Below are 55,838 nucleotides of genomic sequence, written 5' to 3'. Positions count from 1 at the left end.
GACGCCGTCGCCGTTGTTGGCGAGGGCTCGGGCGGTGGCGGTGGCGGCGCTTCGGGCATGGGCGGCGGAGGTGCCGGCGATGCCGCGGTGATCGACGCTGCTGCATTCACCGTGTTTTCCGCGGCGTCTCGCCAGCGGTCATAGTTACGCATCGCGGCCGTCCATTCGCTGAGCGGTACCGTGCCCAGGGTGTTTACCAGTCCAGCCTGCTGCTGGCATTCGGACCACAACTCGCTTTCCTCCGTCGTGGTCTGGGCCGTGCGGTCGCAAATCGACTGCACGGTAGCCCAGAGGTTCTGCATCACGTCGCGTTGACTGGAAGTCAGCGTACGACCCTGCAAGTCGTTGGTCAGGGTGACGAGGCGACCGTTGATTTCGTTGTTGTAGGGAGCGCCGTGAAGGTCGGCGGCCGATACCGACGTCATGACCGCCGTCGTTTCCTGGCTGATCCGGCGCGCCTCCGCCGCGCTCGCGGCCTGCGCTTGCGCCAGTTGTTCGCTGTGGGCATCCCAGGCTTGCCAACCCGCGAGCAGTCCGGTCAGCAACGCGCCAACGCCGATGGACGTGCCAACCGTGGTGGCGATCCGTTGTGCGCGGCTGGGAACCGTCGCCGGCGTGGACAACTGGCCGGCATCGGTGCCGATGATCGGCGTCAGCCACGCCCACTCGTACACGGATGCGAGCAGGTCGGCGTTCACCGGCGTGCCGAGCAAGACGCCCAACTCACAGTAACTTTCCCACTGCGCCTCGCTGAAGAACTGGTTCGCGGTGCTTTGCTGCGGAAAGGTCGCATCGCGATCGGCATAGCCGGCGACGTCGAGCGGCATATCCGGGGGCAGGTGGGGTTTGACGATCAGGAGGCAGCCACGCTTGCCACTTGCGTAGGACACGCGGGCCAACAGGAGGCTCGCGTTTCCGGGTGTCGGAGCGACCGTGGAGGGCGTGCCGAAAAGCGACGCCAGCGCACCGGCGGCGGGGCCAAGTGCGCCTGGGTCGATGAATTCGATGGCCGCGTCGTAGTCGATACGGGCCTTGCGGATCAGGTTCTCGACATCGGCGAACAGGTAGTCGGGATCGGCACCGCAGTCGGCCAGCACGATGGTCTGCAGCTCCCGCTTGAGCAGCGCATAGACACCGGTGTTATCGAAATGGCCACCGTCGGACAGGTACCACTGCGGGCTACCAAGTCCCGGAAAGCGCGCGAACATCTCGCGCAGTAACGATGTGTACTTGGCGACGATGGCGGGCTTCTCCGCGCGGCTGTCGGCGAGGTTCTCCTGCCAGTAACCGAGACGCAGGCCACTCAGGAATGACAACGCCGCCACGCCAGGACGGGTCAATGAACCCATGCCCGAGCCCAGGGCAGCACCGGAAATGGCGATCCATTCCGCCAGTGTGGTCCCCGCGAGACTGGCCTGCGAACCGGCGACGGGCCCGTGCGTGCCGGTCTCGACACCCAAGGCGCTCACGGTGAGGGCGACGCCCTTGCGGTCGGCGTTATAGGTGTCGGTGCGATCGTCGACAGTCTGGTTGACGCAGCAATTGACCAGATGGATCGGACCGCCGTGACGGTGAGGCGCATAGTCGGTCATGCATGGGTCGTCGCCATCCAGGAGACGGGTGACCTTAACGATCGCACCGCTCACTGTCCGGTTGTTGACCGAGACGACGCTGACTGGAAACCGGGGATGCGCCGCACCCGGCGTTGCTGCTGTGTTGCCGACCGAGACGTAGGCGCGTGCGATCCGCGAACGATAGAAATAGTGCAGCGACGATTCATTGAGTTGGGCCAACGACCGACCATTGAAGAGAAGGTAAAGCACGCCGACGAGTGCGACGCCGCTCCAGCGCAGGTAGGAACCGATCGAGCCCTCACCGGGCGCCAGGCCTTCGAATGGAAAAACCAGGGTCTGGAAGATCGTCGTCCAGAACAGGGCCAGCGCGACGATGAGGACCAGGCCAAGCACATTGGCGATGGCGGCCCACGGCAGTTTCGCCATGCTGCCCTTGCTTGCGCCCTGAAAGGCGGGCAGCACGAGGCGCACGATGCCGATCAGCACCGTCGTGATTCCCACGCCGGTGGCCATGCTGCCTCCCGCGGGGCCGAAGAAAGTCCGCGCATTCAGCCATTCGCGCAGGTACCAGCTCGCCATGTCGAGGAGCCCGAGGGCGAAGATCAGGGCGCCAGCCCTGAGGCTACCGGCCAGTGCTGTCGTATAGCGCACGCGGTCCTGCGCACGGGCGTGGCGAAGGCCGGTGATCCGTGAGCATATCCATGCGAGCGGTGTCGGTAGCAAGGCGATGGCGCCCAGCCCAAGCAGGGTGGTTTCGAGTGATGCGGCAGCCGAAACCGCATGCATCGCCAGCGCGACGCCGATGACGCCCGCCAGAAGTGCTGTGGCGAATCCGCCCCAGGTCGCTCGTCCCAGGAACCAGTAGCCGTAGCAGATGACCAACCCGGTCACCGCAGGCAGGGGAAGCAGCCACCACCACACGCTCATCGCTACGGGCATGACCCCGGTACCGGCGATCAACCACGCATAGGCGAGGTGAGGGAGGGTGACCACGCAGGCGAGCAGGGTCGCGAGCGCGGCCACTTCGACGTGGGTGGCGATGAAACCGCGCAACTGGCTGGCCGCGGCCTGCAGCAGGTCGCCTGCGCCGGCGGGCGCGAGAAACCGGCCGTTGTTGCGCAGCCACCAGAGGAATACCGAACCGTCCGCGGCGACACCTTCAGTCACGGCTTCAGGCGTTCCTTCAGGCGTGCCGTTGAACAGTCGACCCCATGCCGAGCCGATGTAGCCACCGCCGGAAACAGTGGAAAGGTAGTCGAAGCGACGGAGCACGCCGTTTTTTGCCAGTGCCCTCAACAGGCCCAGGCAGAACGTGGCGCTGCGAATGCCGCCCCCCGAGAGGGCCAGCCCGATGTTCGGCGCAGCGGGATCGATGCCGGCGGCGGCGCGACGGCGTGCCAGCGCTTCGCGCTCGCTCTCCGTGGTTGGCTCCGCTGGCGCGGCGTCTTGGGTGGTCATGGCGAGGATCCCCTGCAGTCGATGCAAGCTCGTGGTCCGGCTCATGCGAACCGGATCGAGGCGGCGGTCCCCTCACCGGGCGCTTCGTCGCCTTGGTTTTAGACCCTGCGTTGAAGTTGTGCAATACAGCGGAAAGGGTATTCCTGTGCGCTGGCGCACGTTTGTAGGAGAGCTTCGCCGCTGAAGCGTCTCCCACAGGAGCGGCTCCTGTGGGAGCGTCGCGCTTTATGCCGGAGCGTTGCGTTTACATGGATGGCCTGGGCATGACGCAGGTGCCAGGGGGCGTCGTTCGGCCGGCTTCGCCGCTGAATTCCGGATGGTCGAACGGGATGTCGTTCTCCCAATACCAGGGAAAACAGGTCTCGCCGATCGTCGCCTCGAGCAAGTAAGCGAAGATGCCTTCGCCGTTGGAGCTGTTGCTCATCAGCAGGACGCAGGTGCGCGAGTCCATCTGGCAGACAGCGAGGTTGTTGGTGCCGTCGTCGTGCCCCGATTTGAAGAACACGGGCCCGCGATCCGATTGGTAGCGGCCCATGCCCAGCCCGTAACCAAGCCGGATGCTGTCGTTCGCCGTCGTGTCGGGAGAGCCGATGGTCGGGAATTGCTGCAACGAATGGATCGATACCCGGGGCGTGAGCCACGTTCGATACGTCGAAGGGCTGAGGCCGTCGCCACGCACCATCGCCGCCAGCAACTGCGCATAGTCATGCGGTGTGGTGTCCATCGACCCTGCGGCGCGAACGGATTCGCGATGCTTGTGCCCGAGTGCCTTGCCATGCTCGTCGTAGCCGATGGCGACGTTGCCGGCGAAGTCGTCACGCCAGGTCATACCGGTGCGCGTCATGCCGAAGGGCGTGAACAGACGCTCGCGCATCAGCGTGTCGACATCGATGCCCTTGCCGTTCTCGATGACGAACTGCAGCAGGTTGATCCCCTCGCCGGAATACGCGTAACGCGCGCCCGGATCGAAATAGAAGGCCAGCTTGCCGTTGGGATCGTAATCCTTGCCGGGCTGCCAGAAACGAAAGTTGGCGAAGCCCGAGCGGTGGCTGAGCAGGATCGCTGGCGTCAGCGCTTTCCAGCGGTCGTCACCTGCAAGGTCGGCGTATTTCTCGTAAGCGGGAAGCGGCTTGGGCAGGTCGCTGGCGATGCTGGCGTCGAGGTCGAGACGGTGCTCGTCGACCAGTCCCATCACCGCGTACGAGAAAGCCATCTTGGTGATGGATGCCGCATACATGACGGTGTCGGTCTGCAGGGGAAGGTGTTGTGCCGTGTCCCGCTCGCCGTAGGCGTGCAGGTAGACCACCTTGCCGTCCTCGATGATGGCGATGGCGAGGCCGGGTACGTTGGCCGCCGCCATGAGTTCGACGACGCGACGGTCGAGTGCTTCGCCGCGCAACGGCTTCGGTGTGTCGGGAGCCACCGGTCGCGTGGCGCAACCGGTGAGGAGCAGGGCGAGTGGAACGAGAAGGAACCAAGGCGGACGGACCATGACCAACCTCCGGAATCGCGCAGATGGATTCGTTTTGTCGTAACCCCTGAACGGAAGACGGCCCCCGAAGGGGCCGTCGATCCATCGTTTCAGCCGTCGTCGCGCCAGCGCCGGAACCAGATGGCTGCGGCGATCATCGCCGCACCGGCCGCCGCACCGATCCAGAGCGAGGGGCTCGCCAGGGCGCTGTAGTGGTACGCCAGGTCGAGGGTGTCCAGCAGTGCCGCCGGATTGCTGTGGCCCGGGATCACCACCGGTGAGGCATTGCCGACCCAGCTGCCCGGAACCAGGCTGCCGAGGAGGCGGCTCACGACGTTCTTCCAGTACCAGTCCGTCGACAGATTCACCAGACCCATCAGGCCGAACCAGGAGACGATCACGCCGGAGCCGACGGGCAGGGCGATCGCCCAGAGGAACGGCTTGCTTTTCGCCCAGGCCGAGCAGAGCAGCAACCAGCCCAGCGTCGGCAGTGCCCAGATCGCATACAGCGGGAGCAGCAGGATCAGGTTGAACACGACGCGGAGCGGATGCGCCTGCATCAACAGGGTCCAGACGCTTATGCCGTGGATCGTGGCGACAATGGCGAGGAACAGGGCCAGTACCAGACCGACGATCACGCCGACAGCGATGGCGATGGCGGGAGCAAGCAGGGCGGCACTCGCCAGCTTCGACAACACGGTGGACGTGTCCGACAGTGGCAGCGACTTCCAGAACAGGATGCTGCGATCGCGACGATCGTCGTATAGCGCACCGAGGCAGTAGAAGAAGACCACGATGGCGGTGACGCCAAGGATGATCGCGGCGACGGCGTACAGCATGATATCGATGCCGGCGCCGGCGTTCTGCAGATCCGCCAGGCTCATGTCGCTCTGCAGGTGGACGTTGCCACCGCCGAACTGCATGCCACCCCATTTCCGTCCGAACACTTCACCCAGGGCGATGCCCATGCCGTTGAGGACGAGGAAGACGATGCCGGTGATCACCGGGGCCCAGAAGAAGCCGCCCTTGTGTTCCCAGAACTCGCGCTTGACCAGCCAGTAGAAGGTTTTCATGCGTAGGTGCCCTTCATGGTGGCGACGAAGAGGTCGCCGATCGACGGGCGTCGTACCTCGCCCAGGCGTTCCAGCTCGGGCCGGCTGACGTTGTCGAAGAGGAAAATGCTCTTGCCGAAGACCTGGCGCTCATCGAGCGGCTTCAGTTCCCGGGCGGCGTGTGCGAACTCGGCGCCGACCAGGACCTCGGCGAACCGCTCGCCCAGGCTGTCCATGTCGGTATCGAGCACGATCTTGCCGTCGCGGATGAACATGAGGTCGGTGAGGATGTGTTCGATCTCCTCGACCTGATGCGTGGTGACCAGGATGGTCTTTTCCTCATCGAAGTAGTCTTCCAGAAGGCTCTGGTAGAACTGCTTGCGGTAGAGGATGTCCAGGCCCAGCGTAGGTTCGTCCAGCACCAGCAGCCGGGCATCGATCGACATCACCAGGGCCAGGTGCAGCTGCACGATCATGCCCTTGGACAGCTGTTTCACCTTCTGCTGCGGCTGCAGCTTGGTGCGGGCCAGGAAGGCGTCGCACTTGGCGCGGTCGAAGCGGGGGTGGGTGTTGGCGACGAAGTCGACCGCATCCTTGACCCGGATCCAGCGGGGCAGCACGGCCACGTCGGCGATGAAGCAGACCTGTTCCATGAGCTTGTCCCGATCCTTGCGGGGATCCAGGCCGAGGACATTGAGCTGGCCCTCGAAGGTGGTCAGGCCGAGGATGGCCTTGAGCGCCGTGGTCTTGCCTGCCCCGTTGGGGCCGATCAGGCCGACGATGCGCCCCGATCCGATCTGGAAGCTGGCGCCATCCAGCGCCAGTGACGACTTGTAACGCTTGCTCAGGCCGGTGGCGGTAACGACCGCGGTCATGACGGATCCTCCGTGGAGCCTTGGGCTTCACGCATCAAGGTCTTGAGATCGAGGCCCATGCGCTGGAGACGGGCAAACAGTGCCGGCCATTCTTCGCGCAGGAAGCGCTCCCTTTCACTCTTCAGTAGCGCGTCGCGCGCTCCATCGATCACGAACATGCCAAGACCCCTCCGTTTCTCAACCAGTTGTTCGTCGACCAGCTCCTGATACGCCTTGGAAACAGTCAGCGGGTTGATCTGAAAATCCCCCGCGACCTGGCGTACCGACGGCAGCGGGTCGCCTTCGTTCAAGGCGCCGTCCAGGATCATCGCCACCACGCGTTCGCGGAGCTGGCGGTAAATCGGGACGCTGTCGTTCCAGGTGATGGACATGTAGTTAATCCTTGGCCGTGCGGCGCAGTGCATTACCAAACGAATAGTAGGGCATGGCCAGCTGCGCGCCGATCAGCGCAGCGGCGCGATCTTCCGCGCTGCGCTTGATGGCGGCAGCCGCCGAGTCCAGGGTGGCCTCGCTAGCCAGGACAGCCTCGCGCACATCGGCGTCGGTGGGCCTCACCTGGATAGCGGGGAGGTCGACGACGCGGACGCCGTTGACAAAATGAGGTGCGGCGACCAGTGCAGCGGCGCGGTCATCGAAGGAGCGCAGGGCGAACACGCTGGTTCCGGCAATCAGGACAGAGGCGGTAAGTGCGATGAGGTTCGGCGCTTTCATGGTTCGACTCCGATGACTGTGCTGCAGGTCGGGCAGTGGGTTTAGAGGGAGGCGACGTTGGCGTCGGCGTCGGCGTAGACGACGATCGGAGCCAGGTCGGTCACGTGGGTGCCGTTGATCTCGGTGATGGGAGCGGCGGAGGTGCTGGTGCTGTGGAAGCCGGCCAGGGTGGCGGTGGCGATGACGAAGGCGGCGGCGAGGGCGGCGACGTTGAGGTTGTTTTTCATGTCAGTACTCCAGTGGTGGTGTGGGTGACCGGTGTTGTAGTGAACTATAACACCAGATTTTTAGTCGTCAACCAGAATTTCGTGAAATTCCATATGACTTATGGCCTATGCCCTGCCGCGCTGTGCTGGTGGGGTGCGTCGGTGGCACTAGCTCTGATGCGGTCTGTGAGGAAAAGGTTTAGGCGGGCAGCCCATCGCCGCATCTCTGCGGGAGCCGCTTCAGCGGCGATGGGGTGCTAGCCGCAACCTCGCCCGCTGCCGCGGGATCGCCGATGAATCGGCTCCCACAGGTCTTTTTTGCCCAAAACGAAAACGGCCGGCCCCCGAAGGAGCCGGCCGTCAGCCGAGCGAGGTCGCGAGAGGCTTACAGCTCCGCGCGGAACTCGACGCCGATGATGCGCGGGTCGTTGACGAACGCCGTGCGGTTGTTGAAGTCGATACCGCCGGTGATCACCTTCTTGTCGGTGATGTTGCGACCGTAAAGGGCGATCTCGCGCTTGCCGAAGTCCCAGTTGTAACCGACGCGGATGCCGCCTTCGAGGAAGGGCTTGCTCTTGAACTCTTCGGAGTCGTACAGGAAGAAGTTCACTTCGCTGCGGTAGTTCCAGTCGGTGTAGACGAAGAACTCACCGCTCTCGCCGTACGGGATGCCGTAGCGGGCGGTCCAGGTACCGATCCACTTCGGCGCGTTGGGCAGCGAATTGCCGTTGATCAGCGCATTGCCGTCCGCATTGAGCGGATCGAGGACCGTGCAGCCGCCGCCGCACGGGGCGATCGCCAGGTTCTTGTCCTTCAGCTCGGTGTGGTTATAGCTGCCACCGGCGGTCATGTAGAACTGCGGCGTCAGGTAAGCCTCGAGGTCGAACTCGGTGCCGTAGCCCTGGGTCTTCTTCGCATTGATCAGCTGCGTGACGTTGCTTGCACCACCGACCGCGGTCAGCTGCTGGTTATGCATGTCGTACTTGTAGATGTCGGCGTTGAAACGGACCTTGTTGTCTTCCGTGGTCGACTTGAAGCCGATTTCGTAAGAGGTGACTGTCTCCGGCCGTGCCGTGGAAATGCTGTTGGCGAAGGTGATGCGGCCCTGGACGCTGGGCGCGCGGAAGCCGTTGGCGACGCGTGCGTACACGTTCGCGTTCTTCGACAGCTGCCACGTGCCGGTGAGGTCGCCGCTCCAGCGCGAGTCGGTCGGCTTGGAGGTCAGCGGGCCGATCGGGCCGGTGAAGCCGAGGAAGCGCTCCGCGCTGAAGTCACGCTTGTCGTGCGACCAGCGGGCGCCGGCGCGGACGTCGAACTCGTCGGTGAACTGGTAGTCGGTCGAGCCGAACAGCGCCCAGGCCTTCGTATGCTGGCTCTGGTCGACCAGGCCGTTGAGGGCGTGGTTGTTGAGCGTGTCGTACGAGTAGTTGGTGATCGCAACGTCTTCGTCGAAGTAGTACGTGCCCACCTGCCACTTCAGGCGCTCCGAGCTGTCGTTGGACAGACGGAACTCCTGGCTGATCTGGCGATCCTTCGGCAGTGCGTCGGCCGTCTCGGAATAGAACGGCGTGGTGCGGTCGGTGCTGCTCGGGCGGGCCGGCGTCTCGGAGGCGTCGTAGCCACCGTCGACGTCGCCGAGGCTGTACGTCTGCGCGCGCTCGAGGCCGGTGATCGAGGTGAAGTTGAGATCGCCGAAGTGCCAGTTCAGGTGCAGGTTGCTGCCCCAGGTGAACAGGTGCTGCTTGTTGTTGCCATCCTGCGAGACCGAGTCACGGTCGAAGCCCTGCACGAACTGGTCGCTGCCCAGGGTGATCGAGTTGGCGCGGTTGACCATGGCGCTACCGTCGAGCAGGCGGCCGTGCACGTTGATCAGGGCGTCGAAGTCGTCGGAGTGCTTGTACAGCGCCTGCAAGCGAACGGCGCGGTCGTTGTAACCGCCGAGGTCGTCCTTCTTGCCCTTGTAATCGTTGTCGATCCAGCCGTCGCGATGCTGGGCGATGGCGGAGACGCGGCCCGACCAGTCGGAGCTGATCTTGCCGCCGATGGCGGCTTCGGCGTTGGCCGTGCCGTACGAGCCGTAGGACACGCGGGCATAGCCCTCGGTTTCCTGGGTCGGCTTGCGCGATTCGAACTTGATCACGCCGGCCGGCGAGTTACGGCCGAAGAGCGTGCCCTGCGGACCGCGAAGCACTTCCACTTGCTCCAGATCGAACAACGGGAAGCCCTTGAGGATCGGGTTCTCCTGGACGATGTCGTCGTACACCATCGACACCGGCTGCGACGCATTGAGGTCGAAGTCGCTGTTGCCGAGGCCGCGGATGTAGAACCGCGGGAACTCGCGTCCGTACGAGGTTTCGGCATACACACTGGGTGCGCGCGCGGCGAGCTGGAGCACGCCGTCGCCCGCCTGGCCAAAGGCCTCGAGCTTCTCGGCCGTGATCACGGTCATCGAGATGGGCACCTTCTGCAGGTCTTCCGTGCGCTTTTCAGCGGTGACGGTGACCGTCTCCAGCGTGGCCGTCTTGACCTTCGGAGCGTTGGGCGCGGCGTCCTGTGCGAAGGCAGGGCCGACGGTGAGCGCCGTGGCGATAGACAGGGCAATGACGAGACGTCGCGGCATACGGCGCGAGCTAACGAGAGACATGGTGTGTTCCGCCTGGGAGTTCCTGGGGTGAGAGTGCCTCGCCAACTGCGGTCGAGCCGGTCCCCTGGCGAGGGCGCGTCTTTGCGAATTATCCCTTGTGACGTGGGCATGACGGAAGTGTTGCAACGCAGAAACCTGCGTGGACTGGCATCCCCTGCCACTGTCACCGAAGTGCAATGGACGACGGATAACGTGCCGTTCGATCGAACGCGTTGGCGACGTTTAACGCATTTAGACGTCACTATCGCCGACGTTTGAGGTTTTTCTCAACCGTTTTCCTGAGTATTTTCGGAGCCAAGAACCATGAAGAGACTTCCCCTGGCCGCCGCCTTCTGGACGATGTGCGGCACCGCGGCCGCCGAGGGCGCACCGCAAGAAGCCATCGAGCTCTACGTCGATACCGCTACGCGGCAGCTATTTGCGGAGCCGGGCCCGGGCCGGCAGCGTCTTGGCAAGTTCGCCCAGGTGACCGACACGCCGGCGCCCGTCGCGGCCACGACGGCGGCTCCGACCGTCGCCACGGCCACGGCGAGCAGCACCGCGCAGCCCGCCGTGGCCGCCAGGTCGGCATCGTCGGCTACGCCGGCGACCAAGGCCTGGTACGACAAGATCGGCATCCGCGGCTACCTGCAGATGCGCTACAACCAGGAAGTCGGCGGGGACGCGAAGGACCTCAAATCCCCCGGCGATCGCTACATCGGTCGCGAACAGGGCTTTGGCATTCGTCGTGCGCGCGTTGTCATCAGCGGCGACGTCACCGACAAGATGTCGATCTACATCCAGCCCGACTTCGCCAGCACGCCGACGGGCTCGAGCACCGGTAACTTCGCCCAGTTGCGCGATGCGTACGCGGACCTGTGGCTGGACAAGGACAAGACCTACCGCATCCGTGCCGGTCAGTCGAAGATTCCGTACGGCTGGGAAGACCTGCAGTCCAGCCAGAACCGCCTCGCCCTCGATCGCGCGGATGCGCTGAACTCCGCCGTGCGCGACGAGCGCGATCTGGGCGTGTTCTTTTACTGGACACCGAAGGAGATCAAGGAGCGCTACGCCTACCTGGTCAAGTCGGGCCTGAAGGGCTCGGGCGACTACGGCGTGTTCGGCGTCGGCGTGTACAACGGGCAGGGCGCCAATCGTCCCGATCGCAACGACCAGCTGCACTCGGTGATCCACTTCTCCTATCCGTTCAAGTTCGCGAACGGGCAGTACCTCGAGGTGGGTGCGGACGCGTATTCCGGCCGCTACAAGGTGACGACCGGTTCGGCGACCATCGACGGCCGAACGTTTACTCCCACGGTGGATGCACCCGTCGCCGGCTCGACGGATCGTCGTGTCGCGGCGCACGTGGTGTATTACCCGCAGCCGTTCGGGTTCCAGGCGGAGTGGACGGTGGGGCAGGGTCCTGAGCTCGATGTCGCACGCCGTGTCGTCCGCACGCAGTCGCTACGTGGCGGCTATGCGCAGGTGATGTACAAGTTCGACGGTGACTACGGCTCGTTGATGCCGTATGCGAAATGGCAGACCTATCGCGGCGCGGCGAAGTTCGACACGAACGCGCCGAAGATGCAGGTGGATGAGATCGAGGCCGGCATCGAATGGCAGCCGTCGAACGCCGTCGAGCTGGCGGTGGCGTGGGCGAACATGCGCCGTACGGACGTGAGTACGGCGCCTTATCGTCGGATCGACGGGCAGTTGCTGCGCATGCAGTTGCAGGTGAATTACTGAGCCTACCGTGTAGGAGCCGATTTATCGGCGATGGGTGCTTGCGACACCCTGGCCCGCTGCCGCGGGATCGCCGATGAATCGGCTCCTACACGAGCTGTTGTGCAGGATTATTTTTTCTTTTTAGAAGGCGTAGCGAGGGAGGTTTCGCGAACGGACTTGAACTCGCTTCCGTCTTTCCACACAGGCCAGACGTCGCTGTCGGCGAGCTTTTCGCCGAGGGCATAGAAGGCCTTGACGTTCTGCGTGACGCCGTCGAAGTTCCAGCGCATGTCGTAGACGTCGGTGGGCTGGTGGTAGTGGTTCTTTACGTAGTCTTCCTCGGCGGCCTCGCCGGCGGCCTTGCCACCGACCACCATGTCGATGCCACCGCCGGCGGCGAGCGCGGGCACGCCGGCCTTGGCGAAGTTGAAGTGGTCGGAGCGGAAATAATGGCCCTTCTCTGGTGAGGCATCGCCGCTGACGACCCGACCGTCTGCCTTGAGCACCTCGGCGAACATGTCTTCGAGATCACCCTGGCCAAGGCCGACGACCTCCATATCCTTCGTCGCGCCGGTGATGGGCAGGGCGTCCATGTTGATGTCGGCAACGGTCTTGTTGAGCGGGAAGGGCGGGTGGGCGACGTAGTATTTCGAGCCGAGCAAGCCCGATTCCTCCATCGTCACCGCGGCGAAGATCACCGTGCGCTTCGGCTTGTCCTGGGCGAACTTGCCAGCGATTTCCAGCAGGGCGGCGATGCCGGTGCCGTTATCCACGGCGCCGTTGTAGATCTGATGGCCTTTGAGCGACGGATCGTGGCCAAGGTGGTCCCAGTGAGCCGTGTAGACGATGGCTTCGTCGGGCTTGTCGCTACCTTTGACCATGCCGATGACGTTGTTGCTCAGCGAATGCGTGATCGCGCTTTGCAGGTGGATCGATGCCTTGGCTTCGAGTGGCACGGCCTTGAAGCCGCGAACATCGGCCTGTTTGGCGAGGTCGTCGAAGTTCTTTCCCGCCTTTGCAAAGAGGCGCTGCGCGGCCTCATGGGTCAGCCACCCGGCGACGGGCAGGCGAGGCGACGGATCTTCGCTCTGGGGCAGGTCGAGACGGGGCGTGGACCAGCTGCTCTGGACCACGTTCCAGTTGTAGGCGGCGGGTTCGGTCTGGTGGACGATGAACGCGGCGGCGGCACCCTGGCGGGCGGCTTCTTCGAACTTGTAGGTCCAGCGGCCGTAATAGGTCATCTCGCGACCCTTGAACAGCGTCGGGTCGTTGGCGTTCCAGCCCGGGTCGTTGACCAGGATGATCACCGTCTTGCCTTTGACGTCCACCCCGTCGAAGTCGTTCCACTGGGCTTCCGGCGCGTTCACGCCATAGCCCACGAAGACGACGTCCGAGTCCTTGAGGTCCACGTCCGACTTTGCCTGCAAGGTGCCGGCGACCATGTCACTGCCGAAGGCGAACGCTTCCTGGCCACCCCCTTCGGTGACATCGAGCCTGACGTTGGCCGTATCGGTCAGCGCGGTGGAGACGGCGGGCACGGATTGCACCCACTCGCCCTTGTTGCCCGGCTCCAGGCCCATCCGCTTGAACTGCTCGATGATGTAATTGGTGGTCAGGCGCTCGCCCAGCGTACCGGGCTTGCGGCCGTCGTATTCGTCGGACGAGATCACCCGCAGGTGGGCAGCGAAGTCGTCGGGCGTGATCTCGGGACTGAAGGTGTGCTGCTCGTTCGCCACGGCGGGAAGCGGCGGCGGGGGCGAGGTGGCGGCCCTGGCCGGGGCGGCCGGCGGGGCCGCCGCGGTCTTGTCTTCGTCGTGGGACTGGCAGGCCGCCAGGGTCAGGGCGGTCAGGCAGGCGAGAGCGAGTCGACGCATCGGCGGGGAGCCCCATGGGTGGATAAAGAGGATTCCGAGTGTAACGGCAAGGGCGACCCTGTCGCCGGGGCGACAAGGGCCCCATAATGGTCGGTTATCCCGTTCCCGGAAGACCTCTCCCCATGCGTATCGGCATCGACTTCGGAACCAGCTATTCGGCGGCCGCGGCCGTCGTGGACGGTCAGCTCGAACTGGTCCGTTTTGGCGACGCCCGCCAGTTCCGGACGGCGGTTTTCTTCCCCGAAGTGGTGCCCAACGTGGACGACTTCGTGTTGACCCCGGCCCTGGAGGCCCAGGTGGATGCGTTCGTGCGCGCCTCGCGTCTCGACGAGCGCCAGGCCGGTCGCACCCCGCGAGGCGAGATGGATCTGCGTCGAGACGCCATCCGCGTCGTGCGCCGTCAGTGGATGGAAGAGCGTACACGCGAAGCCTCGGCGTCCGTGGCCAGCTTCCAGGATGCCCTTTTTGGCGAGGAAGCCGTCGATGCCTATCTCGAAGAAGGCACGGGCAACCTGATCGAATCGCCGAAGTCGATGTTCGGCTACAAGCTCGATCCGCGTGTGCGCAAGACCATCGTCAGCATCGCGGCGCATATCCTGGAGCACGTTCGCCTGGTGGCCACCCGTCAGTTCGGCACGCCGGTCCGTGAAGCGGTCATCGGCCGTCCGGTCGAGTTCCGTAGCTCCATGGGCGCCGCTGGCGGCGAGCAGGCCCTCTCCATTCTGCGTGAAGCGGCGCGGATCGCCGGTTTCGACGAGGTGTCGTTCCTCGAAGAGCCTGCCGCCGCGGCCATGCATTACCACCAGTCGCTGGCGGAACGTCAGCGGGCGATCATCGTCGATATCGGCGGCGGCACGACCGACGTCGCCTATGCCGAACTCGGTGCCGGCGAAGTGCCGATCATGCATCGCAGCTGGGGTTTGCCGCGCGGCGGCACGGATCTCGACGTCGGCGTGAGCCTGCACAGCTTCATGCCGCGGTTCGGCAAAGACCTGAGTGGCGTGCCAGTCCACCATTTCGTCGAAGCGGCCAGCGTGCACAACCTGCCCAAGCAGCGCGAGTTCCGCAAACAGGACTATCGCCTCGTGGACGAGCCCTTCGGGTCGCGTCTGCGTGCCCTGCAGGGCACCGGTGCGACCACCCGGCTGAACCAGTCGGCCGAGCGCATGAAGATCGATCTTTCCGCTTCCGACGAAGCGTCGGTGACGCTGGATTTTATCGAGGCAGGTCTGAAGATCGACGCTGTTGCCGGCGATTTTCGTGCGGCGTCGGAAGATTTCCTCGACCGCATGGGACGCCTTCTCGACCAGGCCCAGGCGGACATTGGTGAGGCACCGGCGAGCGTTTTTCTCACTGGTGGCACGTCCCGGTCGCCGCAGGTTCGTGAGCGGGTGGGCGCAAGTTTCCCCGGCATCCGGGTAGTACACGGCGACCCCTCGCTGGGTGTAGTCTCTGGGCTCGCACAAGCGGCACTTTTATCAAATTCATCAATCGCTTCCGAGAGTCGCTAAGCTAATTCGGCATATTCACAATGTGCGAGCATGTCCTGCATTACATCGTTAGTTATGGCGTCGGCGCGGTGCGATTGAGAAAGTGAGTTAGTGCCGATCGATGGAGATTCAGTCGCGGCAGGGGTGGCCTGCCAGTGGATGCTGCGGGGGTGCATATGGGAAGGGTTTGCGTTCGGATACGGATGGGCAACGAATGGGGCGTTGCCGGGACGGAACGTCATAGGCGTGACGTCGTCCCGCCGACACAAGGAACAACCAACCGCAGGGAGGTAGGCGCATGACTCGCCCTTCCAACGTTCAGGGGCTGGAAGATTACGATCTGGTCAGTCTTGGCGCGTCGCTGGGCATGTGCGAGGTCGATCTGTTGACCCTCAGCCCGGCCCGGCCCCGCGCGTCGATCGCGTCGAAGACGCACGACGGAGTGACGTATCTCACCGGGCACATCGATTTCGATGTACGGGGATCGCTCACCGTGCCCGACGACGCATGCATGCTCGTCTACCTGCACGAGACCGGCGAACGCAGCTGGTGCCAGGGTGTCGGTGTCGAATCGGAAATGGGTGTGACGTTGCTGCGTGGCACGCCGACCGATTTCATGTTCGAGCGCGGCACGCGCTTCACCCTCGTGGTCGCCCCCTATGCGCGTTTCCGCGCGCGATTCATGGCCTCCGACCACGCCGATGTGGACATGGCCGCACAACGACTTCGCCTGTTCTCGGTGACCTCCGATCATCTCAAGCGCGCTTACCGGCAAATACGCGAGCGCGTCCGCGAGGCGGATGATCTGGCCTTCGGTCCGGTCGAGGATCTGCTCGACGAGCACATCCGCGTCGCCCTGGGCTCCTCGTCCGAAGAGCGGCCGGTCGCCTCGCGCGGTCGACGGGCGCACTACCAGGTGATGCGGCGCGCCGAGCGTTTCATGCGTGCCAATCTCCGTCGCGATATCTATTCGCAGGAGCTCTGCCAGGCCGCTGGGGCCAGCGAACGCGGCCTTCGCTACGCGTTCGACGACCTGCTGGGCATTCCGCCCAATCGCTACCTCGCCATGCTTCGACTGTGCACGGCCCACCGCAGCCTCGTCACGGCGGAAGCCGGCCGGCGCTCGGTCAAGTCCGTGGCACTCAGCTGCGGCATGTGGGATCTCTCTCGTTTCGCTGAGAAATACCGCAGCGTGTTCGGCGAACAGCCGCGGGAAACGCTCGTGCGAAGCGCCCCGGCGGATGACCTGGCTCCAGCCGAGGAGTTCGAAGGCTGGTAGCGACCACGGCGCAGGGACGCTGCCGTTTACGATTATCCCGTTGCCGCAATTGAACAGTGGGATCCGCGTCCTCCTCCTCTAATCGATCCAACCACGTCCGTCCGGGCGTGGTGGTTCGATCCAGGGGAGATGGCCGTGATCCGTGACACCGCGCAGACGCGCCGCGAGGCGTTCGAGCCCTCGTCGGACAACTTTGGATTGCCTTTGCGCGCCCGTAGAGGTATTGGTAGTGCAAGTCACGCACTGCCAGTCATGTCAAAACGATTCGAGATACGTCTTATAGCTCCGTCCGGTTACGCCGAAGATCGCGCCGCCTGCCAGCGAGGCATTGAACGCCTGCAAGCGGCGGGCCACACGGTCCTCGGTACCCATGTGGTCGACCGCGTGTCGTTGCGTTTTGCCGGCAGCGATGCCGAGCGCGCGGCGGACATCAACCAGCTCGCCAATCCCGACCTGCCGTTGCCGGACGTCGTCATGGCCATTCACGGCGGTTACGGGGCCATCTCGCTGCTGGCCCACCTCGACTACGAGGGCTTGTCGGCTCGGTTCGTGGAAAGTTCGTGCGTGCTGGTCGGGCATGGCGATTTCACGGTGATCCAGTGCGCGCTCTATGCGCGCTGCCGGATCGGCTCGCTCTTCGGCCCGATGCTGGTGCAGGATTTTGGCGCCGGCTACCTGCGCGAAAATACGTGGCGGCACTTCTGGCAGACCTTGCAGTCACCGCGTACCGATATCAGCTGGTTGTGTCCGGACGGGCAGCAGGATCTCCACACCGAGGGCACCCTATGGGGAGGCAACCTCTCGGCCCTCTGTAGCCTCATCGGTACGCCGTACTTGCCCGTGATCGAGGACGGCATCCTCTACGTCGAGGAGACCGGCGAGCAGGCGTACCGCGTCGAGAGGATGCTGTATGAGCTGTCGCTGAGCGGTGTGCTCGCCACGCAGCGGGCGATCATCCTGGGCGGGCTGGGCGGCCAGCGCGTCAGCGAATACGACAACGGCTACGACATCGAGCACGCGCTCGATCGCTTCGCCGCAGCCTGCGGCATTCCGGTTGTTCGCGGTCTCGCGTTCGGTCACGGACAGGACAAATGGACCCTGCCGTTCGGCGCCCGCGCCGTACTGGACGTCGCGGACGGGACGGCCGAGCTACTAGTGAGTGGCTATCCGTATAAGGCCTGATCAGGCCTGAGCTGTAGAAAGCCTGAGCCCCGAGGCTCAGGCCGGTGACGCTGCGCTCAGCCGAGTGCCGTGACCTGGGTGGCGCCGATCACGCCGATGAAGACGATCGAGAGCATCCAGAATCGGGCGGGGTCGCGCCACACACACACGCCCAGGCAGACGATGCCGAGCACGCAGGAAACGATGCCGGCGGCGTGCAGGCCCAGTGTGATCAGTGACGGATCGGAACCGCCCGTGGCGATCATCATCGGTCGGAAAATGGCGTACCAGGCCAGGACGAGGCAGGCGCCGCCGACGATACCGAGCAGCCAGTTGGCGGGATGATTCTTCGGCAGCATATTGATGCCGAGATAGATCGCAAGAACAACGACAGCGAAAACGACGAGCAGCAAAGCCATGCGTTAACCCCTTTGTCTTTGTCGTGGCTCGCGGTCCCCACCGCTAGAGCCAACCGCCCGAGCATGGCCCATCGAGCCCCGCAGGTCATGCTGCGGCGCAGAAGGGTGCTTTCTCAGGGTTTCGTCGGCGAATCCGGCGTTTCGTCGGAAACGCGTCGAGGAAGGCCCGCGCCGCATCGTATGCTCCGTCGCAGTCAAGTTCCGGAGCCCTGCGATGGCCAGCCTCAAATTCCTCGGTCGTGTGCTCGTCGCATGGTTTGCCGCCTGGTGCATGCTGCTGGTGCTGTTCGGCATCTTCGACTGGCACCACGGCGAACTCCCCTGGTTCGTCACGCTGGCCTGGTTCGTCGGCCTGCTCATCGCACTGGGGCGGGGCGTCACGCATCTCTACCGGGTGCGTACGATCGCCGGACGTATCGATGCCGAAACCTTGTCCAACCGGCAGCGTCGTCGGGTTGAAGTGCCCTATGGCGCCGATGAGGCCTTCGACATCGTCGAGGCAGTCATCCGCGAGTTGCCGAACGTGCAGGACATCACCGGAGGTCGTGGGGGGCTGCAGCTGCGTGCCCTGGTTCGCTTGCTGCCTGGCGACCTTCCGCGACGTCGTGGCATGCCGCAGCAAGGCCTCGATCGGAACACCAAGGTGTCCGCGACGATCACGCCCTCGGATGGCTCCAGCAGCGTGATGTTCGTCTGCGAACCGGACAGCAGCGCCTGGATGGACTGGTTCAATCCGGACGGCGGGGCATCGCTGGAACACGTCGAAACCCTGGTCCGTGCGATGACCCAGCGGCTCACCGAGCGCCGTAACCGCGAACGCGCCGACGTGCGCCAGACTGCGATGGAGAAGGAACTGACCGCCGCCCAGCTCGGCCTGCTGCAGGCCCAGGTCGAACCCCATTTTCTCTACAACACGCTGGCCAGCGCACAGGAGCTGGTCCGCACCGATCCTGCCCGCGCCGATCGCATGCTAGGCCATCTGATCGATTACCTGCGCCGCTCCCTGCCGCGCACGGATGGTTCGTTGTCCACGCTCGGGCAGGAACTGGAACGTTCCACCGCATGGCTGGAAATCATGAAGCTGCGCATGGGCGAGCGCCTCACGGTGCACACCGAGGTCGCCGACGAGATCGCCGCGCTGCCGATGCCCTCGATGATGTTGCAGACCCTGGTCGAAAACGCCATCAAGCATGGCCTCGAGCCGAAGCCTGGCGGTGGTGGCGTGTGGATACGCGGTCGCGTGGAAGGTGGGCTGCTCTCACTGACCGTCGCCGACGATGGCATGGGTTTTCGTAGCGAAGGCTCGGGCACCGGCATCGGTCTGCGAAACCTGCGCGAACGCCTTCGCCTGACCTACGGCGCGACGGCGAGCTTCGTCATCGGCAACAACTTCCCCAACGGCGTCGCCGCGACGATCACGCTGCCTGCCAAGGGAGTGAGCGATCATGCCTAAGTGCATCGTTGCCGAAGACGAGAAGCTGCTCTCCGCGGCCCTCCAGCGCGAACTGGCCAAGGCGTGGCCCGAGCTCGAGATCGTGGCCGTCTGCGAGGACGGTGGCGAAGCGCTCGAAGCCATCGTTACGCACCAGCCGGATGTCGCTTTCCTCGATATCCGCATGCCGGGCCTGACCGGCATGGAGGTGGCGGCGGCGGCGGCGGATGCCAGCCCGCATACCCTCGTGGTCTTCGTGACCGCGTACGACCAGTACGCCGTGGACGCGTTCGAGCGCGGCGCGATCGACTATCTGCTCAAGCCAGTGGTCGCCGAGCGGCTTGCCCAGGCGGTGACGCGGTTACGCGGCCGACTCGCCGACGCGGCAAGGCATGCACGACGCACCGGTGACCTGGCAAAAGACCTGATCGGGCGCTTCGACGACGTGCCCGACGAGCCGCTCACCTGGATCACCGCGGGCGCCGGCAAGGCGACGCGCCTGATCCTCGTCGAGGATGTCATCTACTTCCGCGCCGACAACAAGTACACGGTGGTCGCGACCGCCGAGGGCGACGCGTTGCTGAGTCGCCCGATCCGCGAGCTGCTACGCCAGCTCGATCCGAGAACCTTCCGCCAGATCCATCGTTCCACCATCGTCAACCTGCGCCAGGTCGCCTCGGTCGAGCGAGACGACACCGGCAAGGGCTGTCTGCGCCTGCGAGGGCGCCCCGAAACCCTGAATGTGAGTCAGCCGTTCATGGCCATCTTCCGCGCCATGTGACGAAGGAGACTTCCATGCGCACCCTGTTAGCCATCATCTACTGCTTCCTCAACCTCGCTGGTTGCACCGACGCGCAGAACCGCAGCATCGTGGCCACGGCACAAGAGAATGGGAAGGTGACCCTCGACAGCCTGACCGACGTGCGCATGGGCCGCGCGTGGTTCGAATGCAAGGCGAGCCAGAGCGGTCGCTGCTACTACACGGTATTCAACGGCGAGGCGCAGGTCCGCGTTTTCTCGCTGTCAGTGGCCGAGGCGTTGCGCCTCGATAACCTGCCGGCGGGATTCCGCCAATGCGTCATGACGTCCGAGGGCAAGGTGTCCGCCGATTGCCGGGCGGGGTGACCTGCCAAAGGCATCGCCGCTGAAGCGGCTCCCACAGAGAGCGAAGCGGCTCCCACACCGAGCGACGTGGCTCCCACAGAGGGCATGGAGCAACCTGTCCTTTGTAGGAGCCGCTTCAGCGGCGATCCCGCGGCAGCGGGCAACCCGCTGCCGACGGCGATCAGGGTGACGTACGCGGCACGATCGTATACGTGATCTTCGACGGATGCGCCGCGTCGTGATGTACCGCGTTGTGCGCGATCACGCCCTTGGCTTCGTCGTAGTTGTTCCCACCGGTGTTGAGGTTGCGGTCGAAGCGCGGGAAGTTACTGCTGGAGATCGCCACGCGCAGCTTGTGCCCCGGATAGAAGAACATGCTCGTGTCGATCGGCTGGAAGGTGACCTTGTACACCTCGCCATCCTTCATCCACACCGGCGGCTTGTCGTAGCCCTCGCGGTAACGCATGCGCTGGATGTTTTCGGTGATGTTGAACGCCTTGCCGTCCGTGCCAACATCCATCACCTTGAAGGTGAAGTCCGTGTCCTTCGCATCGGACGACACATAGAGCGTGACGGTGATCGGTCCGCTCACTTCGGTGCCTTCCTTGAACGGCTCGGAGTCGTAGACCAGGATGTCGTTACGCGTCAGCTGCGGGTTCTGATCGAACGAACCGAACTTGACCGCGTTGCCCTGGCAGCAACCGCCACCGCCGAGCGTGGTGACCGGGTTAGCCGGATCGTAGACGAAGCTATCGGGCTGATCGGTGCCACCGGCCGCGTCGACGAGCTTGCCGTCGCCGTAGAGCGTGTTGGCTTTGCCACCGCTGGTGAAGTACAGGTCGCGCGTCACCGCACCCGCCGGCGGCCACGTCGGCGAGTTGCGCCATTTGTTCTCGCCCATCACGTAGTACATGACCTTGGGCTGCTTATCGACGACGGGGCTGTCCACGCCCTTGAGGAATTTGTCGAACCAGCCGAAGACCAGTCCCTGGTAATCGAAACGGGCGTCGCCCACGTCGAGGTCGCCGATCATGGTGTGTTCGGTGGCACGCGTGTACGCGCAGTGCAGCACCGGCGCGATGATCGCGTACTGCTCGTCCGCGATGGCCTTGGGTGCCGTGGCGCGCACCTGGTTGAACGCGGCGAGGTTCGGCGAGACGGACACATCGAACCAGCTCATGAACCACAGGCCGGGCTTGTTGATCTTCATGTCCTCGTGCCACAGGCCGCCCTTGCGCCAGGCGGGGCTGTTCGGCGTGCGCGCGATCATGTTGCCGCCGGTGGGGACGTCCATGGCATCGGCGAAAATGCCCTTCGGTCCGTCGACAGCCTTGAGGATCTCGTTCTCGGGCAGGTGCCAGAACGCCTGGTCCCAGTCGACCGGCGGCATCTGCGGATCGAGGTCGAATGCCTTGGAGGCGCGGATCAGGTCGGCCTGTGACGTGTTGGCGGGGAACATCGGACGAACCTGGTTCTGCTGGCCATAGATCCACGCCTGGAACAGCATCTGCACGGCGCCGCCGCGATACCAGTTGCCCTGCTCGTAATACGGGCCGACCTTGCCGACGCCCGCGCCGAAGCCCTGTACGTTGAACGTGGCCAGTGCCGGTTCGTTCTCCGCGACGACGGCCATCTGCCATTCGGCGGTCGACGAACAGCCGGTCGTGCCCACCTTGCCGTTGGACCACGGTTGCGTGGACATCCAGCGGACGGCGTCGACGCCATCGCTGAGTGGCGCGCCGAGGATGTCGTAGTTGCCTTCGGAGAAGTAATGGCCGCGCTCGTTCATTTCGACCAGCGCGTAGCCATGTTTCACGGCTTCGATCTCGTGCGTCATGTCACGTGGCGCACCGATCTTCACGTCCCAGAAATTGAAGTTGTACGGCGTGCGCGAGAAGATCGTCGGCACTTTTCCGGTCGCGTTCTTCGGGCGGTAGATGTCCGCCGCCATGTGCTTGCCGTCGCGCATTTTCACCATCACCTTGCGATCGATGATGGCGATGTCCTCGAGCTGCTTCTCGAGATCGATGCGCTTGGCGACGAGGGCTTTTTGCTCGGGCGTCTGCACGGCCTGCGCGGCGACGGGCGACGCGACGAGTGCGAGGCAGAAGGAAGTGACGCCGACCGACAACGCGGTCCTGACGTGTGAGAGGGCAGGGCGCGAGGGTCGCATGCTGAAGCCTTGTTGTCGGGACGATCGGCCGAGTCTGGCAAATTGTCCTAAGCAGGTAAATCCGTGACTTCTGGCATGGACGCTACGCTTCGGGCACCGAAATCCCGTGTTTCATGAGGATGGCCGATACCTCTGAACTCACCCAGTCGAAATGCTCCGGTCCCGCCGCCTCCAGCACGAGGTTCGACTGCGTCGCGAACGTCGGCCAGAACGCATCCGGGTCAGGATTCTCATGCAAGCCTGCCTGCACCTCGGTGGCCAGGCGGTCGAGCATCCCTTGAAGATCGTCGCGATGTGTCATGGCCCCAAGGCTACGCCCGCCATGTGTACGCAAGTCGTGTACGTTCGTGCTTGACCTCAACCTTGCTTGAGGTTGTTCAATAGCTGTCCCGAACGGAGGCCGGACCCCTCATGCGCATCACCCGACTGACCCTGCCGTCCACCGACGCAGGCGCCTGCCTGGCTTTCTATCGCGATGTTCTTCAACTGCCGACGACCGGATCGACCATCCATGTCGGCTGGACCGATATCGAGATCGTCCCTACGTCGACGGACGCGGGAGCCATCCATCTGGCCTTCAACCTCCCCCATCACCGCTTCGATGCAGCTTGCGCCTGGCTGGGCGAGCGGGCGCTCCTGCTGCGCGATCCGCGCGGGCAGGAGCGGTTTCGACTTGGGGGCGCATGGGACTCGGAGTCCGTTTATTTCGCCGGTCCCCATGATGCGGTGCTCGAACTCATCGGGCGACGTCCGCTCGGCCTCGGTGGCCCCGTCACGGCCGGATTCCGTAGCAGCGAAATCGCCTGCGTGAGCGAAGTGGGTTTACCGACCAAGGATGTCCCGGCGCTAGTTCGTGACCTCGTCGTGGCGACTGGCCTGCTGCCGTTCGGTAACGTCTCCGACGGGTTCGCTCCGATGGGCGATCACGAGGGATTGCTCATCGTCGTGGACCGTGACCGTCCCTGGTTTCCGGAAGGGAAACGGCTTCCGGGGGCGCGAGGCATCGAACTGCTCGTCGAAGGCGGCCTGCCCGGCGTCGTGGTGACCGACGGGCAGGGGTGGCGGATGAGCACAGCCACCTCGGAAACAGTGTCCCCCGGGAAGCGCATGCGAGGTGCGATCTCGGTCTGGTGACCTTTGGCGTCGATAACGCCAGAATCCCTTCGATGCCCTGGCCCTCCGACTACCTCGAACACACCGAATCATCCGCGCCACTGTCGGCGCTAGAGGCAGAGTGGAGGTTCACGGCGTCGTCCGATGGTGTGCATGTCGTGTTGCCGGATGGCCGTATGGATCTCATCGTCGCGTTTCGTGGCGAGGACGACCGACCGGTGGAAGACCTTCAACTGATGATCGTGGGTCCCGCACAACGCTGGAGCGATGTGACGGTTATGCGCGGTGACCGCTTCTTCGGTGTCCGCTTTCGCCCCGGCCGTGGTGGAGCCTGCCTCGGCGTCGAAGCCGCGTTGTTACGTGACGCCGGCATCGTCGGTCGCGAGGTACATAACGTGCTCGGCTCCGATGCGGAAGCGCTTCGTTCCGCAACGACGCCAGCGGAACTCGCCGTTGCCCTTCGTGGTGTCGCTCGTTGTCGCGCCGCCTCAGCAGATGAACTGCCGCCGCCGGTCAAACGGGCGATAGAACTCGTCGGGGCAGGGGGCGGTCGACTCAGCCTCGGCGAGGTTGCCGCTGCTGTCGATATCCCGCAGCGTTCGCTCCGTCGCCACCTGTCGCAGGCACTCGGCCTTACCTTCAAGGCCTATTCGTCTGTCCTGCGGTTCCAGAGGACAATGCGCCTGCTGACGCGCGACAGCCACCCGTTGAGCCTGGCCGAGGCTGCTCTCGAGGGTGGCTACAGTGATCAGGCGCACATGACGCGTGAGTTTCGGCGGCACGGCGGCTTCACCCCGGGCGCGCGACCGCCACTCGTACTCATCGGTATGGCGTTCGACTGACTGGCCGAATTATTCAAGGCACCCGGCGAAGCGAACGCTAGCCTGTCGTCGATCAACGGGAGAACTCACATGCGTCTCGGCTACACGCTCATCTATGTTTCCGATGTCACCGCCACGGTGACCTTCTACGAATCTGCGTTCGGCCTGACGCGGCGCTTCATCCACGAGAGCGGCCTCTACGCCGAGATGGCGACGGGCGAGACGACGCTCAGTTTCGCCGGCGAGACGATGGCTGACATGAATGGGCTGGCCATACGCCCGAACAGCCCGCGGGATCTGCCGGCGGGCATCGAGCTCTGCCTGGTCACGGACACGCCGGAGGAGGCGTACATCGTGGCCGTCGCCGCAGGTGCCCTCGCGGTCAAGACGGTGGAAGAAAAGCCTTGGGGCCAGAAAGTGGGCTACGTGCGCGATCTCAACGGCTGCCTCGTCGAGATCTGTTCACCGGTCAGCGCCTGATGCACGGCGTCGCCGATGTCGATGCCGACTACATCGTCATCGGCTCCGGCTTTGGCGGGAGCGTATCCGCGCTGCGGCTTGCCGAAAAGGGTTACCGCGTCGCGGTGATCGAGCAGGGCAGGCGGTGGACGCCGGATACCTTGCCAGCGACCAGCTGGAGCCTTCGGCGCTGGCTGTGGTCACCAGCTCTCGGGATGCATGGCTTTTTCGGCATGCGCTTCTTTCGTCACGTGATCGTCCTGAACGGCAATGCGGTCGGTGGCGGCTCCATCACGTATGCACAGACGCTTCTCGAGCCGCCGGCCAGCGTCTGGCGCGAAGGGCAGTGGGCGGGGCTGGAGGCGTGGGAGCGGATCATGCCGGCGCACTACGCGACGGCCAAGCGCATGCTCGGCGTCACAACCAACGAACGGCTTGCCGCAGCGGATTTCCGGCTGCGCGACATGGCGGCTTCCGTCGGTGTGGGGGCGTCGTTCTACGCGACGGACGTCGGAGTCTTCTTTGGCCGGGAGGGCGATGCACCGGGCACGGTCTACCGCGATCCGTATTTCGACGGCGAAGGGCCCGAGCGCCGTGCATGCATCGGGTGTGGCGGATGCATGGTCGGCTGCCGGCATGGGGCCAAGAACACGTTGGACATGAACTACCTCTACCTCGCCGAGAAGCGTGGGGCGAGGGTGATCGAGCAGACGCGGGTGGTGGATGTGCGTCCTCTCGGCGAGGCGCAGGATGGCTCGGATGGTTATGTCGTGACGACGCGTCGGGGTCGCATGTCGGCGCGTCTTCGCTGCAAGGCGGTGGTGTTCGCTGCTTCGTCGCTGGGTACGCAGGAACTGCTGTTCCGGATGCGCGAGAGCGGTGCGCTGCCGTCGATTTCCGCGACGCTCGGGCAGGGTGTTCGCACGAATGCCGAGTCGCTGATCGGGATTCGCTACCCGGGATCGGCGGACGATCTGTCCCGCGGGGTCGCCATCGGCTCGGGCATCCATATCGATGCGTATACGCACATCGAAGCGACGCGCTATCCCGCCGGTTCGGACGTCATGGGCTTGTTGACCACGGTGATGACCCAGGGGCGTCACCGGCGGATGAGCTGGCTGCTCACCATCGGGCAGATGCTGATGACGCGGCCACGCGCCTTGTTCCGGCTGGTGCGCACGAAGGACTGGGCACGCGAGTCGATGATCCTGCTGTGCATGCAGACGCTCGACGGCCAGCTCACCATGCGTCTCGGACGCCGTTGGTTCTGGCCGTTCAGCCGCCGCCTCGTCACCGAAGGACCGAAAATTCCGACGTTCATTCCGGCCGCGAATGCGTTTGCGATCAAGGCCGCCGAAGCAACGGGAGGCGTCCCGATGACGTCACTCTCCGAGATCTTCCTCGATATCCCGATGACGGCACATTGCCTGGGCGGCGCCGTGATGGGACGCGGTGCTGGCACGGGTGTATGCGACAGTCGTGGTCGCGTTCACGGCTATCGGAACCTGTACGTCTGCGACGGCTCGATGGTGTCGGCCAACCTCGGCGTCAATCCCAGCCTGACCATTGCCGCGCTCGCCGAGCACGTGATGAGCCACGTGCCGGTGGCGACGGCGCTCAGCGTTGCAGAAACGAACGCAGCACGGCCGTAACCAACTGGTGGTCGTCGAGCGAGGGCATGCCGGAGACGGTGATCGCGCCGATGACGCCCAGCGAGCGCAGACGCAACGGAAATCCGCCACCGTCTGACGCATGCTCGGCGGGGGACAATCCGTAACGCGCCTCGAGGGTTTGGCCAGCCTTCGCCAGCTTCATGCCGACGACGAGGGTGCTGGTGCCGAGGGCGAGCACGGTGTTGCGCTTGCGACGGATCCAGTTGCCGTTGGACGTGTCCGCGCCCGGTGTCGTCGTGTAGAACAGGGGGCGATCGCGCAAGGCGATCTCGATGGCGACGGCTCCCGACCGGGCGAGCGCCCCTTCGCGCAAGGCATTACCGATGGTCCAGGCCTCGTCGAGGCTGAAGCGGTCGAACTGCAGCGCGGCTTCTTCTGCGGCCAGCTCGTCGAGGGTCGGGTCGGTCATGTGACGGGTGTCTCCGTGGGGCATGGCGGGATTCTAGTGCCCGTAGCGCGTGCATGGCGAAAAGCGACAATCATGTCTCCCTCGTTGCAAGCACTATCTACCAGGGGATTCTTTCGGTGGCCGTCAACCGTTCTCGCGGTGACCACAGGTGTGCTCTCGCCCGACACGAAACCGCAAACCGAGGTGACCTCATGAAAATTCGCTTCATCGCAGGGGCGATGTTTCTCGCCGCCTTCGCCGCCACCGTCTTGCCTATGGAAGCGCTGGCAGCCGGCCCCGGCACCGTCGTCGGCAAGCAGGAGATCAAGGTCCGGCAGGTCTCGCCGGCGTACTGGCGGGTCACGCTGCACAACCCGCCGTTCAACATCTTCGGGCCGGAGACGATTCCGCAATTGAACGAGGTGATCACGGCGATCGAGAAGGATCCGGATCTTCGCGTCGTCGTCTTCGACAGCGATGTGCCCGGCTTCTTCCTGACCCACTACGACTTCGTTCCCGCGCTGGAAAAGACCACGAGCCTTCCGCCGGGCCCGACCGGGCTTCCGCCCTTGCCCGACATGCTGGTTCGCCTGAGCAAAGCACCCGTGGTGTCGATCGTGTCGATTCGCGGCCGGGCGACCGGCGTGGGCAGTGAGCTCTCGCTGGCCAGCGACATGCGCTTCGCCAGCCGCGAGAAGGCGATCCTGTCGCAATGGGAGGTCGGTGCCGCCCTGGTGCCCGGCGGCGGCCCCATGGCGCGGCTGCCGCGACTGATGGGTCGGGGGCGTGCTCTGGAGATCCTGCTCACGGGTGACGACATCAATGGCGACATCGCCGAGCGCTATGGCTACGTCAATCGCTCGCTACCCGATGCCGAGCTGGACGGTTTCGTCGACGCGATGGCACGGCGTATTTCCCGGTTCGACAAGCAAGCCATCGCGGACATCAAACAACTGGTCAATGGCCCGTCGCTGCCGCCCGACAACGAGATCGGCGCGGGCTGGGCGGCGTTCATCACCTCGGTCCAGCGTCCACCGGCACAAGCAAAGATCGGCCAGCTGATGAAGGAAGGCCTGCAGACCAAGCCCGACGTGGAAGCGAGGCTGGCGCACTACACGGGTGAGCTCGGCGCGACCGACGCGGGTAAGTAAGCCGGGGGATTGTTTCGCGTCGCGGAACGGTCACTGCCTGCGACCGGCCATTCATCCCCTCCGGCGCGATCCCCAACTTGGGTTCCATCGGCTCGACGTGAGCCGCCGGCGATCGACCGATCGCCGGACCCTTGAGGAGATCGACATGAGCAATGAACAGAAAGTCGCCATCATCACCGGTGGCTCGCAAGGTATCGGCGAAGGCCTGGTCAAGGCCTATCGCGCGAAAGGCTTCCGCGTCGTCGCGACGTCGCGTTCGATCGTCCAGGGCAGCGACCCGGACGTGCTCGCCGTCGCCGGCGACATTGGCGAGGCCGCCACGGCCGAGCGCGTGGTGCGCGAAGCGCTGGCCAAGTTTGGTCGCATCGACACGCTGGTGAACAACGCTGGCATCTTCATCGCCAAGCCGTTCACCGCTTACACGGCGGAAGACTTCGCCTCGATGATCTCGACCAACCTGTCCGGTTTCTTCCACATCACCCAGCGTGCCATCGCCCAGATGGAAAAGCAGGGCAGCGGCCATGTCGTCAGCATCACCACGACCTTCGTCAACCAGGCGATCGCCGGCGTGCCGACGGCCCTCGCCAACCTGACCAAGGGCGGACTCACCTCGGTGACGAAGGAACTGGCCGTGGAATACGGCGAGAAGGGCATCCGCGTGAACGCCGTCTCCCCTGGCTTCATCAAGACGCCGATCCACTCACCGGAAACCTTCGCGACGCTTGCCGCTTTCAACCCGATGAAGCGCATCGGCGAAGTCAGCGATATCACCGACGCGGTGCTTTACCTGGAAGGCGCCACCTTCGCTACGGGTGAAGTGCTTTACGTCGATGGCGGCCAAAACGCCGGCCGCTGATCGCATCGGCCGGGACGGCGCGCCTGCGGCATCACGCGGGCGCGCCGTCCACCTCTCAACGTGACTGACGGAATCCATCTCATGCAAGCGCAGCAAACCACCGTACTCAAGCTTCAGGTCGTCGCCGATGTGATCTGTCCCTGGTGTTTCATCGGCAAGCGCAGCCTGGACAAGGCGATCGTCACGCTGGCCGGGCAGGGCATCGACGTCGAGCTGGAATGGCTTCCCTTCGAACTGAACCCGAATCTGCCGCCGGATGGCATGGACCGTCGTACGTTCCGTAGCGTCCGTTTTGGTAGCTGGGAAAATGCCCTGGCGATGGATGCGCGCGCTGTCGCGGCGGGCCGTCCGCTGGGTGCCGTCTTCAACTACGACAAGCAGACGCGTACGTCGCATACCCTGGCCGCGCACTCGCTGCTCCGCCTTGCCTGGAACGAAGGCGGCTCGTCCCTGCAAACGCGCCTCGCCGATGCGATGTTCACGGCGTACTTCACCGATGGGCTGGACCTGAGCGATCGCCGCGTGCTCGAGACGCTGGCACAGCGTCTGGGCATGGCGCCGCAGGCAGTGGATCGCTCTACGGCCCTGCACGCCGAGGTGCGTCAGCGGGAGCAGGCCGTGCAACAGGCGGGTGTGACCAGTGTGCCGAGCTATTTCATGAACGACAAGCCGTTCTTCACCGGTTCGCAGGATCCACAGGGCTATGTGCGCCTGCTCACGGAAGCCGCGGCTGCCTAGTGGCCGCCGAGGGCTTCCGCTTCGGCCATCAGGCGTGCGAACTCGGCACGTAGCAGCGGTACGGCGAAGTCGACGAAGCTGCGCACCTTGGGCACGGCCAGACGCCCGTTCGGCGTGATGAGGTGCACAGGCAGGCCGACGGACTCGGCATGACGGAGCACAAGGCGCAGGGAGCCGTCACGGACGTGGTCCGCTACGTGATACGTGTAAAGCCGTGTCACGCCGTGGTGCGCCACCGCAGAGGCCATGGCGGCGCGCACGCTGTTCACGACCAGTCGTGGCTTGAAACGGATCGAGCGCGCGATGGTACTGCCCGGCGCAGGGGGAAACACCCAGGTGTCGTGGCCGAAGTGTGTCGTCGTGATGATCCGGTGCTGGAGCAGGTCGCCGGGTTCGCGAATCGTCGGTCGGGCGTCAAGATAGGTCGGTGACGCCACGACCACGCGTTTCACGTCGCCGCCGACGCGGGTGGCGACCATCGACGAATCCTGCAGCTCGCCCACGCGCAGGGCGATGTCGATGCCCTCGTCGACGAGATTGGCGTGGCGATCGAGCAGCCTGAAGTCGATCGATACGTCCGGATAGGCTTCGAGATAGGCGTCGATGACGGGTCGAAGAATGTCCTCGCCACTGACCGGCGGCGCGGTGATGGTCAGCGTGCCACGCGGCGAGGCACGCTCGCCCGCCACACTGAGGTCGGCTTCGTCCAGTTCGGCCAGTACGCGGCGGCACGCCGCGGCATAGCGCTCGCCCGCTTCGCTCAGGCGGATCGACCGGGTGGTCCGGTGCAGCAGTTCGGCACCGACGTGATGCTCGAGAAAGGCGATGGCCCGGCTCACGGCCGCAGGCGATCGGGAAAGGCGCCGGCCGGCACCCGCCAGGCTGCCTTCATCCAGTGCGGCAACGAACACTTTCATAGCTTCGATACGGTCCATCGGCATAGGATAGCTCTCGTCGTCTATGCTTGTGACGGGGCGGGATTTGACCTGTCCGTGCGGGGCATCATGTCGTCGACAGAAACGTTCAAATTCGTACTTATTCTTCTAGTCGCGATCCTTGCCCTGGAGTTGATCGCACGCCGCTTTCGGCTGCCTTCGGCTGCGGCACTGCTGGCCGGCGGTATCGGCATCGCCTTCCTTCCCGGCATCCCGCCGGTGACCTTCGACCCCGAGCTGGTCCTGATCGTCTTCCTTCCGCCGCTGTTGCAGGATGGCGCGTACTACACGGTGTGGTCGGATTTCCGCAGGTATCTCGGCGGCATCCTCTGGCTGGCCATCGGCGCGGTCGTCTTCACGACGCTGGCCGTCGGCGCCACGGTGCACTGGATCGTTCCGTCGCTGCCCTGGGCCGCGTGTTTTGCCCTGGGTGCGGTGGTCTCGCCGCCGGATGCGGTGGCCGCCAAGGCCGTGCTCGGCAAGGTCCGCTTGCCGCGGCGTTTGATGGTGCTGCTCGAAGGCGAGAGCCTGCTCAACGACGCGACGGGGCTGGTGCTGTTTCGCTTCGCCGTCGCCGCCGCACTGACCGGCGCGTTCAGTGCGCAACAGGCCGCGCTGAGTTTCGTTGGCCTTGCGGTCGGTGGTATCGCCGTGGGTGCGGTGGTCGGTCTCGTAGCGGTCCAGGTGGTGCGTCGTATAGGCCATATCTACCTTGCGATCACGGCCGCCTGCCTGTCGCCCTGGGCCGCTTATATCGGCGGAGAAAGCCTCCATGTCTCCGGTGTCCTGTCGGTGGTGACGACGGGCATCCTGCTGGGCTGGTACCAGCACGACATTTTCTCGGCGAACGTGCGCGTTCGCGCTACGGCGTTCTGGGCGGTGATGATCTTCCTGCTCGAAGCGCTCGTCTTCATCCTGATCGGCTTCTCGCTGCGCAGCGTCGTCGAGCGTCTGGGCGGTATCGGCAGTGCGCTGGATGCCCTGGGCCTGCCGATTCTCGCCGTGCTGGCCGCGGTGATCGTCTCGCGGTTCGTCTGGATCTACGCCACCGACTACCTGCGCGCGCCGCTCGCCCGGCTCGTCGGGAAGAAGGTGCCCCCGGCGTCGCCCGCCGCGTCGTTCCTGCTGAGCTGGGCGGGTATGCGTGGGGTGGTAACGCTAGCCATCGCGCTGTCGCTGCCCGAGCAGATGCCCGGTCGTGACCTCACGCTGGCCGCCGCCTTCGCGGTGATCCTGGTCACGGTGGTGGTGCAGGGCGGTACGATCGCCCCGGTCATCCGCTGGCTGAAGCTCGACGCCGCCGTGCACGTCGACACCGCGCACCTCAACGAGGGGCAGGCGAACCGACTGATCGACATCGCCCAGCTGGAGGCGATCAAGGCACGCGCATACGACAGCGAAGGACAGCTGCTGCATCCGCGTCTGTTGGAGCAGTACACCTATCGGGTGACCATCGCCGAGCGCTTCGCCATCGCGCCGCAGGACTTCACCGGCGGCCGCGAAGCGCACTACGACATGATCCTCGCCGCCATCGCCGCCGGGCGCGCGGAACTGCTCCGCCTGCATCGGTCGGGGCAGATCCACGACGAACTGCTGCACTACTTCGAACGTGATCTGGACATGCAGGAGATCTCTGCCGAGAACGATCGGCAGAGTCCCTGATACCGCAGGTCAGGCGGCGTGCTTCATCGACGCCATGTCGATGACGAAACGGTACTTCACGTCGGCCTTCGCCATGCGCGAGAAGGCCGTCTCGATGTCCTGCATGCGGATCATCTCGATGTCCGCGACGATGCCGTGCCTGGCGCAGAAGTCGAGCATCTCCTGCGTTTCCTTCGTGCCGCCGACCAGCGAGCCGGTCAGCGAGCGACGACCACCGATCAGGTTGGCGACCGACGGTGACGGGTGGGGCTCGGCAGGGATGCCGACCAGCACGTGGGCACCGTCCAGCGAGAGCAGCGACGTGTAGGTGTCGAGGTCGTGCGCCACGGCGACCGAGTTGAGGATCAGGTCGAGGGTGCCCGCATGCGCTGCCATGGCGGCGGCATCGCGTGAGTTCACCACTTCATGCGCGCCGAGGGCGAGCGCATCCGCACGCTTGGATTCCGAGGTCGTGAAGGCCACGACGTGCGCACCGAGCGCGCGAGCGAGCTTGATGCCCATGTGGCCCAGACCACCGATACCGACAACACCGACCTTGCGACCAGGGCCAGCTGCCCAGTGACGCAGCGGTGACCACATGGTCACGCCGGCGCAGAGCAACGGAGCCACGGCGGCGAGCTGTTCCTCGCTGTGCGTGATGCGGAAGACGAAATCCTGCTTCACCACGATGGCGTCCGAATAGCCGCCCTGGGTGGTCGTGCCGTCGACGCGGTCCGGGCTGTTGTACGTCCAGGTCGCGCCCTTGAGGCAGTAGGACTCCTGGCCATGCAGGCAGTTCACGCACTGGCCGCAGCTGTCGACCATGGTGCCGACGCCGACGAGATCGCCGGGCGTGAAACGGGTGACCTTCGCGCCGACCGCGGTCACGCGGCCGACGATTTCGTGGCCCGGCACCAGCGGATAGTCGGTGCCGTTGGGATAGATGAGGCCGTCCCATTCGCCGTGTGCGGTGTGCAGGTCGGAATGACAGACGCCGCTGAACAGGATCTCGATGTGCACGTCGTCGGCGCGCGGGTCGCGCCGTTCGAAGGTATACGAAGCCATGGGTGCGGTGGGGGAGAAAGCGGCATAGCCGCGTGCGATGGACATGGGAGTTTTCCTGGATAGGACGGGTGACTGTCGTGTCGGTGGGGTGCGGCGGGTGCCGCCCGCGGCAAACAGTGGGGGTGGGGCGAGGGCTGGGTAGACGGCGGGAGGGCCGATCTGTGCGGACACGGGCGTCCGCAGTGGCATGGGCGGCAGGCGATTGCGGAATCCGCGGCCGCACTGTCTGGACCTCTGACGGTCTACCGGGTGGGCAGGAGAGCGCCCAACTCACGGTCTGACGCGGAGCCTCCGCGATACCTCCTTCTCACTACCGGCCGACTGTCATGACCCGCAAGCTGCTCGAACCCATCTCCCTAGGTCCCATCCGCCTCGACCATCGCGTGGTCATGGCGCCGCTCACCCGCATGCGCTCCGAACAGCCGGGCGACAACCCGGGCGACCTGATGGTGGAGTACTACCGTCAGCGCGCTTCCAAGGGCGGTTACATCGTGTCGGAGGCGACCGTGGTCGCACCGAACGGCGGCGGCTACCTCGGCTCCCCGGGCATCTACAGCGATGCGCAGATCCCTGGCTGGAAGCGCGTCACCGACGCCGTGCACGCCAAGGGCGGTGTGATCTTCCTTCAACTGTTCCACGCGGGCCGCCAGTCGCACTTCGACATGCAGCCCGATGGCGGTGCGCCTGTCGCTCCTTCTGAAGTTGCCTACGAAGGCGTTGCCTATACAGCGAACGGCTGGGTTCCCAGCTCGCCGCATCGCGCGCTGAGCGAGGCGGAAGTGGTCGACATGGTGGAGCAGTTCCGTCTTGCCGCTGTGCGTGGCAAGGAAGCCGGCTTCGACGGCGTCGAGATCCATGGCGCGAACGGCTACCTGATCGACCAGTTCCTGCAGGACGGCTCGAACCAGCGTAGCGATGCCTACGGCGGCAGCATCGAGAAGCGCGCCCGCTTCCTGCTCGACATCACCAAGGCTGCCATCACTGTATGGGGTAGCGATCGCGTCGCCGTGCGTCTCGGCCCGAGCGGCAGCTTCGGCGACATGAAGGACTCGAATCCGGAGGCGCTGTTCACCTACGTCGCGTCCGAACTCGACAAGCTCAACCTGGCTTACCTGCACCTGATCGAGCCGCGCGTGCTCGGCAACTCGGAAGACGCATCGAAGGACCAGAACCCGGTCGCTTCGCGCCTGCTGCGCAACGTCTTCCACGGTCCGCTGATCGCCGCAGGTGGTTTCACGCCGGAATCGGCCGAAGCGATTCTTGCCGAGGGCAGTGCCGACATGGTCGCCTTTGGTCGCTTCTTCATCTCCAACCCGGACCTGCCGGCCCGCATCGCCGAGGGCGCTCCGCTGGCTGCTTACGACCGCGATACGTTCTACGGTGGCACGGCCGCGGGTTACACGGATTATCCGGCACAGGCCGAGGTGGCCGTCGCCTGAGATTGCCTTGAAAGGGCGGAAGGCAGCAGGATGTAGCCTTCCTCACCCCGGATGAGGCGCCCGCCTTGGACAGCCTGAGCTCCCTCGCCACCTTCGTCCACGCGGCGGAAACGCGCAGCTTCACGCAGGCTGGGCGCATCCTCGGGCTGTCCTCGTCGGCCATCGGCAAGACGATCGCCCGCCTCGAGGCACACCTGGGTGTGCGCCTGTTCCATCGAAGCACGCGAAGCATCTCGCTGACTCCCGAAGGCGAGATGCTGCTGGAGAGCTGCCGGCGGATTCTCCAGGAAATCGGCGACGTGGAGCGTGAGCTGGCGGGTAACCGGGCCACGCCGCGCGGCAAGTTGCGGGTCAGCCTGCCGATTCTCGGCGGTCTTTTCGCCCCGACGCTGGCCGGTTTCATGGCCAAGTATCCCGAGATCGAACTGGATCTCGACTACAGCGACCGTCTGGTCGACATCGTCAACGAAGGTTTCGACGTGGCCATCCGCACGGGCGAAGGGGTCGACTCGCGACTCATGTCGCGGCGACTGGGCCTGTATCACCTGGTGCTCGTCGCATCGCCCGGCTACCTCAAGCGCGCGGGGACCCCCGACGTGCCGGCGGATCTCGCCAGTCACGCGTGCCTTCATCATCGCTTTCCCACCACCGGCAAGCTCGAGCGCTGGCCATTCCGTCAGGACAACAAGGGGCCCGACGTTCCGGTACCCGTCGCCGCGGCAGCTAGCACGCTCGCTCCCTTGCTCGAGATGGCCGAGGCGGACTGCGGCATCACCTGCGTGCCCGACTTCACCGTCGAACCCAGCGTGAAAGCGGGTCGGCTCGTCCGTGTGCTCGACGACTTCCTCGATCACGAGAACGTGTTCCGCGCAGTGTGGCCATCGAGTCGCAACATCGCGCCACGGCTTCGCGCCTTCCTCGATTACTTCGGTGCCAACCTCTTTCCGAGGCAGAACGCCGGGCGCTGAGCGCTCGTCGGAGCCAGCCGACGCTTTGGCTACCGCCCGCCGAGCGTGGCCACGAAGCGCATCGCGCGAGCGATGCTGGTGCTGATGATGGGCAGGCGTCCGACCGGGATCGAGATCACCGCGACCTCCTCGCGATGGAGGTGGATGTTCGCCTCCGCATGGCCCCAGGCCAGTTCCACTTCGTTGGGTGCCAACGAGCGGGACGGCACGTCGTCGTTGGTGATGCGCTGCACTTCACGAAAGAAGTGCAGGTGTAGAAATCCATCGTCGGTCGGCCCGGTGACGGCCATACCTGTGGCGACCCCCGACACGAAATGCGACGTGCGCGTGTGGAGGATGCTTTTCGTCTGCACTTCGGACACGGTCAACCCTCACTTCCCCTTCTCCCAAGCATAGGAGGGGGATGATGTCGCCGTCTATCGGACGAGTGGGGCTGGATGCGACAAATGTGCGGAGGTCGGCACTTCAGATGGTGAGGGGGCGCCCGAGTTCCCTGCCGTAGACCGCAAGACGGTGGCCTTCGGCCAACCTCTCGGCCTCGTAGACAAAGAGGGCTCTCTCGAGCGGCAGTCGATCGAGTGCGGCCACGAGCGCCATCGCGTCGCCCGCCGCCTTGGCCACGCCCATCGCCGTGTGGGGACGTATGACGAAGGCCGCATCGCCGAGCAGGGCGACGCGGTCGCGGACCATACGGGTGCTCTCGTAATCGAAGATTGCCTGTAGCGAGGGTGTGGGTTCCGCTTCCACGGCCAGTACAAAAGGCGTGGGGAGGACCTCGCGGGCCGTCTCCCTCAGTGCATCGCAGAGAGGCAACGGTACGTCGCCTCGGGCCACGGAATACGCGCGCAGGCGCCCGTCGCTGCCGGTGAGCCAGCGATCGAGCGCGAGGCCTTCGGCGGCCTGCCGGTACCACACCCAGTTGTAGCGTCGCTGGCCGGGCGCCGTCTCACCCGCAGGTCCGGGCACGAGATAACCGAGGATCTGAGACCCACGCGGGTGGTAGAAAGCGAAGCGTTCGGAAAGCACGGCGGCCGCCGCGGCCGGGAGATGGGTTTCGGCAATCAGCCCGCGCCAGGCGACATAGCCGGCGTAGGTGCTCGCGGTGGGGCCATGGCTCACGGCCGGGCGCACGACCGAGCCGACACCGTCCGCACCGATCACCAGGTCGAAGCGATGCGCCTCGCCGTCGTCGAGGACGATCGTCGCCGCCGAACTCGTGTTCTCGACGCGGACCACGCGGGCGCCCACGCGATACGCCGCCGGCGGCAGCAGGTGCCGGACGGTGCGATAAAGGTGGTCCCATGAAATCTGGGTCTGCGGCGTCACGTCGCGCTGGGCGATGCTGCCGTTCCGCGCGAACGTGATCCGCTCGTGCGCGAGTACGCCGACGCGCGCTGCCTGCTCGCAGCCGAGCAGGCGCAGGATGGCGTACAGCTCGCGCTGGCCGACCAGTCCTGCGCCGCGACCTTCGAGGCCCCGCTCGGAGCGCTCGAAAACGTGGACGTCATGGCCGGCGGCGCGCAGCAGGCTCGCCGCGAACAAGCCGCCCATGGAACCGCCCACGATGCCGATGCGTAACGTCATACCTTCAACGTAACAGCTGGCGGGCCCGCGCTCCTTGGCGTTTTGTTCCGTGGCCGATGGCGACGGCGCCTTGCATGCGGTGGATCAGCGCGCCGAACGCTCGGCGCGTTCACGCGCTTCCATTTCCTCGATCGTGTAGATCGTCTCGGGAATGGCCTCGAGGCGCGCCTTCGAAATCGCCTCGCCGTTGCCGTCGGAGATACCGTAGGAGCCTTCGTCGAGCTTCTCCAGCGCGCGGTCGACGATCGTCAGGCGACCCTCGTTATGGCTAAGGAGCGACTCATCGCGATCCTGTTGCGCGAAGCGCTCGGCGTCGTCGCCCGAATCCTGCGGCTCGCCGCCGGCCGTCTGCTGGAGCAGGCCTTCGTCGTTCCCCGCTGCGTCGGCACTGGCGATCAGCTGCTTGCGCAGGGTGAGGAGACGCTCGCGCTGGGCGTCGAGGAAGCTCTTGCTGAGAACGGAGTCATTCATGCCGTGGGCCCTGGTGGAAGACGGGGGACTATTCGCCGAAGCCGCAGCGGTGTCTTGAACGTTTGGCGCCTGCGGGACGGCTATTCGGTGACCGAATGAATGCTAGTCCGGCCCAGGGCTTCATCTTGTGAATGTCCGGCGGCAGACTAGGCGGTTCGTCCGCCGCGTGGGAGGCTGGCGGGCCAGCCGCGCCTGCCGTAGATTGAGCCTCGGCGCGCAGCGCGTTCATGAATCCTGGGTGGAGTGGGTATGGATCGGCTCGATGCCATGCAGTTGTTCGTGCGGGTGGCCGATTCCGGCAGTTTTTCGAAAGCCGCTATCGCCAGCGGTGTCTCCCAGTCCACGGTCAGCAAGCAGATCGCCGCGATCGAATCGCGGCTCGGCGTGCAGTTGTTGCGGCGAACCACGCGCGGCCTCAGCGTCACGGAAGCCGGCCAGCAGTACTACGAGTCCATCCTGCAGCTCATCGAGGCGGTCGACGCCGCCGAAGCCAGGGTGGGGCATGCGCAGGTCGCGCCGAAGGGTGTGCTTCGCGTTGCCATCTCGGCGGCGTTCGGGCGTTTCTTCGTCCTGCCGCACCTTCCGGAATTCTTCGCCCTTTATCCGGATGTCACGATCGACTTCGACATCTCGGAACGCCATGCCAACCTGGTCGAAGACGGCATCGACGTCGCCATCCGCATTGGTGCGCTGTCTGATTCGTCGCTGGTCGCGCGTCGCATCGGTGGCGTTCGCTACGCGACCGTGGGGACGCCGGCCTATTTCGAACGTCATGGCGTGCCCCGGCATCCACGCGACATCGAGAACATGCCGTGCATCGTCTTCATGTTCCAGGGTGCCTCGCGCGCCTGGCGCTTTTTCGAGAACCATGCACCGCTCGTCGTCGACGGCAAGCCGGTGGTTCGCAGCAATGACGCCGAACACATTCGGGGTTCGGTACTCGCCGGCCTTGGGATGGGGCACAGCCCGGCATGGCTGTATGCGCGGGATATCGCCGACGGAAGCCTGCAGCAGGTGCTGGCGGACTATTCCCCGCCAGCGTTCCCGATCAGCGCCGTGTCGCCGGCCGGACGTCGTCAGACCCGCAAAGCGCAGGTCTTCATCGATTTCCTCGCGGAGAAGTTCCGGCAGGTGCCGGAACTGAGCCTGCCGGAATAACGCATCCCTGTGGGAGCCGCTTCAGCGGCGATCCCGCGGCGGCGGGCAAGGTTGCCGCGAGCACCCATTCGCCGATGAATCGGCTCCCACAGAGAGCAGTCCTCGGTTTAGCGTAAGCCGCCGGAGACGACGATGGTTTCGCCGGTGACCCAGCGTGCGTCATCCGACGCCAGGAACACCGCCACCGGGGCGATATCCTCGACGTGACCGATGCGGCCCAGCGGTGTCTGCGAGACGAGGAAGGTGTCCAGGTCCGAGCCGATGATGTTGCCGGTGTGGGTGCCTTCGGTCTCGACGATGCCCGGGTTGAGCGAGTTCACGCGGATCTTGCGCGGCCCAAGCTCCTTGGCCAACACACCGGTGACGGCATCCAGCGCACCCTTGGTGGCCGTATAGATCACCGACTGCGGCGGGGTCATGCTGCTCACGCCCGAGCCGATATTGATGATGCTGCCGCCTTCCGGCAGGTGCTTCATCGCAGCCTGCGTGACCAGCAGCGCGCCACGCACGTTGACGTTGAAGTGGTTGTCGAAGTGCTCGTCCGTGAACTCCTCGATCGCGCCGAACCGGTACACGCCGGAGTTGTTCACGACGATGTCCAGCTTGCCGAAGTTCGATACGGCGGCTTCGACCAGGGCATGCGCCTGGGCTGCCTTGCTGACGTCGCCGCCCACGGCGACGGCCTTGCCGCCTGCCTGGGTAATGGCGTCGACGACGGCATCCGCACCGGCCTTGCTCGACGCGTAATTGACGACGACCGACGCGCCTTCGGCGGCCAGCGCTTTGGCGATAGCGGCGCCGATACCCTTGGATGCGCCGGTAACGACGGCGACTTTGCCTGTGAGTTTGCTCATGACGTGAATCCTCGATGGGTGAAACGGGAAGGAGCGGAAGGCGTCGGTCTGCCGGCGCCACGGGATACGAAGTGGGGCGGCGGCTCGGGCGGAGTAGTGGGCGCGAGGGAATAGCTCTTATTCGCCGGGAGCGGCGCGGGGCGATGGGTGGCACAATCCACCTCTTGGCTATCGACAGGATCCCGCAGTGACGTCCCCGACCCGACAGGGTTTCATCCTTACCCGCCACTGGCGGGACACGGGGCACGGCACCGACGTCGAGTTCTGGCTGGCCACGGACGAGGGGCCGCGTCGCGTCGTGATCACGGCCCAGCAGTCGGTTGCGTTCGCGAAGGCATCGCAACAGGCGGACATCGAAGGCGTCGCACGCCGGGTCGCCAGCGTCGATATCCGCCCCTTGCCGCTGAAGACCTTCGCCCAGGACCCCGTGCTCGGCCTGTATACGCGCAGCCACCGGCAGATGATCCTGCTCGAGAAACGACTGCGGGATCGCGGGATTCCCCTGTACGAAGCCGACATCCGCCCACCCGAGCGCTACATGATGGAGCGCTTCATCACGGCGGCGGTCAGTGTCGAGGGCGGCGTGGAGGAGGGTGACGCCGTGCTCGATCCCAGGCTCAGGCCGGTTGCCGACTACCGGCCCTCGCTACGCGTCGTATCGCTCGATATCGAGACCAGTGCCGAGGGCGATCTCTACTCGCTGGCGCTGGAAGGCTGCGGTCAACGACAGGTCGTCATGCTCGGTGAGCCGGGCCCACATGACGTAGCGCCTGACGACTTCGATCTCGAGTATGTCGCCGATCCTGCGCAGATCATCCATCGCCTGAACGCATGGTTCGTCGAACACGATCCCGACGCCATCATCGGCTGGAGCCTCGTGCAGTTCGACCTTCGAATCCTTCAGGCGCACGCGGACAAGTACGGTATTCCATTGCTCCTGGGTCGTGGCGCTCAGGCGATCGAATGGCGCGGACACTCGCGGCGCGAAGGCTTTCTTTTCGCGCCCATGGCAGGACGGCTGGTGATCGACGGCATCGAAGCCGTGCGCTCGGCGCAGTGGAGCTTCTCGTCATACAGCCTGGAGAACGTGGCGCAAACGATGCTCGGCGAAGGCAAATCCATCGACGACCCGTACCACCGCATGGCGGAGATCGAGCGACGTTTTCACGAGGACAAGGTGGCGCTCGCGCGCTACAACCTGAAGGACTGCGAGCTCGTTACGCGGATCTTCGCCAAGGCGAAGCTCTTCGAGTTCATGCTCGAACGCGCTCACGTCACCGGTCTCCAGGCCGATCACTTCGGTGGCTCCATCGCCGCGTTCGACCACCAGTACCTGCCGCGCATGCATCGCGAAGGGTACGTGGCACCTAACGTGGGCGACATCGCGGAGAAAGCGTTTCCGGGTGGGTTCGTGATGAACTCCCGGCCAGGCTTGTACGACTCCGTGCTCGTGCTGGACTTCAAGAGCCTCTACCCCTCGATCATCCGTACCTTCCTGGTCGACCCCGTGGGTCTCGCTGAAGGCGGCCTCGACACGTCGGCGACGGCGGCCGTGCCCGGTGTCCACGGGCGCTTTTTCTCGCGCACCCGGCACTGCCTCCCTGCCATCGTCACCCAGCTATGGGATCGCCGCGACGAGGCGAAGCGCCAGGGCAACCAGGCGCAGTCGCAATCGCTGAAGCTGCTGATGAACTCGTTCGTCGGTGTGCTTGGCGCTCCCAACTGTCGGTTCTTCGATCCCGAACTGGTCTCGGCCGTAACCCTGCGCGGCCACGACGTGATGCGGCATACCCGCGAGCGAGTCGAGGCCGAGGGCTACGAAGTCATCTACGGCGACACCGATTCGATCTTCATCTGGCTGAAACAGCGTCGCAGCGAGGCAGAGGCGTCCGCCATCGCCGATCATCTTGTCGCGCGTATAAACGCGTGGTGGCGCGAGCATCTGTCCGACACGCTGGGCCTGACGAGCCAGCTGGAGATCGAGTTCGACACGCACTACCAGCGGTTCTTCATGCCGACCATCCGCGGTAGCGAACTGGGCAGCAAGAAGCGCTACGCCGGGCTGGTCGTCAGCGAGGATGGCGCGGAAGAGGTCGTGTATCGCGGGCTGGAGACGGTGCGCAGCGACTGGACACCGCTGGCGCAGAAGTTCCAGCAGGCGCTGTACCTGCTGATCTTCAAGGAGCAGCCGTACGCTGACTTTATCCGCGAGTACACGCGCAGCCTGCTCGCTGGCGAGTTCGACGATCTCCTTGTCTACCGCAAACGCCTGCGTGGCAAGCTGGCCGATTACCAGAGCAACACGCCGCCGCAGGTGCGGGCCGCGCGTCTGGCCGACGAGTACAACGCGCGACGCCAGCGTCCACGGCAGTATCAGAACGGTGGCTGGATCAGCTACGTGATGACGCGCAACGGTCCCGAGCCGCTCGAAGCGCGCGAGTCGCGGATCGACTACGAGCATTACCTGACCAGCCAGTTGCAGCCGATCGCCGATGCGATCCTTGGGCCCCTGGGTGACAGTTTCGCCAACCTGACCACCGCACAGATCAGCCTGTTCCAGGCGTGACCGATCGGATCAATCGTCGTCGCTGAGCACGTCGGCGATGCGCAACCTGAGCACCGGCAACAGTTCCTGTTCGAACCACGGGTTGCGTTTGAGCCACGCTTGGTTGCGCGGGCTGGGGTGAGGCAAGGGCACGATCAAGGGCCAGTCACGCCGCCAGCCGGTGACGACGTCCGTGAGCGTCTTGCCGCGGCCGGGCAGGTGGTACGCCATCGCGTACTGCCCGAGCACGAGGGTGAGTCGCACGTTCTTCAGATGGGCGAGCAAGGGTGCACGCCACGCCGGCGCGCATTCCGGGCGGGGCGGCAGATCGCCCGACTTACCTGTGCCAGGAAAACAGAAGCCCATCCCGAGGATGGCCAGCTTCGTCTCGTCATAGAAGACCTCTCGAGAGATGCCCAGCCATTCGCGCAGCCTGTTACCGCTGACGTCGTTGAAGGGGATGCCCGTCTCGTGCACCTTGCGTCCGGGGGCCTGGCCCGCGATGAGGATGCGCGACGAGGCGGACATCTGCACGACAGGACGGGGGCCCAGCGGCAGATGCGCGGCGCACAGCGTGCATGCGCGGACGTCTTCAAGGAGGTGGCTCAAGGCGGTCATGGGTGACGCGGATCGCAGTCCTGGAAATCCTGGGAAGCTTAGCGGTGTAGCAGGGTGGCCGCACCGCGAAGCATCAGGTCGACGCTCTCGTCGAACCGCTGGTCGAAGCGATCGAAGAGGACCTCGCCCGCTTCGCGTAGAAGTGGGAAGGCGTCCGGGTCGAGATGCGTTTTTCGCAGTTCGATGTCGTACGCCGGGGAGCGCTCACCGGGCTTCGGAAACACGGCCTGCTCTTCGATCACGAAGCTCACGGTGAAGGTGTAGACGGCGCTGAGCAGGGTGACCGCCTGGCGTGTCGTGAAGCCGGCCTGCGTCAGGTGGCCGCCGATGCGCTCGGCGGTTTCCTGGAACAGCGTGTTGGTCAGGCGCGTGCCAGCGATCATGCGGCCGCCGTCCCGATGGGTCAGCAGCGTCTTGCGCAGGCCGTGCCCGAACGTGGATACCCAGACCCGCCAGTCATCGGACGGCTCGCCAGGCATGAGTTGGTCGGCGCCGCTGGCGAGCACGAGCGTGGCCATCTCGTCGATCAGCGCGTCCTTGCTCTTGAAGTGCCAGTAAAGCGTGGGGGCCTGGATGTGCAGCGTATGCGCCAGCTTGCGGAGGGTCAGATCCTCGAGGCCGGTATCGGCGAGGAGGCGCAAGGCGGCCTGCACGATGATGTCGCGGTTCACTTTCATGGCGACCTGCCTCCTGGGATTGCAAAGCCAATCTAACACGGTTAGAGTCAATCTAACGCCGTTAGATTATCGAGAGGTGGACCATGAAAGCTGCCGTCGTTTACGAAGCGGGCAAGGCGCCCGTGTTCGCCGAGTTCGAAACGCCTGTCGCCCAGGCCGGCGAGGCGTTGATCGCCGTGAAAGCGTCCGCACTGACCCAGTTCACCAGGTCGCGCGCGTCCGGTGCGCATTACAGCGCCGATGCCGCGCTGCCGGCGATCGCCGGTTCGGACGGTGTGGGCGTAACGGGCGAGGGCCGCCGCGTGTATTTCATCCTTCCCCAGGCGCCGTTTGGCGCCCTGGCGGAGGTCACGCGCGTACGTGCCGGATTCTGCATCCCCGTGCCGGATGGCATCGACGACGTCACCGCCGCGGCGCTGGCCAATCCCGGCATGTCCGCCTGGGCGGCGCTGGTGTATCGCGCGCAGATCAAGCCGGGCGACACCGTCCTGATCAACGGTGCGACGGGAACCGCTGGCCGCCTGGCGGTGCAACTGGCGAAGTATCTCGGCGCGGACAAGATCATCGCCACAGCGCGCGACGCGACAGCGCTTGAATCGGTGAAGGCCCTGGGCGCCGATGTAGTGCTGCCGTTCCAGCTGGATGGCGGTGATAAGGCCGAGGAGGGGGCGGCGCGCTTCGGCGCCGCGCTCGAGGCGCAGTTAAAGGAAGGCATCGATGTCGTCATCGACTACCTGTGGGGCAAGAGTGCCGAGGCCATCATCGTGGCCATCGCCAAGGCCGTCGACGACGCGCGTCCGGTCCGTTTCGTCCAGGTCGGCAGTTCCAGCGGCGGCGAGATCACCTTGCCGGGCGCCGCGCTGCGGTCCTCGGCGATCGTACTGATGGGCAGCGGAATCAAGAGCGTGCCTCTGCCGGACCTGCTCGCCGCGGTGGGTCACGTCTTCTCGGTGGCGGTGTCGGCGAACTTGAAGATCGCCACGCGGGTGCTTCCACTGGCGGACGTCCAGACGGCTTGGAGCGCCGATGGCGGCAAGGCGCGAATCGTCTTCGTTACCAGCTAACAGCTCGTCGTAGGAGCCGATTCATCGGCGATCCCGCGGGAGCGGGCCAGGTTGCTGCGAGCACCCATCGCCGATGAATCGGCTCCTACAACGTGCAGTGTGTTTGCTACACTACGTGCCGAAACGACTTGCCAGCCGCGTCAAGCCAGCCCCCGTCGTGAACTCATGCAAGCGGAATCCCCGCTTGTGTAGGCCACTCGTCCCAGGGGCTCCTCCCATGCTTGAACGTCTTATCAGCCGCCCGCGGCTGTTTTCGCTGGCCATCGGCCTCGCTCTTTCCGTACCCGCCGCCGCGCAGTCGCAGTCGTCGACGTCCGATACGCCAACGACACTCGATGCAGTCAAGGTGCGCGGACAGCGCACCTCGAACTACACCGTCGATCAGACCGCCGTCGCGACGCGCTTGCCGTTATCCCTGCAGGACACGCCGCAATCGGTGAGCGTCATCACCGAACAGCGGATCGAGGACCAGAACCTCACCTCGGTGCGCAGCGTCCTGGATAACACCACCGGCGTCTTCTCCAGCGCGTACGACACCGAACGCGTCGTGTTCTACGCACGCGGCTTCCAGATCGAGAACATGGCGTACGACGGCGTGCCCGTCGCCCCCGGCATCAATGCCGGCTCGGCGGACGGCAGCCTCGACACCTCGATCTACGATCGCATCGAAGTGGTGCGTGGCGCGTCCGGCCTGCTCAGCGGCGCGGGCAGCCCGTCCGCCCTGATCAACTTCGTGCGCAAGCATGCCGACAGCCGCACGCTGCAGGCCGACGCCACGGTGAGCTACGGCTCGTACAACACGCAGCGGGAATCGGTGGATGTGTCTGCGCCGCTCAATGATTCGGGCAGCGTGCGCGGTCGGGTGGTGGCGACCCACGAGCAGGGCAACTCCTATCTCGACCGTTACAGCAGCAAGAAGGATGTGCTCTATGGCGTGGTCGATGCCGATCTGGGCGAGAACACCACGCTGAGTGTCGGCTTCGATTGGCAGAAGTCCAAGCCCAAGGGCGTGACCTGGGGCTCGTACCCGGTGTTCTATGACGATGGCGGGCTCATCCAGTGGCGGCGTGGCTTCACAAGCGCAGCCGACTGGACGCGCTGGACCAACACCACCAAGACCGGCTTCATCGATCTCAAGCACGACTTTGGCAACGGCTGGCAAGGACACGCCATGGCCAGCCACCGCGAGACGCAGGGCGATTCGCAGCTCTTTTACGTGTACGGTTTCCCCAATCGTGAAACGGGCGCGGGTGTCGATCCGTACGCCTACCAGGGTCGCGATCGCGGTCGTCAGAACATGCTGGACCTCTACGCGTCCGGGCCATTCGAAGCGTTTGGGCGCGAGCACGAACTCGTCGTCGGCGCGAGCGGTTCGCACTACACCAAGGATTCCACCGAGAATGCGCACGGGGACCTGCCGCCGATCGACAACTTCCTCGCCTGGAATGGCGACTATCCCTTCCCGGACTTTGCGTCCACGGGTGATCGCGCGAACCTCGCGCGCACGGTCCAGAGCGGTCTGTACGTCGCCACGCGCCTGCAGTTGGCCGATCCCCTCAAGCTGGTGGCGGGTGCACGCTATGCACGCTGGAAGAACGACACCAACGATGCGTCGGCCGGTATCTATCACCAGAAAGACAGCAAGACGATTCCCTACGCGGGCCTGATTTACGAGATCAACCCGACGTACTCGGCCTTCGCCAGTTACACGGAAATCTTCGACCCGCAGGACAACCGTCGTGCCGACGGCAGCTTCCTCGAGCCCATGACCGGCAGCAGCCGTGAGGTCGGCATCAAGGGTCGCCACTTCGACGGCCTGTTGAACACATCGCTGACCTTCTTCGAAACCCGTCAGGACAACGTGGCCGAAGCCGCGGTGGGTCAATTCCTGCCGGATGGCCGCACACAGGCGTACAACCCCGTGAACGGCACGCGCTCGCGCGGCTTCGAGGCCGAGGTTTCGGGCCAGCTGTCCGATACCTGGAACGGCACGCTCGGCTGGTCGCACTTCAACATCAAGGGGCTCGGTGACGACGGCACGATGACGGCCTTGCGTACCGCCTTGCCGCGCACGCTGGTTCGCCTGTTCACCACGTACACGCTACCGGGCAGCTGGAACCACGTGACCGTGGGCGGCGGCGCCAACTGGCAGTCCGCCAGCCATGCGCCTGTCGACGGCCCGGATGGCCCGCAGACGGTGAATCAGTCTTCGGTGATGCTGGTGAGCGCGATGGCGAAGTATGCGTTCTCGCCGCAGGCCTCGCTGCAGCTCAACGCGGACAACCTGCTCAACCGGAAGTACTTCGTGCTGGACGAGTACAGCAACCTCTACTACGCGGCGCCGCACACCGCCACGTTGACGTTCAATTACAAATTCCTTTGATCGCCGCCGATCAGTTGCGCTCAAGCCGGGACAACAGTTCCGACGCATGGAAGATGCGGTTGCGCTTTCGCGACGGATAGCGATCCTGCAGGATGCCGCGGTCGACGAGGATGTCGACCGCGGTCGATGCGGTCTGGAACGATGTGCCCAGGAGCGAGGCCACTTCGTTGATGCTGGTTACCGGGTGTCCGAGCAGCAGCTCGGGCAATCGGTGCGCGGCGGCGTCCGCACGGATATCGGTGAGCCGTGTCATCCACCCTGCGAGGATGTCGTTCATGTCGCGAGCGATGGAGAGGGAGGTGTCGCAGGCGTCGACCACGGCGCGGCACAGGAACTCGACCCAGGCATCCCAGTGATCCTTGAGCTGCACGCCGGCAAGGCATTCGTAGTAGGCATGCCGATACCTCAGGAGGAAGCCTGAAAGATAAAGTGGCGGATAGCCCGCCTCGGCGAGCATGAGCGGCATGATGAGCCGCCCGACGCGTCCGTTGCCATCAGCGAAGGGATGGATCGTCTCGAACTGCGCATGCGCGATGGCCAGGCGAGCGACGATACCCAGTTCGTAGTGTTCTTCTTCGCCGCGTTCGTAGCGCAGCATGGAGTCCTCCAGCTCCTCCATGCACGCAGCGATGTAGGCAGGTGGAGGTGGAACGAAGGTCGCATCTTCGATGCGTCCCGTGCCGATCCATGCCTGCGTATCTCGCCACTCGCCGGCTCGGACGTGCGGGTGCGAGCCCTCCATCAGAACGCGATGGAGCCGCCTCACGACATCAAGCGTGATGCCCTCCGCGCCCGGTGCGGCGAGCGAATCCAGCCCGTCCTTCAGGGCGACCACGTAGCGCTCGGTGACCAGGGCATCGGGCGTGTTTCCCTCGGCGCCCTGGGTCGCTTCGTATTCCAGCAGTTCGGACAGCTGCGTTCGCGTTCCTTCGATCTGGGAGCTTTGAACAGCTTCGCGACGGGCAAGGGAGCGGGTAATCAGTTCGGTATGGGGAAGGTGGGCGACCGCATCCTGCAGCCGCCCGAGTGCCTCGTAAGCGCGTTGAATGGCGGAATTTGCCCGTGGACCCATCGACAGAAGGCGCGGCGTCTTCGGCACCAGGGCATGGCAATGCGACCGTGGCTCGTCGCATTTGACGAGGCAGCGCTGTCGACTGGCGGTGAGATCCTGGTGGCGCACGGGGTTCGACCCATGGATAAGTTGGAATAAGGCTAGGACTTATTCAAGGATAAGTCGATAACCTTGAATAAGGTCGATGCTTATTCAAGGTTATCGTGGCCCGTGGGCCTACCTTCCGACGTGCCTCATCGCCCCCGGCGGCTCACCGATCACCCGCTTGAACGCCCGGCTGAAGGCGGCCAGCGAGCCGTAGCCCAGCTGGAAAGCCACGCTTTCGATCGTCGAGCCGTCGCGGCTGATCCACTGGGCGGCCAGGCGCATGCGCAGCTCGGTGAGGTAGCGCACCGGGGTCATGCCGGTGACGGTGAGAAAGCGCTCGGCGAAGACCGAGCGTGAACTGCCCATCTGATCGGCCAGTTCGGCGACGGTCCAGTTCCTGCCAGGTTCGCGGTGCATGGCGACGATGGCCTTGCCCAGTCGAGGATCGCGCAGGCCTTTCAGCCAGCCCGAGGCCTCGCCGCAGCCGGATTCGACCCAGCCGCGCACGATGATCGCGGAGATCACATCGGCTAGCCGGGCAAGAATGCCGGCGAATCCCGCGCGCTTCGTGCACGACTCCCGTTCCATGGCGTCGAGCATCGGGCGCAGTTCCGGATGGCGATCGAGCAGGGTGCCGACGAGCATCACTTCGGGCATGGCCGAGACCAGCGGCTGCATGCCGCCCAGTTCAAACTGCATGCAGCCACTGAAGATCAGTGCGTCCGGTGTCGTCGCGCTCGCCGCGCAGTCGGGGTGGATATTGGCGACGCTCTCGCACAGCGGCGTGGCCAGAAAGTCGGTGACGTTTCGCGGCGCGACATCCGCCGATGAGAGCAGCACGTGGGGCAGGCCCTGCGGCAGCAGCACGGCGTCGCCCGTCTGCAGTGGGAGCAGGCGTTCGTCCTGGGTGCGCAAGAGCACCGGCCCACGCCCGATGAAGTGGAACTGCGCATGACCCGGCTCGCCGCCGAAACCGATGCCGAACGGGCTGTCCAGCTCGATTCGCCGGTAATTCACGCCGACCAGCCGCATCCCCAGCAGCAGCTCGCTCGCGGCATCGGATTCGTCGACATAGGCAGAAAGCATGGGAGGTCCGGACGCATGATCAAGCATTAAGGATTTGCCATCATATACCGTCCGGTCGGTGCGGCCTACCATCCTCGCTTTCCTTTGATAGTCGGGAAGCGACATGACGGCATGTGCGGAAACCTGTGACACGGCGGTGGAAACCGATAAGCCCGCCTGGACGGCGGTCTTTGCGGTAACCCTGGGCGTCTTTGCCCTCATTACGGCGGAATTCCTCCCGGCAAGCCTGCTGACCCCCATGGCGGCGAGCCTGGGCGTGACCGAAGGCATGGCAGGGCAGACGGTGACCGTCACGGCGGCGATCGCCCTGGTCACGAGCCTGCTGATCTCGGTACTCACCCGCAACACGGACCGGCGCGTGGTCCTGCTTTCCTTCTCGGTGCTGCTGGTCGCCTCGAATCTGCTTGTCGCGTTCGCGCCGACGCTCGCCCTGGTGCTGCTGGGGCGCGTGCTGCTCGGTATCGCGATTGGCGGTTTCTGGACGATGTCCGCGGCCGTCGCCATGCGACTGGTGCCGGAGGCGATGGTGCCGCGCGCCCTGTCGATCATCTTCAGCGGCGTGTCCGTCGCCACCGTGGCTGCCGCGCCGTTGGGAAGCTACTTCGGGCACCTCATTGGCTGGCGCAACGTCTTCCTGATCGCCACCATCATCGGCGTGCTCGCGTTCTTCTGGCAGCTCGTGGTCTTGCCGAAGATGGCGCCGACCGGCACCGCCCGCATGGGTACGCTGGTCGAGGTCATGAAGCGTCCCGTCATGCGCGCCGGGATGATCTCGGTGCTGCTCGTCTTCACCGGCCACTTCGCGTTCTTCACGTATCTGCGGCCCTTCCTTGAAGTCGTCACGGGCGTCGGTGTGAACGGGCTTTCGGTGATCCTGCTCGGCTTCGGTGTCGCCAACTTCATCGGCACATCACTGGCGGGTTTCATCCTCGAGCGCAGCTTGCGCATGACCTTGTTGCTGATGCCCCTGGCGATGGGCGTGATCGCCCTCGCGCTGGTGGCCCTGGGCCGTGCGCCGATCGCCGATGCCTTGCTTGTCGCGCTCTGGGGCATGGCCTTCGGTGCAGTGCCGGTGGCATGGACGACGTGGATCACGAAGACCGTGCCCGACGAAGCCGAAAGCGGTGGCGGTCTGATCGTGGCCGCGGTGCAATTCGCGATCACGCTCGGCGCAGCCGCCGGTGGCCTCGTGTTCGATCATTCCGGCGCGTCGGGCGTGTTCGTGGGCAGCGGTGCCGTGCTGCTCGTGGCGACGGCGATGATCTTCGTCAGCCTGCGGGATCGTTCCGAAGCGGGCGTGCCGGTGGCGTCGGAGGCCTGAGGGTTGTGGGATGATCCGCCGAAGCCGATGCACATAAGTTTCCGGTGCGATCATCCCCTCGTCAGAAAGGCGTCCCCGTGGATCGAGACTCGCGTTCGCACGACACCGCGTTTGGCCGCAGCACCATCGTCTTTGCGCTGGTCACCCTCCTGTACGTGCTCGTTGCACACGCGCTGGCCTACCTGACGCACGAGTACGCGCATACGGTAACAGCCTGGTCACTCGGATGGATGGCCAGGCCGTTCGATGTCGACTACGGCGCGGCGACGGTGTCCAACATCATTTTTCTCGGTGATGTGTCGGACAATGTGAGCTACGACCCCATCTTCGCGAGCGGACACGGACCGAGTGCCGCGATGATCGCGCTGGCCGGGCCTTTCCTTGGCAACGGCATATCGTATTTTCTGATCTACGCCGTTACGGGAGCCGCCTGGGTTCGCTCCAGGCGCTACGTGTTGATGTTTCTCTACTGGCTGGCACTCATGTGCGCCGCCAATATCTGGAGCTACGTCCCGATCAGGGCACTGACCACGCATGCGGACATCGCGCTCGCGGCGAAAGGCTTCGGCATCTCGACGTGGTTGCTGTTTCCCTTCGTCATGGCGATTTCCGCCTTCGTGACCTGGCACTTCCTGACGCGGATGGTCGCAAGGGCTTGCGAGCCGATCGTGGCCGGCTCGCTGCCCAACCTCGTCCTCTTCGTCGCTTTCACCGCCTTCTGGTACTTCTCGTTCTTCGGCGGCGATCCGACGAGTGGTTCGTACGGACCGATCTCGCAGATCCTGTCGATCACATCGCGCTACCTGCTGTTCCCGCTCTGCGCGGCGTGGCTGGGCAGTCGTTACGTCGCCCGGTTCATTTCCCCGCGCTGATCAGGGCCTGTTCGAGGTCGGCATGAGCCTCGTCCAGCTTGCGCTGGCGATCCGCGATCTTCTTTGCGCTCTTGCCCTGGTCCTTGGCTTGCTGGAGGTCGCGCTCGTTGGCCGCGACGTCGTCCCGGGCTTTGGCGACTTTCTTGTTGGCGGCGCTTTGCAGGGAGGCTTCCGTGCAGTGAGCGGTCACTTGCGCCAGCGCTGTCTGCAGCCCGCGCACCCGGGACGCGTTGCCATGGCTCTGCGCGTAGGCAATCTCGGTCTCGATCGACTGGCGTTTGGCGTCGCAACCGGCGGACTGGGCGAAGGCGAGGGCAGGCGTGAGGAACGATGTAAACAAGACAGTCGCAATCAAGGCTTTCATGATGTCGTTCCTCCGGATCGACGACCGACCCGCTTACCTGGAGTTGATGCCATGCCCAGCCTGTCCGTCAAGCGCGTCTACGACGAGCCATCACCGCGTGACGGCATGCGCGTGCTGGTGGACCGGCTCTGGCCGCGCGGCCTGACCAAGGAAAAAGCCGCCGTGGATCTGTGGCTCAAGGAGATCGCGCCGACGCCGACCCTACGTACCTGGTTCGACCATCGGGAAGATCGTTTCGAGGCGTTTGCCGAAAAGTACCGGCACGAACTCGAACACAATCCGGCGGTGGCCGAACTCCGGGCACTGGTGAAGAAGCGAAAGGTGACGCTCGTCTACGGCGCGCACGATCCGGCGATCAACCATGCCGTCGTGCTCGAGGCATGGCTGGGCGCCTGATCGCAGGCCGTTATTTTGTGGCGTCGCCCTTGGCGGGTTTCGACAACGCCCGCTGTGCCTGCATCACCTGCTCGTAGTCGGGTGCCGCGACGGTGCCGACATGTAGCGCCGATCGCAGGTTTCCTTGTGCCACCAGCGACACCTCACCCAGGCCACCATCCTGCGCGGTACTCCACGACGCGATGGCAATCGTGTTGTCGCCGTGCGTGTTCAGCAGCCCCGCGGGCAGTTCGAAGTCGGTCTGCGGTCCGACGTCGCTGATGTAGCGGCCCATCTGCCAGCCGTTGATGAAGATGATCGCGCGATAGTGATGCGGTGCGATGTCGTGGATGCGTAGCGCGATGGGCACATCCTGGCCGGCCGGAAGATCGAGGCGGAAGCTTGTGCGGTACCAGTCGACGCCGGGCTTGTCCGTGGCACGGGGCAGGGTGGTCGTGGCCCAGCGGCCGTCGCTGAAACCTGGCAGGTGCCAGCCCATGCGCTCGCCGTAGAAGCCACCCGCGTTGAACGGGCCGCGTATCGGGTCGGGGAGGGCTTCACCACCGACGTTGCCCTGGATCTTCCAGCGGATGTCGGTCGGCGCACCGGCGAAGCTGGCGCCGATCAGGCCGCGCGGTTCGCGGAACGTGCCACTGTGTTCTTCCTGCAGGTGCCCGGTGTTCTCGACAAGCACGGAGACGACGTTGTCGCCACCTGCCTTGAGCCAGCGGGGGTCGATCGGGAACTGCTGCGCGCCGCTGGGGTTGTTGCCGAGGAAATGGCCGTTGAGCCAGGCGGTGAAGATGCCGTGGTTGCCCAGGTGCACACCGGTGTTCGCACCGAGGAGGATCGCGGTCTCCTTGCCCGTCGCCTTGAAGTGGCCGCGATACCAGACGTTGCCGTGATGGAAATCGTAGTCGTCAGCGTCGAGGATCGGCAGCTTGTGGTTCCAGTACGGATTGGGGGTGGTCGCGCGGTCCGCGGCCTTCCAGGCGCTGTCGTCGAAGGCAGGCGCGATTTCCGGTGCGGCCTCGCTGATGTGCCAGGTGGTCAGGTGTGGCAGCGACACGGGCGTCGGCCCGTCGAGGTGGGCTTGCAGGCTCGCCGAAGCCGTGACGTTCGCCGCCACGGGCACACCATTCCATGAAAAGCCGCGGGTATCCGGCGCGGTGAACACTTCGATCTCGCCGGCAGCGTCGGTGTCACCGGTGAGTGCGAGGCGATCGCCGTCGTGTATTGCCGTGCGCGCGAGATAAGGGCCGCGCAGGAGGATCGGTCCGGCTTGCGTCGGCAACTGCCAAAAGCGAATCGCCGCCTCGTTGTCGCCGATCAACAGCAGCAGGGTGCTGTCGCCCTGGTGGACGGCGACCCGCGCCAGGCCGTCATGGCGATAGTTGAGACGCAGCGTATGCGTGGCGGCATCCCAGTGCATGGCGACCTTGCCGTCGATCACCTGCGTGGTCGGCTCGGCGGCGTAGCGCAGGACGGTCTCGCCATCCTCGTCGTGCCGGCCATAGAGCACAGCGATATCGCGGTCACCCAAGCTCAGTTGCGTCATCAGCTCGGAGGTGGAGTACGCCAAATCCTGCTTGCCGAAGTGGACGTTGGCGAGCAGTACTTTCGAATCGCGACCGTCGATGCGGATGGCCGTACCCGGCTGCTGTGGGACGGTCGTCTCGGTCTTCGTGCCCAGGGCGATGCGCAGGTGGGTCGTGTCGTTCGACGTATCCGTCGCGTCCGCGTGCCGCAGGATGTAGAAGCGCGTGCCGTCCTCCGGGTTGACGCGGGCGTTGACGCGAAGGCGCGGATTGTCGGGCGCGGACGTGGCGACGGCGTCGGTGCGTGCGAGCGACGGGACGGCCTGCGTCATGTAGCCGATGAGTTTCTGCTGGTCGTACTTGGTGGTCAGCGTCCGGTTTGCCGTGATCGGTGCGCCGTAGTCATACGAGGTATAGACCCCGGGCGACGACAGCCAACCCCAGTTGATCCCGCCGTAGGTCATGTAGAAGTTCTGCATCGTCGAGCCAGCGGCGATGTTCGATTCGTAAAACACGCGCTCGAAATCGGGGCCGGTCAGTTTGCGGCAGGCCTCGTATCCCGGGCCGCCCCAGACGTCGAACGCACCGCCCTGGAATTCCGGAAAGAACAGCGGCGAGCGGGTCAGGCGCTTTCGCTCGCTGGCGAAGTCGTAGACGTTGTTCCACCGCTCCGGCCGCGTGCAGTCGAAATCCGCCGGGTACGAATCGTAGCCAGGCATGTCCACGGCACCGACGCCGGTAAAGAAGTTGTCGTTGTGGTTGCCGATGAGCGGCACGGTGATGCCGTCGGCATGCGCCTTGTCCTCGATGTCCTGCATGTAGCGGCGGGTATCGGCGGAGTCATCGTAAAGCTCGTTCTCGACCTGATACAGCAGCACGGTGCCGCGGCCATCGGTGAGCTGGTGACGCGCAAGAATGCGATCGATCTCGGTCATCCACTCGCGGTAGGCGGCGGTATAGTCCGGCGCGGTGGAGCGCGGTTTGCCCGCGGTCGTGACCAGCCAGCCGGGGAAACCACCGGCGTCCGTCTCCGCGTTGATGTACGGGCCCGGACGCGCTATGACATAGATGCCGGCATCACGCGCCATGTCGAGAAGACGGTCGACGTCGCGAATACCCGAGAAGTCGTAGACCCCGCGTCGCGGCGAGTGATATCCCCAGTCGAAGTAGATCTCCACGGCATTGAAGCCGGCGGCCTTCATTTTCTGCAGGACGTCGGCCCAGAGGTCGGGTGAGGGCAGGCGCCAGTAGTGAAACGAGCCCGACCAGAGGTAGGTGGGTTTGCCATCGATGATCAGCGAGTAGCGGTCGTACGCGATGGTGTGCGGTTGTGGTGACGTCGGTGCTGCTGCTGGCGCTGCGATGGACGCCAACCCTGCCGCGGGCGCAGGCGCTTGCATTGGCTGGGCTGGCGGCGCTTGCGTGGCCTTCGCCAGCACGAGGGTGCTCGACAAAGTCAGGGCGAGCAGCCCGAGGCTGACCGAGCGCGCAACAAGACGGCCCGACGGCCCATGAAAAGCAAACATCCCCAACCTCCGATCGACGACGGCGCGCCCTGTGGCATTCCGCGGAGGTTGGGGTATTTTGGGTGTATTTGCAAATTTGGGTATTTGTCAGACTGCGCGGCTATCGGCCTCAGCTGTTGTAGGAGCCGATTCATCGGCGATAACCCGCCGCGACAACGCCGATGCAAGCCCCCATGCCGCCACCCCAACCAACGGAATGCCCGCCACCCAAGGCAACGAAGCGGCCACGGCGAACAACATCGTCCCACTCGCCGGCCCGACCGTATCCTTCAGATCGTTCGCCACCGACACCGCTGCCATATACGTCGCCCGCGTCTTCGGCGCCGCCAGTTCGTTCACCGCCGACGGAATCAATGGCCCGCAAAGCAT

General features: G+C 64.9%; 50 protein-coding genes (2 of these 50 cut by a window edge). 24 read left to right on the top strand and 26 right to left on the bottom strand.

Annotated elements, in window-relative coordinates; translation table 11 throughout:
* The 8 genes from BJI69_RS21250 to BJI69_RS21215 form a co-directional block, all read right to left on the bottom strand.
* Positions 1 to 3,032: the 5' portion of a hypothetical protein gene (locus tag BJI69_RS21250; protein ID WP_162201002.1), read on the bottom strand. Its footprint begins 478 nt before the window's first position; the window shows 3,032 of its 3,510 coding nt (coding positions 1–3,032); it begins with the start codon at positions 3,030 to 3,032; the stop codon falls past the left edge of the window.
* 244 nt (positions 3,033 to 3,276) lie between these two features.
* Complete coding sequence (locus BJI69_RS21245) at positions 3,277 to 4,524, bottom strand: serine hydrolase domain-containing protein (RefSeq protein WP_052767329.1); 1,248 nt, start codon at positions 4,522 to 4,524, stop codon at positions 3,277 to 3,279.
* An 89-nt stretch (positions 4,525 to 4,613) separates the two neighbouring features.
* The gene (locus BJI69_RS21240) at positions 4,614 to 5,576 is read right to left on the bottom strand and encodes a hypothetical protein (RefSeq protein WP_046969111.1); all 963 of its coding nucleotides are present in this window, start codon (positions 5,574 to 5,576) and stop codon (positions 4,614 to 4,616) included.
* Positions 5,573 to 6,430, bottom strand: a complete 858-nt coding sequence (locus BJI69_RS21235) for an ABC transporter ATP-binding protein (RefSeq protein ID WP_046969112.1) — start codon at positions 6,428 to 6,430, stop codon at positions 5,573 to 5,575. The genes BJI69_RS21240 and BJI69_RS21235 overlap by 4 nt, the downstream gene beginning before the upstream one ends.
* A complete protein-coding gene (locus BJI69_RS21230; RefSeq protein WP_046969113.1) occupies positions 6,427 to 6,801 on the bottom strand; it encodes a GntR family transcriptional regulator in 375 nt (124 codons plus the stop codon). The genes BJI69_RS21235 and BJI69_RS21230 overlap by 4 nt, the downstream gene beginning before the upstream one ends.
* 4 nt (positions 6,802 to 6,805) lie before the next feature.
* Complete coding sequence (locus BJI69_RS21225) at positions 6,806 to 7,141, bottom strand: hypothetical protein (RefSeq protein WP_046969114.1); 336 nt, start codon at positions 7,139 to 7,141, stop codon at positions 6,806 to 6,808.
* Between the two features lie 41 nt (positions 7,142 to 7,182).
* Entirely contained in the window at positions 7,183 to 7,368 is a 186-nt protein-coding gene (locus tag BJI69_RS21220; protein ID WP_046969115.1) for a hypothetical protein, read from the bottom strand.
* Positions 7,369 to 7,732: 364 nt separating this feature from the next.
* Entirely contained in the window at positions 7,733 to 9,991 is a 2,259-nt protein-coding gene (locus BJI69_RS21215) for a TonB-dependent receptor (RefSeq protein ID WP_046969116.1), read from the bottom strand.
* Positions 9,992 to 10,294: 303 nt separating this feature from the next.
* Here BJI69_RS21215 and BJI69_RS21210 point away from each other — a divergent pair, with 303 nt between their 5' ends.
* A complete protein-coding gene (locus BJI69_RS21210) occupies positions 10,295 to 11,716 on the top strand; it encodes a porin (RefSeq protein ID WP_046969117.1) in 1,422 nt (473 codons plus the stop codon).
* 107 nt (positions 11,717 to 11,823) lie between these two features.
* Here BJI69_RS21210 and BJI69_RS21205 read toward each other — a convergent pair whose 3' ends face one another.
* Positions 11,824 to 13,569 carry a M28 family metallopeptidase gene (locus tag BJI69_RS21205; RefSeq protein WP_071925057.1) on the bottom strand — a complete coding sequence of 582 codons (1,746 nt, stop codon included), beginning with the start codon at positions 13,567 to 13,569 and terminating at the stop codon, positions 11,824 to 11,826.
* Between the two features lie 122 nt (positions 13,570 to 13,691).
* Here BJI69_RS21205 and BJI69_RS21200 point away from each other — a divergent pair, with 122 nt between their 5' ends.
* The 3 genes from BJI69_RS21200 to BJI69_RS21190 all read left to right on the top strand — a co-directional run bounded on the left by BJI69_RS21200 (position 13,692) and on the right by BJI69_RS21190 (position 17,520).
* Entirely contained in the window at positions 13,692 to 15,080 is a 1,389-nt protein-coding gene (locus BJI69_RS21200) for an Hsp70 family protein (RefSeq protein ID WP_046969570.1), read from the top strand.
* 277 nt (positions 15,081 to 15,357) lie between these two features.
* Positions 15,358 to 16,338, top strand: a complete 981-nt coding sequence (locus BJI69_RS21195; RefSeq protein ID WP_046969571.1) for a helix-turn-helix domain-containing protein — start codon at positions 15,358 to 15,360, stop codon at positions 16,336 to 16,338.
* A gap of 252 nt (positions 16,339 to 16,590) precedes the next feature.
* Positions 16,591 to 17,520, top strand: coding sequence for an LD-carboxypeptidase (locus tag BJI69_RS21190; RefSeq protein ID WP_046969572.1), 930 nt, complete (start codon positions 16,591 to 16,593; stop codon positions 17,518 to 17,520).
* Between the two features lie 56 nt (positions 17,521 to 17,576).
* Here BJI69_RS21190 and BJI69_RS21185 read toward each other — a convergent pair whose 3' ends face one another.
* Complete coding sequence (locus BJI69_RS21185; protein ID WP_046969573.1) at positions 17,577 to 17,918, bottom strand: hypothetical protein; 342 nt, start codon at positions 17,916 to 17,918, stop codon at positions 17,577 to 17,579.
* Positions 17,919 to 18,132: 214 nt separating this feature from the next.
* Between BJI69_RS21185 and BJI69_RS21180 the strand changes: the two genes are divergently transcribed.
* From BJI69_RS21180 to BJI69_RS21170, 3 genes are read left to right on the top strand one after another with little or no spacing between them, the layout of a single operon-like run.
* Positions 18,133 to 19,371, top strand: a complete 1,239-nt coding sequence (locus BJI69_RS21180; protein ID WP_046969574.1) for a histidine kinase — start codon at positions 18,133 to 18,135, stop codon at positions 19,369 to 19,371.
* Positions 19,364 to 20,131 (top strand): LytR/AlgR family response regulator transcription factor, encoded by a 768-nt coding sequence (locus BJI69_RS21175; RefSeq protein ID WP_046969575.1) that lies wholly within the window; start codon positions 19,364 to 19,366, stop codon positions 20,129 to 20,131. The genes BJI69_RS21180 and BJI69_RS21175 overlap by 8 nt, the downstream gene beginning before the upstream one ends.
* Positions 20,132 to 20,145: 14 nt before the next feature.
* Positions 20,146 to 20,475, top strand: a complete 330-nt coding sequence (locus BJI69_RS21170; RefSeq protein ID WP_046969576.1) for a hypothetical protein — start codon at positions 20,146 to 20,148, stop codon at positions 20,473 to 20,475.
* A gap of 160 nt (positions 20,476 to 20,635) precedes the next feature.
* Here BJI69_RS21170 and BJI69_RS21165 read toward each other — a convergent pair whose 3' ends face one another.
* Both BJI69_RS21165 and BJI69_RS21160 read right to left on the bottom strand, forming a co-directional pair.
* Positions 20,636 to 22,627 (bottom strand): CocE/NonD family hydrolase, encoded by a 1,992-nt coding sequence (locus BJI69_RS21165; protein WP_078023394.1) that lies wholly within the window; start codon positions 22,625 to 22,627, stop codon positions 20,636 to 20,638.
* An 82-nt stretch (positions 22,628 to 22,709) separates the two neighbouring features.
* Positions 22,710 to 22,928: a hypothetical protein gene (locus tag BJI69_RS21160; protein WP_125903154.1), complete on the bottom strand. Its 219-nt coding sequence runs from the start codon at positions 22,926 to 22,928 to the stop codon at positions 22,710 to 22,712.
* A 110-nt stretch (positions 22,929 to 23,038) separates the two neighbouring features.
* Between BJI69_RS21160 and BJI69_RS21155 the strand changes: the two genes are divergently transcribed.
* From BJI69_RS21155 to BJI69_RS21140, 4 genes are all read left to right on the top strand, one after another.
* Positions 23,039 to 23,761, top strand: a complete 723-nt coding sequence (locus BJI69_RS21155) for a VOC family protein (RefSeq protein ID WP_046969578.1) — start codon at positions 23,039 to 23,041, stop codon at positions 23,759 to 23,761.
* Between the two features lie 155 nt (positions 23,762 to 23,916).
* Entirely contained in the window at positions 23,917 to 24,582 is a 666-nt protein-coding gene (locus tag BJI69_RS21150; RefSeq protein ID WP_052767391.1) for a helix-turn-helix transcriptional regulator, read from the top strand.
* Positions 24,583 to 24,651: 69 nt separating this feature from the next.
* On the top strand, positions 24,652 to 25,041 hold the full coding sequence (locus tag BJI69_RS21145) for a VOC family protein (protein ID WP_046969579.1): 390 nt from the start codon (positions 24,652 to 24,654) through the stop codon (positions 25,039 to 25,041).
* Positions 25,041 to 26,672 (top strand): GMC family oxidoreductase, encoded by a 1,632-nt coding sequence (locus BJI69_RS21140; protein ID WP_046969580.1) that lies wholly within the window; start codon positions 25,041 to 25,043, stop codon positions 26,670 to 26,672. The genes BJI69_RS21145 and BJI69_RS21140 overlap by 1 nt, the downstream gene beginning before the upstream one ends.
* On the opposite strand, the gene BJI69_RS21135 is transcribed toward BJI69_RS21140, so the two are convergent.
* The gene (locus BJI69_RS21135) at positions 26,638 to 27,102 is read right to left on the bottom strand and encodes a heme-degrading domain-containing protein (RefSeq protein WP_046969581.1); all 465 of its coding nucleotides are present in this window, start codon (positions 27,100 to 27,102) and stop codon (positions 26,638 to 26,640) included. The genes BJI69_RS21140 and BJI69_RS21135 overlap by 35 nt on opposite strands.
* Positions 27,103 to 27,293: 191 nt before the next feature.
* Here BJI69_RS21135 and BJI69_RS21130 point away from each other — a divergent pair, with 191 nt between their 5' ends.
* From BJI69_RS21130 to BJI69_RS21120, 3 genes are all read left to right on the top strand, one after another.
* Entirely contained in the window at positions 27,294 to 28,232 is a 939-nt protein-coding gene (locus BJI69_RS21130) for an enoyl-CoA hydratase/isomerase family protein (RefSeq protein ID WP_046969582.1), read from the top strand.
* A 145-nt stretch (positions 28,233 to 28,377) separates the two neighbouring features.
* A complete protein-coding gene (locus BJI69_RS21125; protein WP_046969583.1) occupies positions 28,378 to 29,088 on the top strand; it encodes an SDR family NAD(P)-dependent oxidoreductase in 711 nt (236 codons plus the stop codon).
* 81 nt (positions 29,089 to 29,169) lie between these two features.
* Entirely contained in the window at positions 29,170 to 29,826 is a 657-nt protein-coding gene (locus BJI69_RS21120; RefSeq protein ID WP_046969584.1) for a DsbA family oxidoreductase, read from the top strand.
* Here BJI69_RS21120 and BJI69_RS21115 read toward each other — a convergent pair.
* Positions 29,823 to 30,743, bottom strand: coding sequence for a LysR substrate-binding domain-containing protein (locus BJI69_RS21115; protein WP_244465346.1), 921 nt, complete (start codon positions 30,741 to 30,743; stop codon positions 29,823 to 29,825). The two genes, BJI69_RS21120 and BJI69_RS21115, sit on opposite strands and share 4 nt — an antisense overlap.
* An 87-nt stretch (positions 30,744 to 30,830) precedes the next feature.
* On the opposite strand from BJI69_RS21115, the gene BJI69_RS21110 reads away from it, so the two are divergent.
* Complete coding sequence (locus BJI69_RS21110; RefSeq protein ID WP_046969585.1) at positions 30,831 to 32,423, top strand: Na+/H+ antiporter; 1,593 nt, start codon at positions 30,831 to 30,833, stop codon at positions 32,421 to 32,423.
* 9 nt (positions 32,424 to 32,432) lie between these two features.
* On the opposite strand, the gene BJI69_RS21105 is transcribed toward BJI69_RS21110, so the two are convergent.
* Positions 32,433 to 33,512 carry an NAD(P)-dependent alcohol dehydrogenase gene (locus BJI69_RS21105; protein ID WP_046969586.1) on the bottom strand — a complete coding sequence of 360 codons (1,080 nt, stop codon included), beginning with the start codon at positions 33,510 to 33,512 and terminating at the stop codon, positions 32,433 to 32,435.
* A 281-nt stretch (positions 33,513 to 33,793) separates the two neighbouring features.
* Here BJI69_RS21105 and BJI69_RS21100 point away from each other — a divergent pair, with 281 nt between their 5' ends.
* On the top strand, positions 33,794 to 34,906 hold the full coding sequence (locus BJI69_RS21100) for an alkene reductase (RefSeq protein WP_046965835.1): 1,113 nt from the start codon (positions 33,794 to 33,796) through the stop codon (positions 34,904 to 34,906).
* A gap of 65 nt (positions 34,907 to 34,971) precedes the next feature.
* Positions 34,972 to 35,874, top strand: coding sequence for a LysR family transcriptional regulator (locus BJI69_RS21095; protein ID WP_046965836.1), 903 nt, complete (start codon positions 34,972 to 34,974; stop codon positions 35,872 to 35,874).
* 29 nt (positions 35,875 to 35,903) lie between these two features.
* On the opposite strand, the gene BJI69_RS21090 is transcribed toward BJI69_RS21095, so the two are convergent.
* From BJI69_RS21090 to BJI69_RS21080, 3 genes are all read right to left on the bottom strand, one after another.
* On the bottom strand, positions 35,904 to 36,242 hold the full coding sequence (locus tag BJI69_RS21090) for a hypothetical protein (RefSeq protein ID WP_046965837.1): 339 nt from the start codon (positions 36,240 to 36,242) through the stop codon (positions 35,904 to 35,906).
* A 97-nt stretch (positions 36,243 to 36,339) separates the two neighbouring features.
* On the bottom strand, positions 36,340 to 37,458 hold the full coding sequence (locus tag BJI69_RS21085; protein WP_046965838.1) for an FAD binding domain-containing protein: 1,119 nt from the start codon (positions 37,456 to 37,458) through the stop codon (positions 36,340 to 36,342).
* A gap of 84 nt (positions 37,459 to 37,542) precedes the next feature.
* Positions 37,543 to 37,929: a TraR/DksA family transcriptional regulator gene (locus BJI69_RS21080; RefSeq protein WP_046965839.1), complete on the bottom strand. Its 387-nt coding sequence runs from the start codon at positions 37,927 to 37,929 to the stop codon at positions 37,543 to 37,545.
* Between the two features lie 249 nt (positions 37,930 to 38,178).
* On the opposite strand from BJI69_RS21080, the gene BJI69_RS21075 reads away from it, so the two are divergent.
* Positions 38,179 to 39,087, top strand: a complete 909-nt coding sequence (locus BJI69_RS21075) for a LysR family transcriptional regulator (RefSeq protein WP_046965840.1) — start codon at positions 38,179 to 38,181, stop codon at positions 39,085 to 39,087.
* A gap of 107 nt (positions 39,088 to 39,194) precedes the next feature.
* Here BJI69_RS21075 and BJI69_RS21070 read toward each other — a convergent pair whose 3' ends face one another.
* On the bottom strand, positions 39,195 to 39,941 hold the full coding sequence (locus BJI69_RS21070; RefSeq protein ID WP_046965841.1) for a glucose 1-dehydrogenase: 747 nt from the start codon (positions 39,939 to 39,941) through the stop codon (positions 39,195 to 39,197).
* 187 nt (positions 39,942 to 40,128) lie between these two features.
* Between BJI69_RS21070 and BJI69_RS21065 the strand changes: the two genes are divergently transcribed.
* Complete coding sequence (locus tag BJI69_RS21065; protein WP_046965842.1) at positions 40,129 to 42,507, top strand: DNA polymerase II; 2,379 nt, start codon at positions 40,129 to 40,131, stop codon at positions 42,505 to 42,507.
* Positions 42,508 to 42,516: 9 nt separating this feature from the next.
* Here the strand turns inward: BJI69_RS21065 and BJI69_RS21060 are convergent, their stop codons facing one another.
* Both BJI69_RS21060 and BJI69_RS21055 read right to left on the bottom strand, forming a co-directional pair.
* Positions 42,517 to 43,104, bottom strand: coding sequence for a uracil-DNA glycosylase family protein (locus tag BJI69_RS21060; protein ID WP_046965843.1), 588 nt, complete (start codon positions 43,102 to 43,104; stop codon positions 42,517 to 42,519).
* Positions 43,105 to 43,142: 38 nt separating this feature from the next.
* Positions 43,143 to 43,781, bottom strand: a complete 639-nt coding sequence (locus BJI69_RS21055) for a TetR/AcrR family transcriptional regulator C-terminal domain-containing protein (protein ID WP_046965844.1) — start codon at positions 43,779 to 43,781, stop codon at positions 43,143 to 43,145.
* An 83-nt stretch (positions 43,782 to 43,864) separates the two neighbouring features.
* Between BJI69_RS21055 and BJI69_RS21050 the strand changes: the two genes are divergently transcribed.
* Both BJI69_RS21050 and BJI69_RS21045 read left to right on the top strand, forming a co-directional pair.
* Positions 43,865 to 44,845 (top strand): quinone oxidoreductase family protein, encoded by a 981-nt coding sequence (locus tag BJI69_RS21050; protein ID WP_046965845.1) that lies wholly within the window; start codon positions 43,865 to 43,867, stop codon positions 44,843 to 44,845.
* A 217-nt stretch (positions 44,846 to 45,062) separates the two neighbouring features.
* The gene (locus BJI69_RS21045) at positions 45,063 to 47,228 is read left to right on the top strand and encodes a TonB-dependent siderophore receptor (RefSeq protein ID WP_046965846.1); all 2,166 of its coding nucleotides are present in this window, start codon (positions 45,063 to 45,065) and stop codon (positions 47,226 to 47,228) included.
* Between the two features lie 10 nt (positions 47,229 to 47,238).
* On the opposite strand, the gene BJI69_RS21040 is transcribed toward BJI69_RS21045, so the two are convergent.
* Positions 47,239 to 48,408, bottom strand: a complete 1,170-nt coding sequence (locus BJI69_RS21040; protein ID WP_046965847.1) for a Fic family protein — start codon at positions 48,406 to 48,408, stop codon at positions 47,239 to 47,241.
* Positions 48,409 to 48,516: 108 nt separating this feature from the next.
* Positions 48,517 to 49,473, bottom strand: coding sequence for an AraC family transcriptional regulator (locus BJI69_RS21035; protein ID WP_046965848.1), 957 nt, complete (start codon positions 49,471 to 49,473; stop codon positions 48,517 to 48,519).
* Between the two features lie 103 nt (positions 49,474 to 49,576).
* Here BJI69_RS21035 and BJI69_RS21030 point away from each other — a divergent pair, with 103 nt between their 5' ends.
* Positions 49,577 to 50,794 carry an MFS transporter gene (locus BJI69_RS21030; RefSeq protein WP_046965849.1) on the top strand — a complete coding sequence of 406 codons (1,218 nt, stop codon included), beginning with the start codon at positions 49,577 to 49,579 and terminating at the stop codon, positions 50,792 to 50,794.
* Positions 50,795 to 50,871: 77 nt separating this feature from the next.
* Positions 50,872 to 51,666: a hypothetical protein gene (locus BJI69_RS22980; RefSeq protein WP_071925056.1), complete on the top strand. Its 795-nt coding sequence runs from the start codon at positions 50,872 to 50,874 to the stop codon at positions 51,664 to 51,666.
* On the opposite strand, the gene BJI69_RS21020 is transcribed toward BJI69_RS22980, so the two are convergent.
* On the bottom strand, positions 51,650 to 52,030 hold the full coding sequence (locus BJI69_RS21020) for a DUF1090 domain-containing protein (protein ID WP_046965850.1): 381 nt from the start codon (positions 52,028 to 52,030) through the stop codon (positions 51,650 to 51,652). The two genes, BJI69_RS22980 and BJI69_RS21020, sit on opposite strands and share 17 nt — an antisense overlap.
* Before the next feature lie 51 nt (positions 52,031 to 52,081).
* Here BJI69_RS21020 and BJI69_RS21015 point away from each other — a divergent pair, with 51 nt between their 5' ends.
* Positions 52,082 to 52,426, top strand: a complete 345-nt coding sequence (locus BJI69_RS21015; RefSeq protein ID WP_046965851.1) for a DUF488 domain-containing protein — start codon at positions 52,082 to 52,084, stop codon at positions 52,424 to 52,426.
* Positions 52,427 to 52,436: 10 nt separating this feature from the next.
* Here BJI69_RS21015 and BJI69_RS21010 read toward each other — a convergent pair whose 3' ends face one another.
* On the bottom strand, positions 52,437 to 55,469 hold the full coding sequence (locus BJI69_RS21010; RefSeq protein ID WP_052766994.1) for a beta-galactosidase: 3,033 nt from the start codon (positions 55,467 to 55,469) through the stop codon (positions 52,437 to 52,439).
* Between the two features lie 87 nt (positions 55,470 to 55,556).
* Positions 55,557 to 55,838: the end of an MFS transporter gene (locus tag BJI69_RS21005; RefSeq protein WP_071925055.1), read on the bottom strand. The gene runs 948 nt beyond the window's last position; 282 of the gene's 1,230 nt are visible here — the last part of the coding sequence; the start codon falls outside the window, past its right edge; its stop codon occupies positions 55,557 to 55,559.

The organism is Luteibacter rhizovicinus DSM 16549, from assembly GCF_001887595.1.
Taxonomy (GTDB): domain Bacteria; phylum Pseudomonadota; class Gammaproteobacteria; order Xanthomonadales; family Rhodanobacteraceae; genus Luteibacter; species Luteibacter rhizovicinus.
The sequence above is the reverse complement of the archived record's forward strand: the minus strand, read 5'-3'. Positions and strand labels throughout refer to the sequence as shown.

What these genes read in the sequence shown, in the direction of transcription:
- BJI69_RS21115 (WP_244465346.1), bottom strand. Translation starts at nt 30,743, where the DNA reads ATGAAAGTGTTCGTTGCCGCACTGGATGAAGGCAGCCTGGCGGGTGCC.
- BJI69_RS21120 (WP_046969584.1), top strand. Translation starts at nt 29,170, where the DNA reads ATGCAAGCGCAGCAAACCACCGTACTCAAGCTTCAGGTCGTCGCCGAT.
- BJI69_RS21135 (WP_046969581.1), bottom strand. Translation starts at nt 27,102, where the DNA reads ATGACCGACCCGACCCTCGACGAGCTGGCCGCAGAAGAAGCCGCGCTG.
- BJI69_RS21050 (WP_046965845.1), top strand. Translation starts at nt 43,865, where the DNA reads ATGAAAGCTGCCGTCGTTTACGAAGCGGGCAAGGCGCCCGTGTTCGCC.
- BJI69_RS21160 (WP_125903154.1), bottom strand. Translation starts at nt 22,928, where the DNA reads ATGACACATCGCGACGATCTTCAAGGGATGCTCGACCGCCTGGCCACC.
- BJI69_RS21220 (WP_046969115.1), bottom strand. Translation starts at nt 7,368, where the DNA reads ATGAAAAACAACCTCAACGTCGCCGCCCTCGCCGCCGCCTTCGTCATC.
- BJI69_RS21150 (WP_052767391.1), top strand. Translation starts at nt 23,917, where the DNA reads ATGGATCTCATCGTCGCGTTTCGTGGCGAGGACGACCGACCGGTGGAA.
- BJI69_RS21165 (WP_078023394.1), bottom strand. Translation starts at nt 22,627, where the DNA reads ATGCGACCCTCGCGCCCTGCCCTCTCACACGTCAGGACCGCGTTGTCG.
- BJI69_RS21080 (WP_046965839.1), bottom strand. Translation starts at nt 37,929, where the DNA reads ATGAATGACTCCGTTCTCAGCAAGAGCTTCCTCGACGCCCAGCGCGAG.
- BJI69_RS21130 (WP_046969582.1), top strand. Translation starts at nt 27,294, where the DNA reads ATGAAAATTCGCTTCATCGCAGGGGCGATGTTTCTCGCCGCCTTCGCC.
- BJI69_RS21085 (WP_046965838.1), bottom strand. Translation starts at nt 37,458, where the DNA reads ATGACGTTACGCATCGGCATCGTGGGCGGTTCCATGGGCGGCTTGTTC.
- BJI69_RS21060 (WP_046965843.1), bottom strand. Translation starts at nt 43,104, where the DNA reads ATGACCGCCTTGAGCCACCTCCTTGAAGACGTCCGCGCATGCACGCTG.
- BJI69_RS21105 (WP_046969586.1), bottom strand. Translation starts at nt 33,512, where the DNA reads ATGTCCATCGCACGCGGCTATGCCGCTTTCTCCCCCACCGCACCCATG.
- BJI69_RS21045 (WP_046965846.1), top strand. Translation starts at nt 45,063, where the DNA reads ATGCTTGAACGTCTTATCAGCCGCCCGCGGCTGTTTTCGCTGGCCATC.
- BJI69_RS21070 (WP_046965841.1), bottom strand. Translation starts at nt 39,941, where the DNA reads ATGAGCAAACTCACAGGCAAAGTCGCCGTCGTTACCGGCGCATCCAAG.
- BJI69_RS21245 (WP_052767329.1), bottom strand. Translation starts at nt 4,524, where the DNA reads ATGGTCCGTCCGCCTTGGTTCCTTCTCGTTCCACTCGCCCTGCTCCTC.
- BJI69_RS21035 (WP_046965848.1), bottom strand. Translation starts at nt 49,473, where the DNA reads ATGCTTTCTGCCTATGTCGACGAATCCGATGCCGCGAGCGAGCTGCTG.
- BJI69_RS21015 (WP_046965851.1), top strand. Translation starts at nt 52,082, where the DNA reads ATGCCCAGCCTGTCCGTCAAGCGCGTCTACGACGAGCCATCACCGCGT.
- BJI69_RS21140 (WP_046969580.1), top strand. Translation starts at nt 25,041, where the DNA reads ATGCACGGCGTCGCCGATGTCGATGCCGACTACATCGTCATCGGCTCC.
- BJI69_RS21200 (WP_046969570.1), top strand. Translation starts at nt 13,692, where the DNA reads ATGCGTATCGGCATCGACTTCGGAACCAGCTATTCGGCGGCCGCGGCC.
- BJI69_RS21235 (WP_046969112.1), bottom strand. Translation starts at nt 6,430, where the DNA reads ATGACCGCGGTCGTTACCGCCACCGGCCTGAGCAAGCGTTACAAGTCG.
- BJI69_RS21110 (WP_046969585.1), top strand. Translation starts at nt 30,831, where the DNA reads ATGTCGTCGACAGAAACGTTCAAATTCGTACTTATTCTTCTAGTCGCG.
- BJI69_RS21215 (WP_046969116.1), bottom strand. Translation starts at nt 9,991, where the DNA reads ATGTCTCTCGTTAGCTCGCGCCGTATGCCGCGACGTCTCGTCATTGCC.
- BJI69_RS21020 (WP_046965850.1), bottom strand. Translation starts at nt 52,030, where the DNA reads ATGAAAGCCTTGATTGCGACTGTCTTGTTTACATCGTTCCTCACGCCT.
- BJI69_RS21075 (WP_046965840.1), top strand. Translation starts at nt 38,179, where the DNA reads ATGGATCGGCTCGATGCCATGCAGTTGTTCGTGCGGGTGGCCGATTCC.
- BJI69_RS21100 (WP_046965835.1), top strand. Translation starts at nt 33,794, where the DNA reads ATGACCCGCAAGCTGCTCGAACCCATCTCCCTAGGTCCCATCCGCCTC.
- BJI69_RS21155 (WP_046969578.1), top strand. Translation starts at nt 23,039, where the DNA reads ATGCGCATCACCCGACTGACCCTGCCGTCCACCGACGCAGGCGCCTGC.
- BJI69_RS21145 (WP_046969579.1), top strand. Translation starts at nt 24,652, where the DNA reads ATGCGTCTCGGCTACACGCTCATCTATGTTTCCGATGTCACCGCCACG.
- BJI69_RS21240 (WP_046969111.1), bottom strand. Translation starts at nt 5,576, where the DNA reads ATGAAAACCTTCTACTGGCTGGTCAAGCGCGAGTTCTGGGAACACAAG.
- BJI69_RS21010 (WP_052766994.1), bottom strand. Translation starts at nt 55,469, where the DNA reads ATGTTTGCTTTTCATGGGCCGTCGGGCCGTCTTGTTGCGCGCTCGGTC.
- BJI69_RS21210 (WP_046969117.1), top strand. Translation starts at nt 10,295, where the DNA reads ATGAAGAGACTTCCCCTGGCCGCCGCCTTCTGGACGATGTGCGGCACC.
- BJI69_RS21055 (WP_046965844.1), bottom strand. Translation starts at nt 43,781, where the DNA reads ATGAAAGTGAACCGCGACATCATCGTGCAGGCCGCCTTGCGCCTCCTC.
- BJI69_RS21125 (WP_046969583.1), top strand. Translation starts at nt 28,378, where the DNA reads ATGAGCAATGAACAGAAAGTCGCCATCATCACCGGTGGCTCGCAAGGT.
- BJI69_RS21230 (WP_046969113.1), bottom strand. Translation starts at nt 6,801, where the DNA reads ATGTCCATCACCTGGAACGACAGCGTCCCGATTTACCGCCAGCTCCGC.
- BJI69_RS21030 (WP_046965849.1), top strand. Translation starts at nt 49,577, where the DNA reads ATGACGGCATGTGCGGAAACCTGTGACACGGCGGTGGAAACCGATAAG.
- BJI69_RS21185 (WP_046969573.1), bottom strand. Translation starts at nt 17,918, where the DNA reads ATGGCTTTGCTGCTCGTCGTTTTCGCTGTCGTTGTTCTTGCGATCTAT.
- BJI69_RS21225 (WP_046969114.1), bottom strand. Translation starts at nt 7,141, where the DNA reads ATGAAAGCGCCGAACCTCATCGCACTTACCGCCTCTGTCCTGATTGCC.
- BJI69_RS21175 (WP_046969575.1), top strand. Translation starts at nt 19,364, where the DNA reads ATGCCTAAGTGCATCGTTGCCGAAGACGAGAAGCTGCTCTCCGCGGCC.
- BJI69_RS21205 (WP_071925057.1), bottom strand. Translation starts at nt 13,569, where the DNA reads ATGCGTCGACTCGCTCTCGCCTGCCTGACCGCCCTGACCCTGGCGGCC.
- BJI69_RS21190 (WP_046969572.1), top strand. Translation starts at nt 16,591, where the DNA reads ATGTCAAAACGATTCGAGATACGTCTTATAGCTCCGTCCGGTTACGCC.
- BJI69_RS21195 (WP_046969571.1), top strand. Translation starts at nt 15,358, where the DNA reads ATGACTCGCCCTTCCAACGTTCAGGGGCTGGAAGATTACGATCTGGTC.
- BJI69_RS21170 (WP_046969576.1), top strand. Translation starts at nt 20,146, where the DNA reads ATGCGCACCCTGTTAGCCATCATCTACTGCTTCCTCAACCTCGCTGGT.
- BJI69_RS21180 (WP_046969574.1), top strand. Translation starts at nt 18,133, where the DNA reads ATGGCCAGCCTCAAATTCCTCGGTCGTGTGCTCGTCGCATGGTTTGCC.